56 protein-coding genes and 1 tRNA gene are annotated in these 57,671 nt (G+C 42.5%); 33 read left to right on the top strand and 24 right to left on the bottom strand.

Annotation, left to right across the window (positions count from 1 at the left end; all coding sequences use genetic code 11):
• The first annotated feature begins 328 nt into the window (after window positions 1-328).
• Window positions 329-688 (top strand): CoA-binding protein, encoded by a 360-nt coding sequence (locus tag PY091_RS16810; RefSeq protein ID WP_275650673.1) that lies wholly within the window; start codon window positions 329-331, stop codon window positions 686-688.
• Here the strand turns inward: PY091_RS16810 and PY091_RS16805 are convergent.
• On the bottom strand, window positions 672-2,159 hold the full coding sequence (locus PY091_RS16805) for a sodium:solute symporter (protein ID WP_275650672.1): 1,488 nt from the start codon (window positions 2,157-2,159) through the stop codon (window positions 672-674). The two genes, PY091_RS16810 and PY091_RS16805, sit on opposite strands and share 17 nt — an antisense overlap.
• Before the next feature lie 76 nt (window positions 2,160-2,235).
• Between PY091_RS16805 and recR the strand changes: the two genes are divergently transcribed.
• From recR to PY091_RS16760, 9 genes are all read left to right on the top strand, one after another.
• On the top strand, window positions 2,236-2,856 hold the full coding sequence (recR, locus tag PY091_RS16800) for a recombination mediator RecR (protein WP_275650671.1): 621 nt from the start codon (window positions 2,236-2,238) through the stop codon (window positions 2,854-2,856).
• Window positions 2,857-2,935: 79 nt separating this feature from the next.
• Entirely contained in the window at window positions 2,936-4,297 is a 1,362-nt protein-coding gene (locus PY091_RS16795; RefSeq protein WP_275650670.1) for a dihydrolipoamide acetyltransferase family protein, read from the top strand.
• 73 nt (window positions 4,298-4,370) lie between these two features.
• Window positions 4,371-5,144, top strand: coding sequence for a 3'-5' exonuclease (locus PY091_RS16790; protein ID WP_275650669.1), 774 nt, complete (start codon window positions 4,371-4,373; stop codon window positions 5,142-5,144).
• A gap of 35 nt (window positions 5,145-5,179) precedes the next feature.
• Entirely contained in the window at window positions 5,180-5,791 is a 612-nt protein-coding gene (locus PY091_RS16785; protein WP_275650668.1) for a fumarylacetoacetate hydrolase family protein, read from the top strand.
• Window positions 5,791-6,129 carry an Hpt domain-containing protein gene (locus tag PY091_RS16780; RefSeq protein ID WP_275650667.1) on the top strand — a complete coding sequence of 113 codons (339 nt, stop codon included), beginning with the start codon at window positions 5,791-5,793 and terminating at the stop codon, window positions 6,127-6,129. The genes PY091_RS16785 and PY091_RS16780 overlap by 1 nt, the downstream gene beginning before the upstream one ends.
• Complete coding sequence (locus PY091_RS16775; RefSeq protein WP_275650666.1) at window positions 6,130-7,380, top strand: competence/damage-inducible protein A; 1,251 nt, start codon at window positions 6,130-6,132, stop codon at window positions 7,378-7,380. It abuts the gene before it with no gap.
• Window positions 7,381-7,454: 74 nt separating this feature from the next.
• Complete coding sequence (gene rpmB, locus PY091_RS16770; protein WP_108245253.1) at window positions 7,455-7,682, top strand: 50S ribosomal protein L28; 228 nt, start codon at window positions 7,455-7,457, stop codon at window positions 7,680-7,682.
• Window positions 7,683-7,710: 28 nt separating this feature from the next.
• On the top strand, window positions 7,711-7,893 hold the full coding sequence (rpmG, locus tag PY091_RS16765; RefSeq protein WP_100817574.1) for a 50S ribosomal protein L33: 183 nt from the start codon (window positions 7,711-7,713) through the stop codon (window positions 7,891-7,893).
• A 38-nt stretch (window positions 7,894-7,931) separates the two neighbouring features.
• The gene (locus PY091_RS16760) at window positions 7,932-8,084 is read left to right on the top strand and encodes a DUF4295 domain-containing protein (protein WP_108245252.1); all 153 of its coding nucleotides are present in this window, start codon (window positions 7,932-7,934) and stop codon (window positions 8,082-8,084) included.
• 63 nt (window positions 8,085-8,147) lie between these two features.
• On the opposite strand, the gene PY091_RS16755 is transcribed toward PY091_RS16760, so the two are convergent.
• Complete coding sequence (locus PY091_RS16755) at window positions 8,148-10,031, bottom strand: immunoglobulin domain-containing protein (protein ID WP_275650665.1); 1,884 nt, start codon at window positions 10,029-10,031, stop codon at window positions 8,148-8,150.
• A gap of 225 nt (window positions 10,032-10,256) precedes the next feature.
• On the opposite strand from PY091_RS16755, the gene ftsY reads away from it, so the two are divergent.
• Window positions 10,257-11,213, top strand: a complete 957-nt coding sequence (gene ftsY, locus PY091_RS16750) for a signal recognition particle-docking protein FtsY (RefSeq protein ID WP_275650664.1) — start codon at window positions 10,257-10,259, stop codon at window positions 11,211-11,213.
• Between the two features lie 8 nt (window positions 11,214-11,221).
• Window positions 11,222-12,883, top strand: coding sequence for an amidase family protein (locus PY091_RS16745; RefSeq protein WP_275650663.1), 1,662 nt, complete (start codon window positions 11,222-11,224; stop codon window positions 12,881-12,883).
• Here the strand turns inward: PY091_RS16745 and PY091_RS16740 are convergent.
• Entirely contained in the window at window positions 12,871-13,974 is a 1,104-nt protein-coding gene (locus tag PY091_RS16740) for a serine hydrolase domain-containing protein (RefSeq protein ID WP_275650662.1), read from the bottom strand. The genes PY091_RS16745 and PY091_RS16740 overlap by 13 nt on opposite strands.
• 127 nt (window positions 13,975-14,101) lie before the next feature.
• Here PY091_RS16740 and rimO point away from each other — a divergent pair, with 127 nt between their 5' ends.
• Window positions 14,102-15,403, top strand: coding sequence for a 30S ribosomal protein S12 methylthiotransferase RimO (gene rimO, locus PY091_RS16735; protein ID WP_275650661.1), 1,302 nt, complete (start codon window positions 14,102-14,104; stop codon window positions 15,401-15,403).
• Here the strand turns inward: rimO and PY091_RS16730 are convergent.
• Complete coding sequence (locus tag PY091_RS16730; RefSeq protein ID WP_275650660.1) at window positions 15,400-17,982, bottom strand: cyclic nucleotide-binding domain-containing protein; 2,583 nt, start codon at window positions 17,980-17,982, stop codon at window positions 15,400-15,402. The two genes, rimO and PY091_RS16730, sit on opposite strands and share 4 nt — an antisense overlap.
• 354 nt (window positions 17,983-18,336) lie before the next feature.
• On the opposite strand from PY091_RS16730, the gene PY091_RS16725 reads away from it, so the two are divergent.
• Together PY091_RS16725 and PY091_RS16720 are read left to right on the top strand one after the other, a co-directional pair.
• Entirely contained in the window at window positions 18,337-18,816 is a 480-nt protein-coding gene (locus tag PY091_RS16725; RefSeq protein ID WP_275650659.1) for a DoxX family protein, read from the top strand.
• Window positions 18,813-20,429, top strand: coding sequence for a Gfo/Idh/MocA family protein (locus tag PY091_RS16720; protein ID WP_275650658.1), 1,617 nt, complete (start codon window positions 18,813-18,815; stop codon window positions 20,427-20,429). The genes PY091_RS16725 and PY091_RS16720 overlap by 4 nt, the downstream gene beginning before the upstream one ends.
• Window positions 20,430-20,516: 87 nt before the next feature.
• Here the strand turns inward: PY091_RS16720 and PY091_RS16715 are convergent, their stop codons facing one another.
• Together PY091_RS16715 and PY091_RS16710 are read right to left on the bottom strand one after the other, a co-directional pair.
• Window positions 20,517-20,774: a hypothetical protein gene (locus PY091_RS16715; protein WP_275650657.1), complete on the bottom strand. Its 258-nt coding sequence runs from the start codon at window positions 20,772-20,774 to the stop codon at window positions 20,517-20,519.
• 4 nt (window positions 20,775-20,778) lie between these two features.
• On the bottom strand, window positions 20,779-21,231 hold the full coding sequence (locus PY091_RS16710; RefSeq protein WP_275650656.1) for an SRPBCC family protein: 453 nt from the start codon (window positions 21,229-21,231) through the stop codon (window positions 20,779-20,781).
• A 160-nt stretch (window positions 21,232-21,391) separates the two neighbouring features.
• On the opposite strand from PY091_RS16710, the gene PY091_RS16705 reads away from it, so the two are divergent.
• The 6 genes from PY091_RS16705 to PY091_RS16680 all read left to right on the top strand — a co-directional run bounded on the left by PY091_RS16705 (window position 21,392) and on the right by PY091_RS16680 (window position 28,150).
• Window positions 21,392-22,231: a peptidyl-prolyl cis-trans isomerase gene (locus PY091_RS16705; RefSeq protein WP_275650655.1), complete on the top strand. Its 840-nt coding sequence runs from the start codon at window positions 21,392-21,394 to the stop codon at window positions 22,229-22,231.
• Window positions 22,215-23,615: a peptidylprolyl isomerase gene (locus PY091_RS16700; protein WP_275650654.1), complete on the top strand. Its 1,401-nt coding sequence runs from the start codon at window positions 22,215-22,217 to the stop codon at window positions 23,613-23,615. Before PY091_RS16705 ends, PY091_RS16700 begins: the two co-directional genes overlap by 17 nt.
• 4 nt (window positions 23,616-23,619) lie before the next feature.
• On the top strand, window positions 23,620-24,573 hold the full coding sequence (locus tag PY091_RS16695; protein ID WP_275650653.1) for an AAA family ATPase: 954 nt from the start codon (window positions 23,620-23,622) through the stop codon (window positions 24,571-24,573).
• Window positions 24,574-24,678: 105 nt separating this feature from the next.
• Entirely contained in the window at window positions 24,679-26,946 is a 2,268-nt protein-coding gene (locus tag PY091_RS16690) for an aconitate hydratase (protein ID WP_275650652.1), read from the top strand.
• A gap of 80 nt (window positions 26,947-27,026) precedes the next feature.
• Complete coding sequence (locus PY091_RS16685; protein ID WP_275650651.1) at window positions 27,027-27,587, top strand: TlpA family protein disulfide reductase; 561 nt, start codon at window positions 27,027-27,029, stop codon at window positions 27,585-27,587.
• A complete protein-coding gene (locus tag PY091_RS16680) occupies window positions 27,584-28,150 on the top strand; it encodes a TlpA family protein disulfide reductase (protein WP_275650650.1) in 567 nt (188 codons plus the stop codon). Before PY091_RS16685 ends, PY091_RS16680 begins: the two co-directional genes overlap by 4 nt.
• Here PY091_RS16680 and PY091_RS16675 read toward each other — a convergent pair whose 3' ends face one another.
• The 5 genes from PY091_RS16675 to PY091_RS16655 all read right to left on the bottom strand — a co-directional run bounded on the left by PY091_RS16675 (window position 28,151) and on the right by PY091_RS16655 (window position 32,059).
• Window positions 28,151-28,603 carry a sterol desaturase family protein gene (locus tag PY091_RS16675; RefSeq protein ID WP_275650649.1) on the bottom strand — a complete coding sequence of 151 codons (453 nt, stop codon included), beginning with the start codon at window positions 28,601-28,603 and terminating at the stop codon, window positions 28,151-28,153.
• On the bottom strand, window positions 28,600-29,442 hold the full coding sequence (locus PY091_RS16670) for a phytoene/squalene synthase family protein (protein WP_275650648.1): 843 nt from the start codon (window positions 29,440-29,442) through the stop codon (window positions 28,600-28,602). Before PY091_RS16670 ends, PY091_RS16675 begins: the two co-directional genes overlap by 4 nt.
• Entirely contained in the window at window positions 29,439-30,899 is a 1,461-nt protein-coding gene (locus PY091_RS16665; RefSeq protein WP_275650647.1) for a phytoene desaturase family protein, read from the bottom strand. Before PY091_RS16665 ends, PY091_RS16670 begins: the two co-directional genes overlap by 4 nt.
• 6 nt (window positions 30,900-30,905) lie before the next feature.
• Complete coding sequence (locus PY091_RS16660) at window positions 30,906-31,805, bottom strand: MerR family transcriptional regulator (protein WP_275650646.1); 900 nt, start codon at window positions 31,803-31,805, stop codon at window positions 30,906-30,908.
• 170 nt (window positions 31,806-31,975) lie between these two features.
• A tRNA-Leu gene (locus PY091_RS16655) sits at window positions 31,976-32,059 on the bottom strand.
• 226 nt (window positions 32,060-32,285) lie between these two features.
• On the opposite strand from PY091_RS16655, the gene PY091_RS16650 reads away from it, so the two are divergent.
• Entirely contained in the window at window positions 32,286-34,064 is a 1,779-nt protein-coding gene (locus tag PY091_RS16650; protein ID WP_275650645.1) for an alkaline phosphatase, read from the top strand.
• 77 nt (window positions 34,065-34,141) lie between these two features.
• On the opposite strand, the gene menE is transcribed toward PY091_RS16650, so the two are convergent.
• From menE to PY091_RS16625, 5 genes are read right to left on the bottom strand one after another with little or no spacing between them, the layout of a single operon-like run.
• A complete protein-coding gene (gene menE / locus PY091_RS16645) occupies window positions 34,142-35,635 on the bottom strand; it encodes an o-succinylbenzoate--CoA ligase (protein WP_275650644.1) in 1,494 nt (497 codons plus the stop codon).
• A 12-nt stretch (window positions 35,636-35,647) separates the two neighbouring features.
• Window positions 35,648-36,634 (bottom strand): 3-oxoacyl-ACP synthase III family protein, encoded by a 987-nt coding sequence (locus tag PY091_RS16640; RefSeq protein WP_275650643.1) that lies wholly within the window; start codon window positions 36,632-36,634, stop codon window positions 35,648-35,650.
• A gap of 21 nt (window positions 36,635-36,655) precedes the next feature.
• Complete coding sequence (locus tag PY091_RS16635) at window positions 36,656-39,091, bottom strand: TonB-dependent receptor (RefSeq protein WP_275650642.1); 2,436 nt, start codon at window positions 39,089-39,091, stop codon at window positions 36,656-36,658.
• Between the two features lie 26 nt (window positions 39,092-39,117).
• Window positions 39,118-40,074 carry an alpha/beta fold hydrolase gene (locus tag PY091_RS16630; RefSeq protein ID WP_275650641.1) on the bottom strand — a complete coding sequence of 319 codons (957 nt, stop codon included), beginning with the start codon at window positions 40,072-40,074 and terminating at the stop codon, window positions 39,118-39,120.
• The gene (locus PY091_RS16625) at window positions 40,061-41,572 is read right to left on the bottom strand and encodes a sodium:solute symporter family transporter (RefSeq protein WP_275650640.1); all 1,512 of its coding nucleotides are present in this window, start codon (window positions 41,570-41,572) and stop codon (window positions 40,061-40,063) included. The genes PY091_RS16630 and PY091_RS16625 overlap by 14 nt, the downstream gene beginning before the upstream one ends.
• Before the next feature lie 376 nt (window positions 41,573-41,948).
• Between PY091_RS16625 and PY091_RS16620 the strand changes: the two genes are divergently transcribed.
• The 3 genes from PY091_RS16620 to PY091_RS16610 all read left to right on the top strand — a co-directional run bounded on the left by PY091_RS16620 (window position 41,949) and on the right by PY091_RS16610 (window position 45,463).
• Window positions 41,949-42,686 (top strand): beta-ketoacyl-ACP reductase, encoded by a 738-nt coding sequence (locus tag PY091_RS16620; protein ID WP_275650639.1) that lies wholly within the window; start codon window positions 41,949-41,951, stop codon window positions 42,684-42,686.
• A gap of 58 nt (window positions 42,687-42,744) precedes the next feature.
• Window positions 42,745-44,142: a hypothetical protein gene (locus PY091_RS16615; RefSeq protein ID WP_275650638.1), complete on the top strand. Its 1,398-nt coding sequence runs from the start codon at window positions 42,745-42,747 to the stop codon at window positions 44,140-44,142.
• A gap of 61 nt (window positions 44,143-44,203) precedes the next feature.
• A complete protein-coding gene (locus PY091_RS16610; RefSeq protein ID WP_275650637.1) occupies window positions 44,204-45,463 on the top strand; it encodes a mechanosensitive ion channel family protein in 1,260 nt (419 codons plus the stop codon).
• 1 nt (window position 45,464) lies between these two features.
• Here PY091_RS16610 and deoD read toward each other — a convergent pair whose 3' ends face one another.
• From deoD to PY091_RS16585, 5 genes are all read right to left on the bottom strand, one after another.
• Window positions 45,465-46,172, bottom strand: coding sequence for a purine-nucleoside phosphorylase (deoD, locus tag PY091_RS16605; RefSeq protein WP_275650636.1), 708 nt, complete (start codon window positions 46,170-46,172; stop codon window positions 45,465-45,467).
• Window positions 46,173-46,181: 9 nt separating this feature from the next.
• Complete coding sequence (gene deoC / locus PY091_RS16600) at window positions 46,182-46,820, bottom strand: deoxyribose-phosphate aldolase (protein ID WP_275650635.1); 639 nt, start codon at window positions 46,818-46,820, stop codon at window positions 46,182-46,184.
• 1 nt (window position 46,821) lies between these two features.
• Entirely contained in the window at window positions 46,822-47,226 is a 405-nt protein-coding gene (locus PY091_RS16595) for a hypothetical protein (protein ID WP_275650634.1), read from the bottom strand.
• Between the two features lie 87 nt (window positions 47,227-47,313).
• On the bottom strand, window positions 47,314-47,691 hold the full coding sequence (locus tag PY091_RS16590) for a hypothetical protein (protein ID WP_275650633.1): 378 nt from the start codon (window positions 47,689-47,691) through the stop codon (window positions 47,314-47,316).
• Window positions 47,692-47,736: 45 nt separating this feature from the next.
• Window positions 47,737-47,859 carry a hypothetical protein gene (locus PY091_RS16585; RefSeq protein ID WP_275650632.1) on the bottom strand — a complete coding sequence of 41 codons (123 nt, stop codon included), beginning with the start codon at window positions 47,857-47,859 and terminating at the stop codon, window positions 47,737-47,739.
• A 53-nt stretch (window positions 47,860-47,912) separates the two neighbouring features.
• Between PY091_RS16585 and PY091_RS16580 the strand changes: the two genes are divergently transcribed.
• The 3 genes from PY091_RS16580 to PY091_RS16570 are packed head-to-tail and all read left to right on the top strand — an operon-like array spanning window position 47,913 to window position 50,468.
• Entirely contained in the window at window positions 47,913-48,695 is a 783-nt protein-coding gene (locus tag PY091_RS16580) for an MlaE family ABC transporter permease (RefSeq protein WP_275650701.1), read from the top strand.
• Window positions 48,692-49,477 (top strand): ABC transporter ATP-binding protein, encoded by a 786-nt coding sequence (locus PY091_RS16575; RefSeq protein WP_275650631.1) that lies wholly within the window; start codon window positions 48,692-48,694, stop codon window positions 49,475-49,477. Before PY091_RS16580 ends, PY091_RS16575 begins: the two co-directional genes overlap by 4 nt.
• Window positions 49,478-49,496: 19 nt before the next feature.
• Entirely contained in the window at window positions 49,497-50,468 is a 972-nt protein-coding gene (locus PY091_RS16570; RefSeq protein WP_275650630.1) for an MlaD family protein, read from the top strand.
• 4 nt (window positions 50,469-50,472) lie between these two features.
• Here PY091_RS16570 and PY091_RS16565 read toward each other — a convergent pair whose 3' ends face one another.
• The 3 genes from PY091_RS16565 to PY091_RS16555 are packed head-to-tail and all read right to left on the bottom strand — an operon-like array spanning window position 50,473 to window position 53,502.
• Window positions 50,473-51,150 (bottom strand): ABC transporter ATP-binding protein, encoded by a 678-nt coding sequence (locus tag PY091_RS16565; protein ID WP_275650629.1) that lies wholly within the window; start codon window positions 51,148-51,150, stop codon window positions 50,473-50,475.
• 7 nt (window positions 51,151-51,157) lie between these two features.
• Window positions 51,158-52,420, bottom strand: a complete 1,263-nt coding sequence (locus PY091_RS16560) for an ABC transporter permease (RefSeq protein ID WP_275650628.1) — start codon at window positions 52,418-52,420, stop codon at window positions 51,158-51,160.
• On the bottom strand, window positions 52,417-53,502 hold the full coding sequence (locus PY091_RS16555; RefSeq protein WP_275650627.1) for an efflux RND transporter periplasmic adaptor subunit: 1,086 nt from the start codon (window positions 53,500-53,502) through the stop codon (window positions 52,417-52,419). The genes PY091_RS16560 and PY091_RS16555 overlap by 4 nt, the downstream gene beginning before the upstream one ends.
• A 236-nt stretch (window positions 53,503-53,738) precedes the next feature.
• Here PY091_RS16555 and PY091_RS16550 point away from each other — a divergent pair, with 236 nt between their 5' ends.
• The 5 genes from PY091_RS16550 (at window position 53,739) to PY091_RS16530 (ending at window position 57,450) form a co-directional block, all read left to right on the top strand.
• Window positions 53,739-54,176, top strand: a complete 438-nt coding sequence (locus PY091_RS16550) for a hypothetical protein (RefSeq protein ID WP_275650626.1) — start codon at window positions 53,739-53,741, stop codon at window positions 54,174-54,176.
• A gap of 11 nt (window positions 54,177-54,187) precedes the next feature.
• Window positions 54,188-54,559, top strand: coding sequence for a GerW family sporulation protein (locus PY091_RS16545; protein WP_275650625.1), 372 nt, complete (start codon window positions 54,188-54,190; stop codon window positions 54,557-54,559).
• Between the two features lie 817 nt (window positions 54,560-55,376).
• Window positions 55,377-55,640 carry a helix-turn-helix transcriptional regulator gene (locus PY091_RS16540; protein ID WP_166247242.1) on the top strand — a complete coding sequence of 88 codons (264 nt, stop codon included), beginning with the start codon at window positions 55,377-55,379 and terminating at the stop codon, window positions 55,638-55,640.
• Window position 55,641: 1 nt separating this feature from the next.
• Window positions 55,642-56,913 carry a type II toxin-antitoxin system HipA family toxin gene (locus PY091_RS16535; RefSeq protein WP_166247243.1) on the top strand — a complete coding sequence of 424 codons (1,272 nt, stop codon included), beginning with the start codon at window positions 55,642-55,644 and terminating at the stop codon, window positions 56,911-56,913.
• 408 nt (window positions 56,914-57,321) lie between these two features.
• Window positions 57,322-57,450, top strand: a complete 129-nt coding sequence (locus PY091_RS16530; protein ID WP_275650624.1) for a hypothetical protein — start codon at window positions 57,322-57,324, stop codon at window positions 57,448-57,450.
• The last annotated feature ends 221 nt before the right edge of the window (window positions 57,451-57,671 follow it).

Genomic DNA, 57,671 nt, shown 5'->3' with positions numbered 1-57,671 from the left:
ATGATTGATGATTGATTGATGATATTGTTAAGACGTCTGGGTTTAAAGATTGTTACAGCGCAGCATTATTTTAACATTCTTTTACAAGAAAAAGACAAGTAATTTCCACCTTTGTAAGGCCTTGACATTAATGTTGACCATTAAGTTGAGGTATAAAAAGAAGAAACCCCGGCAAAAATACCGGGGTTATACATTGATAAGCTATACTAAACACTAACCATTAACTATAAAAATACAGTCTTACCAATGACATTAAGATATAAAAAATAGACGACTTTTCAACTAAAAAGTTACAGTCTACATAAAAATTTAACACCAAAATTAACAAATGTCAAAAACACTCGTTATAGGGGCTTCTACAAACCCGGGAAGATACAGTAACACAGCAATTCGTAGGTTGGTTGAAAACAATATTGAAACAACCGCATTTGGGATACGTGGGGGAACTGTATCAGGGGTACAAATTAAAGACAACTTAGTTGATTTTCAAAATATTGATACGGTAACTTTGTATTTAAGCCCTAAAAATCAAAAAGAATATTATCAACAGATTATAGATCTCAAGCCAGGACGTGTCATTTTTAATCCTGGAACCGAAAATCCGGAGTTCTACGAAATCCTTGAAAACACTGGCATCGAGGTCGAGGTCGCCTGTACTTTGGTGCTTCTTGCTACTGGGCAATACTAGATCTGGGAGCTTTGTCCTTGGTCCTGATCAACCATAGTCCTATAAAAGTGAGCAATCCGTTGAGCGGTAACAATTCATAGCCAACCTGATATCCGCCCAGGTATTCAACGGGGACATTGGCGACCAAAACTATGGTGACAACCGAAATAAGGGCCACGATCCATACATAGCCATCCTTAATCTTGTGCTTGGTGAATATGCCAAAAGCAAATAGCCCCAATAAAGGACCATAGGTGTATCCGGCCACCGTGAGCAAACTGTCGATTACATTGCTGCTCAAAATGTACTTGAAGGCGATGATTACGATCACCAAGGCAAAACTCATGGCAATATGGGTACGTTTTCTAATTCGTTTTTGTATGCTATCATCTTTTTCCTGAACATTTAGAAAGTCTACACAAAAGGACGTCGTCAAGGAGGTGAGGGCACTGTCCGCACTGCTGTATGCCGCTGCGATAAGACCGAGCATAAACGTCACCGAAAGGGCAAGGCCCAAACCACCGTTCAGTGCAATTTCGGGAAAAAGCAAGTCTGTTTTTGGGCTGCCGTCCATCAAGGGTATTCCGATGCCCTCCCTTTTAGAGTAAATGAAAAGCAAAGCCCCCAGCAACATGAACAAAAATGTGGTGCCCACCAGAACAAAACTAAAGGAGACCATATTTTTTTGTGCATCCTTCAATGATTTGCAGGTGAGGTTTTTTTGCATCATATCCTGATCGAGCCCTGTCATACAAATGGTGACAAACATCCCTCCCACAAAGGATTTGATAAAATAGCTTTTATCCAAAAAGCTATCGGTAACTAAAAAGTTGTTATACTCCTTGAGCTCGGCGGATGCCAGGAACTCCCCAAAGCTCCACCCCAACTCTTGGTTTATCATAACAATGGAAAGTATCACTGCCAAAATCATGAACAGTGTCTGTAAGGTGTCTGTCCAGACTATGGTCTTTATCCCGCCTTTGTTGGTGTACAGCCAAATCAATAAAATGGAAATGACCACGGTAAACTCGAACCTTACCCCAAGGTCATCAAAAACAAATTGCTGCAATACAATGGCAACGAGGTATAACCGGAACGCAGCGCCCAATACCCTTGATATAAAAAAGAAAAAAGCACCCGTACGATGGCTTACCTTTCCAAAGCGGTCATGCAGGTATTCATATATAGATGTAAGGTTGAGCCTGTAATATAAAGGCAATAGGACAAAAGCGACCACAAAATAGCCGAACAAATAACCCAGAACTACTTGCATATAGGTCAATTGACTGTCGCCGACCCAACCCGGTACCGATATAAAGGTGACCCCTGAGAGCGATGCACCCACCATTCCAAATGCAACCACATACCAGGGCGATTGTTTACCCGCCTTAAAAAAATCAGCGTTGGAATCGTTTTTGCCGGTAAAATAGGATATAAGGATCAGCACCAGGAAATAGGCGCCTATAAGCAACAGAATTTGCGTGGCAGTCATAGATGTAATTTGATTTGCAAATTACGGAAGTAAATTGATAACAGTAAAATTGTAATTTTGTACGAGATTTGATTCTATGGAATTTTCATCAAAGTTATTGGAAAACGCAGTCTATGAAATGTCGCAATTGCCCGGGATAGGGAAACGAACGGCATTGAGGCTGGTGCTTCACCTGTTAAAACAGCCAGAGGAAAGAACTGAGTTGTTGGCGCATGCAGTGCTAAAACTAAGGGGCGAGGTCAATTTTTGTAAAAACTGCTACAATATATCGGACACCGAAGTTTGTGAGATCTGTGCCAATCCCAAAAGAGATGAGACCATGGTGTGTGTGGTCGAGGATATTAGGGACGTGATGGCCATAGAGAACACCTCCCAATACAATGGGCTATACCATGTGCTCGGCGGCAAAATATCCCCCATGGAAGGCGTTGGGCCGCAGGACCTGAACATAGTTCCCTTGATCAAAAAAGTAAAGGACGGTACCATTAAAGAATTGATATTGGCACTGAGTTCTACGATGGAGGGCGATACCACCAATTTTTATATTTACAAGCAATTGGAGGGGCAGGATGTCACTACCTCGACTATTGCAAGGGGAATTTCTGTGGGAGATGAATTGGAATACGCAGATGAGGTAACTTTGGGCAGAAGTATAATCAATAGGGTGCCCTTTGAAAGTTCTATAAAAGCGAATTAATAAACATAAATCAAAAATAAGTCGATTTCTTTAGTATTTTTGCAACATACTAATCAAAATCACTTTGATAAATACGAATATGTCAAAATTTGAATTGAAATTACCGCAAATGGGAGAAAGTGTCGCAGAAGCTACCCTGACCAATTGGTTAAAGGAAGTGGGCGATACCATTGAGATGGACGAGGCCGTCTTCGAAATAGCTACCGATAAAGTGGATTCCGAGGTCCCCAGTGAAGTGGACGGTGTGTTGTTGGAAAAGCGGTTCGATGTTGATGACGTAGTCAAGGTAGGTGAGGTTGTGGCCGTGATCCAAATAGAGGGGGAGGTCGACAACATGTCTGATAATAGTTCCAAAGAGGAAGAGATTGCGGAAGAACCCGAAGCAGTACCGGCAAAGGAACTGGAGGCTCAGATGGCAGGGGTCAAGGAATCCGTTTCCGCGCCAGTTCCGGATTTTTCCAGTTCGGAACGTTTCTATTCACCTTTGGTAAAAAATATAGCCAAGGAAGAAAATGTGACCATGGATGAATTGGAGGCGATTGCCGGTACGGGTAAAGAGGGCAGGGTCACCAAGAACGATATCATGGCTTATCTGGAAAGTCGCTCCAACGGTGGTGGTGAACAACAAAAGGCTGTACCACAACCAGAAACCAAACCGGAAAAGGTGGAAGCTCCAGAAAACACAAAGCCAGCCGAGACCAAACCAAAAGAGTCCAAGATTGCAGTTGGTGCACAAGATGAGGTAATACCATTGACAAGAATGGGCAAATTGATCGCTCACCATATGATCGAGAGTGTATCCACCTCTGCCCATGTACAGAGTTTTGTGGAGGTCGATGTGACCAATGTGGTGAATTGGAGGAACAAGGTCAAGAACGCCTTCCAGCAACGAGAAGGGGAAAAGCTCACTTTTACGCCCATATTTATGGAAGCCGTTGCCATGGCCCTCAAGAAATATCCTATGATGAACATATCATTGGATGGGGACAAGGTCATTAAAAAGAAAAATATCAACTTGGGTATGGCAGCAGCATTGCCCGATGGCAATCTAATCGTGCCCGTAATTAAAAATGCAGACCAGTTGAATCTGGTAGGTATGGCCAAAACGGTGAACGACCTCGCCAATAGAGCCCGAAACAATCAGTTGAAACCGGATGAAATCAAAGAAGGTACCTATACGGTGACCAATGTAGGTTCCTTTGGAAGCGTTTTCGGAACCCCGATCATCAATCAGCCGCAAGTTGGTATCTTGGCTTTGGGCGCGATCAGGAAGATTCCGTCCGTGATAGAGACCGATCAAGGTGAATATATTGGGATACGCAGTAAAATGTATCTTTCCCATAGTTACGACCATCGTGTTGTAAACGGGGCATTGGGTGGAATGTTCGTAAAGGCAGTGGCCGATTATTTGGAGGCTTGGGATGTAAATAGGGAAATTTAGCAGAAAATAACCGCTTGTTCCTTTCACTATTGTTAATTTAGAAACCAAGTGAATTTGAATTAAAATGTCCCATATGCAATTACAATTGACCAAACCCATCTGCTTTTTCGATTTGGAGACCACGGGAACCAACGTGGCCAAAGATAGAATAGTGGAGATTTCGATTCTCAAGGTTTTTCCAAATGGCAACAAGGAGAGCCGAACTTGGTTGGTAAACCCGGAAATGCCGATTCCACCGGAGACTGTGGCCATTCATGGGATATCCAATGAGAAAGTGGCCAATGAGCCAACGTTCAAACAATTGTCAAAGGACATTTACGCCATGATCAGGGACAGTGATCTGGCAGGGTTTAATTCCGATCGGTTCGATATACCCTTATTGGCCGAGGAAATGCTCCGTGCCGATGTGGACTTTGATATGAAGAGCATGGTGTCTGTCGATGTACAGACCATCTTTCATAAAATGGAGAAGAGGACCCTGGAGGCGGCCTATAAGTTCTATTGCGACAAAGACCTTAACGATGCCCATAGTGCCGAAGCGGATACCATGGCCACATACGAGGTCTTGTTGGCGCAGTTGGAGCGATATCCGGAACTAGAGAACGATGTGAAGAAGCTATCTGAGTTTACCACCAGAAAACAGAACCTTGATTTTGCCGGTTTTATTGGTCTGGATGAAAACGACGAACCCGTATTTTCCTTTGGAAAGCACAAGGGCAAAACAGTGGATGAGGTCATGGAGAAGGAGCCGGGTTATTTTGGCTGGATCCTGAACGCGGATTTTCCTCTGTACACTAAGAAAGTGCTGACCCAGATAAAACTGAGCAAGCTCAACAATAAATTTTAAGAGTAACAATAAGCGTTAACCCCCATTGACAACTTATGAAGCTGATTTGTATTGGACGTAATTACGTAGATCATATCAATGAACTGAACAACGAACGTCCGGAAGAACCCGTGGTCTTTATTAAGCCCGATTCCGCAATTCTGCCAAAGGAGCAGGATTTTTACATTCCCGAATTTTCCAATGATGTACACTACGAAGTGGAAGTATTGGTGAAAATCAAAAAGGTCGGAAAACATATCTCCAAGGAGTTTGCCCACAAGTATTACGATGAAGTTGGCTTGGGCATCGACTTTACTGCAAGGGACCTTCAGTCCAAATTAAAATCAAAAGGACTCCCCTGGGAAAAGGCAAAAGGCTTCGATGGAGCCGCTGTGGTAGGAAAATGGTTGCCAAAGGATCAGTTTAAAGATCTTGATCATATGGATTTTTCCTTGACCAAAAACGGCGAGGTGGTCCAAGAGGGGAATACTTCCTTGATGCTTTGGAAGATAGATGAAATCATCGCCCATGTATCCACCTATTTTATGTTGAAAAAAGGAGACATCATCTTTACGGGCACCCCGGCCGGTGTTGGTAAAGTAAGCCCAAATGACTACCTTGTCGGGGCATTGGAAGGAGAGCGAATGTTTGATATTAATGTAAGATAATGATTTACAACCTCGATAAGATAAATGAAATGGCAGAAGGAGATGAGGATTTCATCGTATCTGTAATTTCCGTGTTTTTGGAAGAAGTTCCCGAAGATTTGGAAGGGCTGGAAAAAGCCATCAGCTGTAAGGACTACGAGAACATATATAAACTTGCTCACAAGATCAAGCCCAATGTGGATATTTTGGGAATGGAGCAAACAAGGGCCAAGGCCCTCGAAATAGAGACCTTGGGCAAGACCACTGGAAGCATGGAGGAGATTGAAGGTATATTTCCCATCCTAAAAAAGGACATCCACCAAGTGGTCGCTGAACTAAAAAACGACTTTGATCTATAAATGCAGGCTGAAATCATCACCATTGGCGATGAAATCCTTATTGGACAAATCGTAGACTCCAATTCGGCATTCATTTCCAAAGAGCTCAATAAAATAGGTGTTTCGGTATATCAGATCACTTCCATACAAGATGATAGGGAGCATATATTGAAAGCATTTAAGGAAGCCGGCGAGCGTTCATCGGTAGTAATTGTTACCGGCGGTCTGGGACCCACAAAGGATGATATTACCAAACATGCCATTTGTGAGTTTTTTGATGATCGATTGGTTCGGGACGATGCGGTACTTGGCCATATCGAAGAACTTTTCAAAAAGTATATTACCACCCCGATATCCGATTTGAACAGGGAGCAGGCCATGGTGCCTTCCAAGGCCACTGTTTTGCACAACGAGTTCGGAACAGCACCCGGTATCTGGATCAAAAAAGGGGAGACCGCCTTTGTTTCCCTTCCTGGTGTGCCATACGAGATGAAGAATTTGATGGCCAAATCCGTATTGCCCAAAATCGTGGAGGAATATGATCGCCCGCACATCGTCCACAAGACCATAGTGACCTATGGTATGGGAGAGAGTGCCGTGGCCGAGAAGTTGGAGGACTGGGAAAATAATTTGCCTTCGTACATCAAGTTTGCCTATTTGCCCAATTTGGGCAGTGTTCGATTAAGACTTTCCGCCAAAGGGAACGATAAGGAAACGTTGATGGCAGGAATAGAAGAGCAAGTTGAAAAATTGTACCCCTTGATCGGTGATATCATATATGGTGAGGAAGAGGAAGACGGCAGAGTGGAAAAACAGATAGGTACTTTATTGACCGATAAAGGACTGACCTTGTCCACTGCGGAAAGTTTTACGGGCGGGGCCATTGCGGAACGAATTACGGCAGTTCCCGGTGCATCCAATTATTTTATGGGCAGTATGGTGTGCTATGCCACCGAGGCCAAAGTCAATGTACTTGAGGTTCCCCGAGAATTGATCGATGAGCATTCCGTGGTAAGTGAAGCTGTTGCCGTTGCCATGGCCGAGAATGTGAAAACCAAACTGAACAGTGACTTTGCCATAGCTACAACAGGTAACGCAGGCCCCACCAAAGGGGATTCCGATGCCGATGTGGGTACCGTTTATATAGGGATAAGTACTCCAAAAGGTACTTTTGCACAAAAATTCACCATGGGAAGACACCGTGAAAGGGTCGTGAAAAAGTCTGTGAACAAGGCTTTTGAGCTATTGTACAAAGAAATTTTAAATTTCTGAAAAAGAATTTTGTACGTCCCATTAAAATGGTATAAATTTGCAGCCTCAATAAAATCACTCAAATAGTTAGGGAGATGTCTAAAGTTTGTGAAGTAACAGGAAAAAAGGTGATGTTTGGAAACAACGTTTCCTTTTCTATCAATAAGACAAAAAGGAGATTTGATTCAAATATCTCCAAGAAGAGATTTTATATTCCTGAGGAAGATCGTTGGGTAACCTTGAACGTATCTGCCCGTGGGTTGAAAATCATCAACAAAAAAGGAATCTCTGCTGTCTTGAAGGAAATCAATTCCAAAAAGTAAGTTGTAAAAGCATTTTAAGTACAATACAATGGCAAAGAAAGGAAATAGGGTTCAGGTAATTTTAGAGTGTACAGAACACAAAGAATCTGGTATGCCAGGTACTTCTAGGTATATTACCACCAAGAACAAAAAGAACACGCCAGATAGGATGGAAATCAAAAAGTACAATCCTATCCTTAAGCGAATGACCGTTCATAAAGAAATTAAGTAATACGCTTTTTACCAAGTAAAGGGCAAAAAATATAAGCCATGGCAAAGAAAACAGTAGCAACACTTCAGTCGTCTTCAAAAAGGTTGACAAAGGCCATCAAAATGGTTAAATCACCAAAAACAGGTGCTTACACTTTTGTAGAGTCCGTAATGGCTCCAGAAATGGTAAACGACTGGTTGAACAGTAAATAAGAAGGGTAGCATCCCTTAAAAAATATTAGAGCCGCTTTTAGCGGCTTTTTTTATGCCCAGAAATCAATTCTTATTGACCCGATAGGTAATTCTTCGGTTGCTGACCACGGTGTTTACCCGTATCATCAAGCTGGCCGTATCCGATATGGTCGTCCCGCATACAAAGGAATCATTACTGGTAATCAAACGAAATTGAAAATTGTTTTGGTTGGGTGTGGGGTTGGTTATGGTAAGCGTGTTCGTGGCAGTTCCCGAGTATAGTCCCGAATCTATCAGGTTTTCCCAGGAACTCCCATTGTAATATTGCCACTGCAATTGGTCTGCCGTAACACTGGCCGATAGAGTGGTAGTGCAACCAGGGCATGTTGTTACATTTATAGGCTGGGATGTTATGGTTGGAACCGATCCAAATTCCCTGAAATCATAGGTCGCATTCGAATCATTGTCCGATGGTGTGGTATAACCATCCGAACCAGTGGTGACCAATCCGTTGGCGTCCACTATAAAGGGATCGGGCCCTAAATATCCATCATCGTTGTCGTCCGTAAATCCAGACTCCACGACATCACGACATCCATCACCATCAGCGTCAAGGGTATAAGCGTCATAGTTTCCATCGCTATCGGAATCCAAAATGGTATAACTGAAAATAGCGTAGACGGTGTCGTTATCCTCTATAGAGTTGAACAGGCCATTGGTGCCCGAGCTAGAAATGGCCCCATCAATAATGCCATCGTTGTTGGCATCGGCAACTCCGATTTCATCGAGTACACCTGACTCCATAATATCATAAAGTCCATCATTGTCCGAATCCAGGTCCAGATGATTACTGATGCCGTCACTATCCGTATCACATATGGAACTTGCGAAGAGTTCCCCGGTGAAACCTTCTGGCCCCGGACCTTGTTGGTTGGTCAATGTAAAGGTATTGTTGTTGCCCGGTACCCATGCAATCGTATTGAACGGGGTGCCCCCTTGGGCTTCCATAAGTTCGAGAGAAGTTGAAGTGGTATTTCTGCTTCCATATAGGTTGATTTCGCCAAATTCGTTCACGATTAGGCGCAATCTGGGTATACCATTGGAGTTGGCTACCCACGGCTGGTTTATAAAGCTACCGTCCGATTGAAATACAAAATATTCGTCCCCTGCATCCAATGCACCGTTCTCGAATTCCAATACGGAAGGATGGACCGTTGTTCCATTGATATCCAGTTGGAAGGAGTTGTCCATAGAAGAAAAATCGAGCCTCAAATAACCTGTATCGCTATGGTTGATTACAATAGATCTTTCTCCTACATCGGAAGAAGTCAGGAAGGAGGCATTGATTGAAGAGCAGTATTCCTCCTCATCCGTAATACCGTCGTTGTCGTCATCCAAGTCCACCACATCTATGATGCCATCCCCATCCGTATCCGTTTGAGGCACCGATGTTGTTGATATGTTAATATTGTCAATATAAGTACGATCATCGTTACCTGACCAATCATTTCCTCCTTTTCTAAAACGAATAGTTGTATTACTGGAAATATATGCGGATATATCTTGATTGAACGTTCCGCTCTGTGTTCCTGCAAACGTATCCAATGTGGTAAAATTCGTGCCGTCGCTCGACACTTGAATGGCCAGTGTTTCACCGGATTCAAGACTGTTAGTTCTCCAATCAAAAGATAATGAAGCTGTGTAATAAGGACTTAAATCTGCAGATCGCCTTATATTCTCCGACCAAATATATCGAAACCTTAACTCATTGTCATTGATGCTTATATAACCATTTGCAGGGTTGTTGTTGTCATTATACTCCAACCAATCGGTGGACCAGTTCTGCGAACCGTTGTTATTGGAATAAGAGACGGAACTAAAGTTGTCGGAAAACGTTTCTTGGGCCGCAACGGATATAATGTTGAAGACCAATAGAATGAAAAATAGTTTGTTTGTTGATAGGTTCATCTCAATCGTTGTAGTTGGATGTTGGGTAAAAGTAACCAGGAATACGGCTTTTACGGCAAATTTTGTTGTGTAGTGAAGTGTTTAATGGGTAAAACATTGTATGACTGAGGTATAGGTAATTGAACAAAGGTGCAATCCCTTCTGTTCCAACATGTTTTTACTGAAAATTGACCGAACAAAACTCCCCTTACTTTGCTATCTTTGACCATTCTCAAAGATCACAGGATGAGCCTATTCAAAAATATATTTTCAAAGGATAAAAAAGAGACCTTGGACAAGGGTCTGGAAAAATCAAAGACCAGTTTCTTTGGAAAACTTGGAAAAGCCGTCGCCGGCAAATCCAAAGTGGATGATGAAGTACTCGATAATCTGGAAGAGGTACTGGTGACTTCCGATGTAGGCGTAAATACTACGCTAAAAATAATCGAGCGCATCGAAGAACGTGTTTCCCGTGACAAATACATGGGCACGGACGAACTCAATACCATTCTTCGAGAAGAGATTTCAGGCTTACTTTCCGAGACAAATTCCGGTGAGGATAGCGAAATTACGGTGCCAAAGGATAAAAAGCCCTATGTAATCATGGTCGTTGGTGTTAACGGAGTGGGCAAAACGACCACGATAGGGAAACTGGCCCATCAATTCAAGAACAAAGGCTTTAAAGTAGTCTTGGGGGCCGCGGACACTTTCCGTGCCGCAGCAATAGATCAGTTGGAAGTCTGGGCGAAGCGCGTGGATGTTCCCATCGTAAAACAAAAAATGGGAAGTGATCCCGCTTCGGTCGCATTCGATACTTTGAATTCGGCCGTGGCAGAAAAGGCGGATGTGGTCTTGGTGGATACTGCGGGTCGTTTGCACAATAAGGTGAACTTGATGAACGAGCTATCCAAGGTAAAGCGTGTTATGCAAAAAGTGGTGCCCGATGCACCGCACGATGTACTGTTGGTGTTGGACGGATCTACAGGGCAGAATGCATTTGAACAGGCCAAACAATTTACAAAGGCCACCGAAGTGACCAGTCTGGCGGTTACCAAGTTGGATGGAACGGCCAAAGGCGGGGTGGTCATCGGTATTTCCGACCAGTTCAAGATACCCGTAAAATATATAGGTGTAGGAGAAGGTATCGAAGATCTTCAAGTGTTCAATAAACATGAGTTCGTAGATTCATTTTTTAACATATAAAGTTTCCCATGTACAGGTTTTTATTGTGTTCCTTTCTGGTATCGGTCCTCTTTTCATGTAAGCCAAAAAATATAGAATCCCAGGATGAAAAGGTTATTTGGGAAGCCTATAATGATTCGGCCCAGGTAGCCGAAAGCAAGGACAATGAAAATCCCAGAATGCGCTATAAGTTCATCCAAAGTAAAGTACTGGACAAAAACGAAGTGTTTTTGCCGCTATATGATGAAGTATCGCAATTTACCGAAGCACAATATGAAAGGATGAAACCTTTGGTTTTGGAGCAGGATATACCGACCATTCAATCCCATATTGACCACGGCACTTTTACGTATGAAGATTTGGTACTGTTTTATCTCCACCGTATTTATAAGTACGAACTGCCCAATAATACAACACTGAACACGGTTATTGCATTGAATGCCAATGTGCTGGAAGAGGCGCGTCAGCTTGATGAAACCAAGGAAATACATCACCCGATCTATGGAATGCCGATTTTATTGAAGGATAATATCGGAACTTCGGAAATGAACACTACGGCAGGCGCCATTGCTTTGAAAGAGAATCAAACCGATGATGCTTTTATAGTGGAGCGTTTGAAGAAAAAAGGTGCCCTTATTTTGGGCAAGGTCAATTTAAGTGAGTGGGCCAATTTTATCTGTGGGGTTTGTCCAAATGGTCAAAGCGCCGTAGGGGGACAGACCTTAAACCCTTATGGCAGAAGGATGTTCGATACTGGGGGGTCAAGTGCAGGTAGCGGAACATCCACTGCCGCGAACTACGCTGTAGGCGCGATAGGTACAGAGACCTCGGGATCCATCCTGTCGCCATCAAGTCAAAATTCGGTGGTGGGCCTAAAACCTACCATTGGTCTGTTGAGCCGAACGGGAATAGTTCCTATTTCCAGTACCTTGGATACACCTGGCCCGATGACCAAGAATGTGACCGATAATGCCATCCTACTGGATGCCTTGCTCGGAAAAGATGAAGCCGATTATAAATCGGTCAGTGCCGAACCGGGCATTTTATCTGCTTGGATGAATCCGGAATCCCTTACTGAAATTCGTTTGGGAGTGATGAAAAACTTGATGGAACGTGATTCGATTTATGCTTCCAATGTGGATGCTTTGAGGGAAGCTGGAGCTCAAATCGTAGAATTTGAACCTGAGGATATCCCTTTGGAAGGTTTTACAACTCTGTTGAATTTGGATATGGAGCAAGATTTGCCCGCCTATCTAAAGTCACAAGTTAAAAACAAAGATGCCGTTAAAGTGGAATCTGTAGAAGATGTCGTAGCCTTTAACCAACAGGATTCCTTGGTTAGGATACCATATGGCCAAGCTCGTTTAGATGGTATCTTGGCCGATACGACCAGTACGGAACAATTTGAAAGAATAAAAACCGATTTAAAGGAATCGGGTCGTGCGTTCTTTAAGATCATGGAGGAACAAGACCTCGATGCCGTGTTGAGTATCAACAATTATCATGCGGGTTATGCAGCAGTGGCCGAATATCCCGCCCTAACAATTCCGATGGGATACAGGACCAATGGTGAACCACGAAGTCTGACCTTTATCGGAAAACCATTTTCCGAAGCACATTTACTGCGTATCGGTAAAGCTTTTGAGGAATTGACCAATGTCAGGAAAATCCCGGAACTTTATAAAGATTGATTCATAAAGGCATTGAGTTTTTCCCAAAGCTGATTGTCGAAGCTAGAAGACGCCAATTGGCCTTCACCAGCATCGTCACCCAAGCGAACAATGACCAAATCTTTACTGGGGACCAGATATAACTTTTGATCAAATGCACCAAGTCCGGCTATAAGGTCACTAGGTGCATTGGGAATGAGCTCCCCTTGAAAATTGGCTTCCGAACCGGGAGCTTTAAATCCACTTTTGCCATTCAACCACCATAAATACCCGTAGGAGGGGTTTAGGTCCTGGGAGGTATTGGTCATTTCAGTAAAATAGGATTTGTCCGTTAAGATTTCCTCGCCGTCCCAGATGCCTTGATTCAAGCAAAGCAGGCCAAAACGAGCCATGCTCCGTGTATTGCTAAAGAAGAGATTGTTGTATCCGACCTTGACCCAAGCCCCTTGCATTCCAATCCTGTCCCTGATCTTTTGATAGGAATACTGTCGGAAATCAGTTCCGGTTGCATTGGTGACCATTTGGTCCAAAATGGTATAGGCCGCATTGTGATAATACCAAAAAGTGCCCGGTTCATTTTTATAGAGCAAACATTCTTGATCATAACAAAAAGGGTCGTCCACCGTATAATCCAGACCAGTGGTCATGGTCAAATGATGTCGTACCGTAATGTCGGCCTCCTGTTCCGGGGTGAGCATGGACCACCCTTCCCCCAAATAGTCTTGTGATGAGTTTTCAATCGAGAGAAACCCTTCGGCCTGTGCAATGCCCACGGTCATTGCGGTCAAAGTTTTGCCGGCCGAGTTCCAAGAATGGTTGTCATTTGCCGTAAAATCACCAAAATACCATTCCACGACAATTTTCCCCTCTTTGAGTATCATAAAGCCATCGGTGCCTTTTTCATCTAAAAACACGCGTAAATCGTCTTCGGCATTGGTATTCCAAGACAGTTCTGATGGAGAAATGGTCTCCCATTCATTGCTTCCAATGGTTGGGAAATATAATTCGCTTTCTTCAGGAATTGGGTTAGGTTCAGGATTGTTTGCTCCATCATCCGATGAACAACCAATGATCAATATTGAACCGATGATCAAGAATAAAAGATGCTTCATGCTATTGGAGTTTAGACCTTTGACTACAATGAGGGTCAATAGTTTAACGCTGAAACACTAAAAATATGCAAGCAATTCGATGTAATGCCCTGTGTTATTGTATTTTTGCACTCCATTTAAAGGAACTATGCGCACAAAATCGCTTAAAAAGAACAAAATTAATGTGGTGACCTTGGGTTGCAGCAAGAACGTCTACGATTCGGAAGTGTTGATGGGACAGCTGCGTGCCAATAACAAAGAGGTGGTTCACGAAGAGGAAGGCAATGTGGTTGTGATCAACACCTGTGGGTTTATTGCCAATGCAAAGGAAGAAAGCGTCAACACCATTTTGGACTATGTACAGCGAAAGGAAGCTGGCGATGTGGACAAGGTGTTTGTGACAGGTTGTTTGAGCGAACGCTATAAGCCCGATTTGGAAAAGGAAATACCCAATGTGGACGAATATTTCGGGACCAGCGATCTTCCCAATTTGTTGAAGGCCCTAGGTGCCGATTATAAGCACGAGCTGATCGGTGAGCGTTTAACGACCACGCCAAAAAACTATGCGTACCTTAAAATTGCAGAAGGATGTGATCGTCCTTGTTCTTTCTGTGCCATCCCCTTAATGCGAGGAAAGCATAAGAGCACTCCGATTGAAGATTTGGTTGCCGAAGCTGAAAAATTGGCGGCCAACGGAGTCAAGGAGCTCATTTTGATTGCACAGGATCTTACCTATTATGGTCTTGATCTGTACAAAAAAAGAAACTTGGCTGTATTGTTGCGAGCCCTGTCCAAGGTTGATGGTATTGAATGGATCCGTTTGCACTATGCCTTCCCAACAGGATTCCCCATGGATGTTTTGGAGGTGATGCGCAACGAGCCGAAGATCTGTAATTATATCGACATACCACTTCAGCATATATCCGATTCCATACTTAAAAGTATGCGACGCGGGACGACACAGGCCAAAACCACGAAGTTATTGAAAGACTTTAGGGAGGCTGTGCCAGAAATGGCCATTAGAACCACTTTGATCGTGGGATACCCCGGAGAAACGGAAGAAGATTTTGAGACATTGAAACAGTGGGTCAAAGAGATTCGTTTTGAACGATTGGGCTGTTTTACCTATAGTCACGAAGAGAACACCCATGCCTACAACTTAGAGGATGATGTTCCCGAAGAAGTGAAGCAAGAGCGAGCGAACATCATTATGGAGATCCAATCTCAGATTTCTTGGGAACTCAATCAAGAAAAGATCGGACATACGTTCCGTTGTATTATAGATAGAAAGGAAGGAAACCATTTTGTTGGTCGAACCGAGTTCGATTCACCCGATGTGGATAATGAAGTACTGATTGATGCCACAAAACATTATGTAAAGATCGGAGACTTTGTGAACATTAAGATCACTGATGCGTCCGATTACGATTTGTTCGGTGAGCCCGCTTAGACATCGGAAGTCAGATCCAATGATTCTTTTTCCATAGGATTCTCTACTGATAACAAAGCGGTCTTGATGACATCGCTCCAAATGGCATATCCCTTTTTGTTGAGGTGTAGGCCATCGGACATATAAAGTTCTGGTTTTGGACGATTATCCGCAGTGATCATTTGTCCAAATACATTGATGTATTGCGAATTTAGTTCCCCTATCACATACTTGGACAGCAATAGATTGGTTTCGATGATCAGCGGAATCATTTCTTCACGTTCCAAGCTAGGTTTTAAGCTTACAAATGCCAGTTCCACCTCGGGATATTTTTTAAGGATCATTTGAACAAGTTTATTGCAGTCGTTCAGGACCTCTTGGGGCGATTTTCCCTGTGCAAGGTCATTCTCTCCCGCATACAGTACAATTTTACTGGGATGGGCCCCATTAAAGATTTCATCAAAATAATGAATGCACCAGGCATAGGTAGAACCTCCAAATCCCAGATTGAGCACATTGAAAGGATATAGGTCTTTCTTCATCCCTACCCATAGGCGTACCGATGAACTTCCGTAAAAAATGATCAGGTCGTTATGGTTGTCCAGGCCACGGACACGTCTTTTAAGTCGTTTTATTTCGTTGCGCCATATTTCCGGGGGCTCTTCCATTACGGTAGGAGCCGGCTTCATGTACAATTCTTCGGCACGTTTTCTTGCCTCTTCCACATATCCTGAATAGGTGTGCTGATATCCCTTTACAAAATCATATAGGCCACCATCGGATTCCGATAATTTTTCGCTTAGTTTAAAAGGTTGATGGATCTTACAGTAAAAAAGGCCATCGGAAATTCGCTTGTCAAAATTTGCCAGTACAATAGGGACAATATAAGGTTCGGGGTCCATGGACATCGCCAGCTTAAAGACGCCCATCTTGAAAGGACCAGGGGACTCCTCAGTTGAATATGAGGTTCCCTCGGGACTGATGACCAAATTATGTCCCCCGTACAGATGTTCCGAGGCAGTGCGGTAAAAAATGCTTCTGGTCTCTTTTTTACTTTGCTTGTTCACCGTATCCGATTCCTTGGTGTATACATTGATATAGCCCAGTTTGTTGTAATAATTTTGATGGCCATATTCCTGACCACGACCTATTCTCACGGTTCTAATTCCAGGGTCGTTGTAGTGGTCGTCCAAAATCTTTGCGCTTATAAAATGCGAATCCAAAGTAATTTGGAACTTGTTGTTGAGCGTGTAGAAAGCATGATTGAAAAGATGGTTGTAAATGAAGATACAGCCACTTTTCTCCGGAAGGTTTTCCAAACCTTCAATATGGTGCTGGACATGTTCAAAAGCATCTTTGGTGGCCTTGGCACATGATTTTCTGATATCGATACCTGGTTCATTCTTCTTCTCCGCAACGGTCTCATAGATCTGTTGAAGCCCTTTGATGAACTTGAGTTCCTGCATGTCTTCCTGCAAAAGCTCCAAGCTCAACGAAGCGATATGCCGTTCCAAGTGAGATCCTTTGCTGATAAGTTTGGACAGGGCATCGTAGCCCAATTGTTTGGTGTTGGTATTGGATAGCAAATGCCCCACCTGATGCAAAGGGGAGGAGAGGGCCAATCGCGATTTGTTGTTCTCGATCAATTGATACACGGCCTGAAGATTGTGCTTTCCCAATAGCCCCAGATACCGGACAAAGGCAGCATTGATCTGGTTGCCCATCAACCACAGCAGCCGCATAAAGAAATTATGGGCGAAAACGGAGCATTTATCCAACAATTGAAGTAAATCCTTTTGATGGATAAAATAGATGGAGCTTTTTTGGGTGGTCACCGCGGAACAGATATCCTTTTCTCCCATGGCACAGGACCAACCAAAAATAAAGCCCGGGTTATTGATGGACCGTTGGCGTATCTCAATGTTTCCTTCCAGACGCTTGATGGCCACTTCACCATGTATGAGTATAAAAAGTCCATTGGTGAGCCTGTCCTGAATGTACAATACTTCGTCTGGTTCATATTCCCTCCGCTCGGCTATGGATGCGATTTGCGACAGTTGTTGGTCATCGAAATAATCCAAAAAAGGAGAGCGACGCATCAGTGAGACCACCTCGGACCTTTCCGTATCGGGACCCATAAAAAATTCACGATCTTTTTCCAATGGTCTGTAGCGTGCAGCTTGCAAAAGGTCGGTCTGTTTTAATAATGCCTGTCTGAGCTGATGATAAAGTGAGCAGCTGATTTTGGTTATCGTTTGGTTCGTCCGGTCTTGTTGGAGATGCGCTACCATTTGCTCTATGGGAACCTCGAAAAAACTTGCTTGTTCGGATGCCACTGCAATTTTGTAGGTGTACCTTTTTCGGTCATTAAGGCCGTTGAGGCCCAAAGTGCTCATTGGCTCCGAAATTTGACATACCAATACTTCCTCTTCAGGATCATTGGTGGTGGTAAAATAGTCAAATGTACCTTGGAGCAACCACCTGAAGGTATTGACCTTGGTGTGAATGTTGCAAATCACATGACCTTTTTCGTATGTGGAAATTGTTCCTTGGGGAAACTGCTCTTTAAGATAGTTGATATCCGATTCAATCTGGTTCACGTGCCTTCTTCAAGTATGGGTTGGTACGGTTAACTTCATCAAAAAAATGCAGTCGGGAAAAGTATTTTGTAATAAAAACCAATTTCAAAAAATGAGGCTGTGATCATAGCGATATTTTTAAAATTCGGTATTCATATTGGTCAATCCCTAATTATGGAAAACCTAAAAAATGTCAGTTTATGGAGGTGCAAAGTAAAGGGCATCACCACTTAACAGCATATTTAAAAACTGATATTGGTCATGGTATTTCGAGTTGCCCTTAGGTAATTTTAGTACTTCAAATAAAAAACTAGCACCAATTCTTCTTTAACAACCTACAAGAACAAGGAACAAATTCAATTAACCATAACAACTATGAACCAAAATCAAAATAAATTAAAAGCAAGTGTTACCCTGCTTCGAATTTTTATAGGGTGGCATTTTTTATTTGAGGGTGTGGTGAAGATGTACAATCCCGAATGGACTTCTTTCGGATATCTGGCCACTGCCCAAGGACCTTTTGAGTGGTTTTTCACCATGTTGATCGGTGATGCCACAATCGGATGGGTGGATACCCTGAACATTATTGCCCTAATGGTAGTCGGTGTGACCTTTGCCCTTGGAATTTTCGAGCGAATCGGAGCCATTGTGGGGGTCGGTCTTTTAGCCCTTTATTTTTTGGCACACCCGCCGTTTCCGGGACTTACCCAAATGAACGTGGAAGGAAACTATTGGCTCATCAATAAAAATTTGATAGAGCTTGTGGCCTGTATCGTTATCTATCAAATGCCTACCGGATCTTATTTTGGCCTGGACTATCTTAGAAAGAACAAACTTAAAACTCAAGAACAATGAAATGGACTAGAAGAGACCTATTAATAGGATTGGGCGGCTTGCCTATACTTGGAGCTGTATGGTGGGCCGGTGCGGCGACATCCGTTGGCTCACGGAAAAAACGCTCCGAAATCTTGGAGCAACTTAATATAAAACCGTCCTTGCCACCTGCGGTTCCCGGAATTGGAGGAGACCCTGTAAGGATCGGGGTGATTGGTTTTGGTATCCGCGGAGAACAGTTGACCCGTGCTCTTGGTTTTGCCACCGATGAGTGGAAGGAAGAGATGCGCTTGGCCGCAGAGGAGGATCCAAACAATAAAAGGTTGGAGGATTTTGAAAAACAAGAACGCCTCAATGTGAAATTGGTAGGTATCTGTGACGTTTTCGATGTCCGTGCCGAAAAGTTCATCAATTCATTCTCCACCGATGACAACAAGATCAAAAGATATCTTACCTACAAGGATATGATCCAAAGTGGGGAAGTGGATGCGGTCGTGATTGCCACACCCGACCACTGGCATGCACCTATGTCCATTGAAGCCTTGAACAACAATGTGCACGTGTATGTGGAAAAACCCATGACACACACTGTTGCGGAAACCTATACGTTGCGTGACGCTGCCGAAAAATCCGAAGCAGTATTCGCTGTGGGTCACCAGCATAGGCAAACACTGAGTTTCAGTACTGCCCGGGATATTGTGGACAAAGGAACACTGGGCCATGTCTCATTGATCCAGACCAATACCAATAGGAACGATGATAACGGCGCTTGGAACTATGATATCCATGAGAAAGCCAGTCCGGAGACCATTGATTGGGACCAATTCTTGGGCTCTGCACCAAAGGTGCCATTCAACAAGAACCATTTTTTTAGATGGCGTAAATGGTGGTCCTATGGTTCCGGCCTTTCAGGGGATTTATTGTCGCATGATTATGATCGCTTGAACTGCGTATTAAATATGGGGATTCCAGCATCTGTAATGTCTTCAGGTGGAATTTACACACATAACGATGGACGAAATGTGCCCGATGTGATTCAAGTGAACATGGAGTTTCCTGATTTCAGTACCGGAAGCAGTCAAGTTAAGGGCAAAGAAAATGGTATGACCTTTTGCTACAGTGCCACATTGGGGAACGGGTTCAGTAGGCCGACCATCCTCATGGGGCATGATGCCACCATGGAACTCGGAAATAGATTAACCGTTTGGCCAGATGGAGCTTCTACCCGATATGCGGATATGTTGGAAGCGGAAAAAATGAATCCCAATGTACCTATTTACCATTATGATCCTGCTGCCAATGCAACGGATGCAGTTTCTTCGGCCACATCGCAATATTTTGCCGACAAAGGTTTAATGTGGACCTATATTGATGGGGTCCGGGTAGATTCCACCTTCTTGCACATGCGGGAATGGTTGAGTGTTATCAAAAACGGTGGAAAAGTAAGTTGTGGTATCAAAGAAGGGTTCGAGGAAGCTATTTCTGCTCACATGGCCGGTCTATCTTGGAAACTGGGTAGAAAAATAGAATGGGATGCAGCCAGTAAAACTTTAAAACCCATCGAGGGTATCGATTTTGACCAAGTACTCTTGGCCAACGATAAATGGAACATACAGCCAGAAATGGTTGGATGAGGTTTCTTGATTTTTACGGATTCTAGTCCGCAAAATGGGATGTTGCCAAAAAGGAGATAGTTCTTAGCGGCAATGTCCCATTTGTTTTTATAATTCTTTATCGTACACTTGGCCACGATGGGGTTTGAGCAAACTGCGAACTTCCTGAAGTTCGAACTCCGCCACCACCAAATAGGCTATACTGTGTACTGGACTGTGGTGTTCTACTCCCCCCAGGTCGTACTTTAGTTCCTCAACGTCAACGAATTCTTTAAGGTGTTTTAGGTAATGCTCCGCAGTACGTGCGGCACCAGGTCCTCTAAAATCCCAAATGATCTTGATTTTTCTGTCCAAAAGTCTTTCCATTAAGTTATGAGTTGAGTACGGATTCACCTTTTTCGGCAAATGCCTTAAAGTCTTCCATGTATTTTAACGATTGTTTTTTAAAGGCTCCGGGCATTAACAGGCCCATAAGTTTCATTCCAAGGCCCGAGAATTGAAACTCGGATTCAGAAACCCAGCGTGTCTTGTCGCCCTCCTCCTTGAAATAGTTTTTTTGAATGTTGTGCACACCTTTGGTATCATAGGTCATGTGGAGCTCTTCCGGTAGGTTTCTTTTGATAATGGTCTCCACCATATCCATTTTTCTTTTGCCCATTTCGTAGCTTAGACTCATTCTGGAACCTTCTTGTCCTGGATTTTTGCTCAGCTGTTCAAAACCGATAAGACCTTTTTGCCAATGTTTCATGTTTTCGGGGTCGTCCATTTTTTGAATGAATTCATGCCTTGGAACATCGACAACAATTTCGGTAGTGTACTTCATTTTTAGTTTGGTTTGGTACTAATGTAGCAATTTCTAAACATCTATCTCCGACTAAAAAATTCTGTTAATGAAATTAGAACCTACTTGTAGGGCATTTTGTAATTGTTATTTTTGCGAAATGCTTAAGCTCCAAAAAAATACGTTTTTTATCTTATGCACTATGGCATTGACCCTTGGTACTTCTTGTGAGGGGATGTTCAATAAGGCAGAAGAGAAGGAACCTGTGGCCAGAGTGGGTGATGCCTATCTTTATAAAGAGGACATAGCTGCATTGATCCAAGATGATATGACAGCTAAGGACAGTGCGGTTTTTGTGACAAATTATATCAATAATTGGGCGTCCAAACAATTATTGCTGTCCAAATCAAAAATCAATCTTCCAGAAGAAAAATTGGCCGAGTTCGATCGTTTGGTTTCCGATTACAAAGCGGATTTATACACCAGGGCGTATATCGAGGCTTTGGTCAATCAATCCCAGGACACTTCAGTGACCAAGGGCCAGCTCGAGGAATTTTATGAAAGGGAGAAGGAAAATTTCAAACTCCGTGAAAAGTTGGTGCAGCTCAGGTTTGTGGGTATGTCCGAACAGTTCTTGGATAGGGCGGGCGTTGAGGATAAGATAAGGAACTGGGACGATGCTGATAAAAGATACTTGGATTCCATAGCGGTGCAATTCAAAAAAATACATTTCAACGATTCCATTTGGGTCAGTGCCGCAAGGGTGATAGAAGAAATACCGCCCCTAACAAGGGCAAATGAACAGGACCACTTAAAAAAATCACAATTTTTTGAGTTACAAGATTCCTTAGAGGTATATTTGGGCTTGGTGACCAATGTGTTGGAAGTCAATGAAACAGCACCTTTTGATTACGTGGAACCGGATATTAGGCAATTGATCCTGAACAGAAGACGATTGAATTACGTTAGAAAACTGGAAACCGAGATCATAGATGAAGCTATTAAGAAGAACGAATTTGAGGTTTATGAGAAAGAAGATTAAAGGATTGTCCATTGCATTCCTTGCATTTTTTGGAATGGTACAAGCACAAGAGGCGGACGAGGCATTGGGAGTCAATGACTCTACGAGCTCCGTTAATAAAGTTAAACTAGATGGGATTGCTGCGGTAGTGGGCGATTATGTGATCTTGGAATCAGATATCGACAAGACCTTGATCGACCTTCAAAACCAAGGAGCCTCTACGGAAGATATTACACGTTGTAGCCTATTGGGCAAACTTATGGAGGACAGATTGTATGCACACCAAGCGGTACAGGACAGTTTGTTGGTATCCGATGATATGGTAAATGCCCAAAGTGATAGACAGATACAACAATTGACTCAGCAGATCGGGAGCGTTGAAAAAATGCTCAGTTACTACAAAAAAACAGATATGGAGAGTTTCCGTGAGGAACTTTTCGAGATCAACAAGTTGCGAATGCTCTCGGAAAAGATGCAGGGAAAAATTGTTGAGGAGATAGAAATCACACCAGAGGAAGTACGTCAGTTCTTTTATAAGATTCCAGAGGATGAGAGACCGGTATTCGGAGCGGAACTGGAAATTGCCCAGATCGTAAAGCAACCCGAGGCGCCGGAAGAGGAAAAGCAAAAGGTGATCAACGAACTGAACAAGATCAGACAAGACGTTCTTGAAAATGATGGAAACTTTAGGGTAAAGGCCATTTTACATTCCGAGGACCCCGGCTCCAGACCTAATGGAGGTTTTTACAGCATTACCAAAGAAACGGGATTTGTAAAGGAGTTTAAGGACGTTGCCTTCAGTCTTAATGAGGGAGAGGTTTCGGAACCGTTCGAGACCATTTTTGGCTACCATATCATTTTCGTTGAAAAAGTTAGAGGGCAGGAACGCGACATCCGCCATATTTTAATGATTCCCGATGTGCCTCAGAGTGCAATCGATAAAGCGGTAAGCGAACTGGATACCATTCGCAAGCACATTCTTGAAGGAAAATACACTTTTGCAGAAGCAGCATTGAATTTCTCTGAGGAAAAAGAGACCAAATTTGATGGAGGTCTGTTGCGTAACCCTATCAATTTCGATTCCCGTTTCGAATTGACCAAAATGGACCCCAAGCTATATAATCAAGTTAGGGACCTAAAAGATGGTGAAATATCACGTCCCATAAGGGAAGATGATGAAAGAGGTGGCCCACCCAAATTCAAGATCATGAAAATATCCAATAGGTACGACGAGCACGAGGCCGATTTTGCAAAGGATTATCTGAAAATCCAGGAGTTGGCGCTTCGTGAAAAGCAGTTCAAGGCCATTAAAGAGTGGATGAACGAGCATATTGAAGATACCTACATCCATGTAGACCCTGAAAGTAGAAGCTGCGATTTTGCGAACAACTGGGTAAAGGAGTAATCGTATGTCGGATGTAGTTGCGGTAGAAAACCTTGTAAAGAAGCATAAGGAGCTAAAAAAAGAGATTGCCAAGGTCATAGTGGGCCAAGAAACGGTTATCGAGCAAATTTTGCTATCTATCTACACCGGAGGGCATTCCTTGCTGATAGGTGTCCCTGGCTTGGCCAAGACCCTTATGGTAAATACCATTGCCCAGACCCTTGGTTTGGATTTTAAAAGGATTCAATTTACACCGGACCTAATGCCCAGTGATATTCTGGGTAGCGAGGTTTTGGATCAAAACCGTAACTTCAAATTTATCAAGGGGCCAGTTTTTGGAAACATCATTCTGGCCGATGAAATAAACAGGACGCCACCTAAGACACAGGCAGCTTTACTGGAAGCCATGCAGGAACGTGCGGTGACCATTGCAGGAAAGCAATACAAGCTCAATCGTCCTTATTTTGTGCTGGCTACCCAAAACCCCATAGAACAAGAAGGAACCTACCCATTGCCCGAGGCACAGTTGGACCGTTTTATGTTCGCCATAGAATTGAAGTATCCATCGGTGGAAGAAGAGATCCAAGTGGTCAAAGCCACTACAACGGATGACGATGTGCAGATAAGTACACTTTTCAATGCCGAGGAAATCATTGAGGTACAGCATTTGGTCCGACGAATTCCCGTTCCTGACAATGTGATCGATTATGCGGTAAGGCTGGTGAACAAAACCAGGCCCGGCCAAGAAGGGGCTTCGGAATATGTAAAAAATTATATTGATTGGGGTGCCGGGCCCAGAGCATCCCAGAACCTTGTTCTTGGAGCAAAGGCCCATGCTGCCGTTCATGGAAAGTTCTCTCCGGACATTGAGGACGTAAAGGCAGTTGCCCTTGGAATCCTTCGCCATAGGATACTCAAAAACTACAAAGCGGAAGCTGAAGGCATTACCGAAGAAAAAATTATCACGGAATTGTTGTAAAAAATAGGAAAGTCAACACTTATTTAGTACGATTCTAATTCCAAAATACTTCACGATTTAGTAAATTTACCGAATTACGAAAATCTTAAAAAACTCAATTGTATAATGGCATTTGATATAGACATGATTAAGGGTGTCTACGCTACCATGGGGGAACGCGTAGAAAAAGCCCGTGAGTTGGTGGGCAAGCCCCTGACACTTTCCGAAAAAATATTATACTCTCACCTTTGGGACGGTAAACCCGAAAAAGCATTTGTAAGAGGCAAGGATTATGTAGACTTTGCTCCAGATAGGATAGCTTGTCAGGATGCAACGGCACAAATGGCCCTATTGCAGTTCATGCAAGCGGGTAAGGATAAGGTCGCTGTTCCAACAACGGTACACTGTGACCACTTGATCCAAGCCAAGGAAGGAGCTGCTACTGATTTGAAGCATGCCAATGAGACCAGTAAGGAGGTATTTGACTTTTTAGGGTCTGTATCGAACAAATACGGAATCGGGTTCTGGAAACCCGGAGCGGGAATTATTCACCAAGTGGTGTTGGAAAACTATGCCTTTCCCGGAGGTATGATGATCGGAACCGATTCACATACCGTGAATGCCGGTGGATTGGGAATGGTGGCCATTGGTGTAGGTGGTGCCGATGCTGTGGATGTAATGGCCGGAATGGCCTGGGAACTTAAATTCCCTAAATTGATTGGTGTAAAATTGACCGGAAAGCTTTCAGGTTGGACAGCACCAAAGGATGTAATCTTGAAAGTTGCCGAGATTCTTACCGTAAAAGGGGGGACAGGCGCAATCGTAGAATATTTTGGACCTGGAGCCACTTCTATGTCCTGTACAGGTAAAGGTACCATTTGTAACATGGGAGCCGAAATTGGAGCTACAACATCGACTTTCGGATACGATGAATCCATGGAACGCTATTTAAGGGCCACGGATAGAGAAGATGTTGCCGACGAGGCCAATAAAGTGAAAGAACATTTAACTGCTGACCCTGAAGTTTACGCCAACCCAGAGCAGTATTTTGATCAGGTGATCGAGATCAATCTTTCCGAGCTTATGCCATTGTTGAACGGTCCGTTTACTCCGGATTTGGCCACAGAGGTGGGAACAATGACAGATAAGGCTACGGAAAACGGATGGCCGTTGGCCGTTGAGTGGGGATTGATTGGGTCTTGTACCAACTCTTCTTACGAAGATTTGTCAAGAGCATCATCCATAGCACAGCAAGCGCTGGACAAAAAATTGAAAACAAAGGCCGAGTTTGGTATCAACCCAGGTTCCGAACAAGTGAGATATACCACAGAGCGTGATGGAATCCTTGAGATATTCGAAAAGCTGGATGCCAAAATATTCACCAATGCCTGTGGACCATGTATAGGTCAGTGGGGACGTTACGAGGACCCAAAGAATGCTCCAAAAAACAGTATTGTACACTCGTTCAACAGAAACTTTGCAAAGCGAGCCGATGGCAACCCAAATACACATGCTTTTGTTGCCTCTCCAGAAATGACAGCGGCAATTGCTATTGCAGGTCGTTTGGATTTTAATCCTTTGACCGATAAATTGATCAATGAGGATGGCGAAGAAGTGATGTTGGATGAGCCAACAGGATGGGAATTGCCTCCAAAAGGATTTGAGGTAAAGGAAAACGGTTACGAAGAGCCAAGAGAAGATGGAAGCGGTGTTCAGGTAATAGTAGCCGAAGACTCCGAACGTTTGCAATTATTGGAGCCATTTGTTCCAATCAAAGCAGAGGAACTTCAAGGTATGAAGCTTTTGATAAAAGCTTTCGGAAAATGTACCACGGACCACATTTCCATGGCGGGACCTTGGTTGCGTTTCAGAGGGCACTTGGACAACATTGCCAATAACACTTTGATCGGTGCGGTAAACGCTTTTAACCAAAAAACAAATTTGGTAAAAAGCCAGTTGACCGGAGAGTATGGAGGTGTTCCTGATACCCAGAGGGAATATAAAAAGAAAGGGATCAAGACCATTGTTGTGGGAGACCATAACTACGGTGAAGGTTCTTCAAGGGAACATGCGGCCATGCAGCCAAGACACTTGGGCGTTGCCGTGGTATTGGTTAAATCCTTCGCAAGGATCCATGAGACCAACTTGAAGAAACAAGGTATGTTGGCATTGACTTTTGCCAATGAGAACGATTACGATTTGATTCAGGAGGACGATACCTTCAACATTGTTGATGCAGCCGAGTTTGCCCCTGACAAACCGTTGACCATTGAAGTGGTTCATGCCGATGGTAGCAAGGATACCATTATTGCCAACCACTCCTATAACGATGCACAGATCAAATGGTTCAATGAAGGTTCAGCCTTGAACTTGATCAAGAAACAGAATGCATAATTCGTATCTAAAATAAGTTGTGAAAACTCCTGATATATTTTAAATGTCAGGAGTTTTTAATTTTTGATAAACACCCATCCATGAAGATCAGTAAAAAGACCGTACTCAATATCGTATTGATTCTTTTTGTCCTATCATTTTTCGTAACTCCAATAGGCTACTACGGTAAAATTTGGTTGAACAGGTTATTTGCCTTTTCACCTGATATCATTGAAGCCTCGGAACAGCAAAAAATATCCGATTACGATTGGCGGCTCAAGGATGAGGAATGGAATTTTTTCAATTTTAACAAGTCCAAGGGCAAGGTTATCTTCATTAACCTTTGGGCTTCATGGAGATTGCCCTGCGAGGCGGAACTTGCAAGTATTCAGGAATTGTACGACCAATATAAAGGTAAAATGGACTTTTATATCATTACCAATGAGGAACAGGCGCCCGTCGAGGCCTTTATGGAAGAACATGGATTTACTTTTCCGGTTACCTATTTGATCATTGGGGACAAGATGGCGGTTGATACCAGCACAGTGCCTTCTTCCTATTTGATCGATAAATCGGGGAACATTGTAATTCACGAAGAGGGTATATCCGATTGGAGCAACCGAAAGGTCTACACACTGTTGGATGAATTGATCGCAGAATGAAAATAACGAAAGAACAAATCAGCAATGGCATATGGATTTTGGCCATATTGCTCATTCTTTTCACGCCCATCGGATTCCATGTAAGGGTGTGGGTTAATAAAGTAGTGGCCACGGTCATTAGTCCAAGTACCATAGATGCCGATGAACAATCCACTTTAGGTACCTACAATTGGAGCTTGGTAGATTTGGAGGGTAGACCAACCAATCTTCAATCCAAGAAGGGAGAGGTGATCTTGGTCAATGTTTGGGCTACATGGTGTCCGCCGTGCGTAGCGGAACTTCCAGGTTTTGTAGATCTGTACTCGGATTATAAGGATAAAGTCAGTTTTGCCTTTGTGGCCAATGATGAAAAAGATAAGGTAGTCGCTTTCCTAAAAAAGAAAGGATACGAATTGCCAGTGTATTTTCAAGCTTCTGCCATGCCCAGTGAATTGGAAAGTGGGAGCATTCCAGTGACTTATATTATAGACAGAAAGGGAAATATTGTGGTCGACAAGACCGGAGCGGCCAATTGGAACTCGGACAGTACCCGAGACCTATTGGATGGTCTGTTATCCGAATAATTATTTCCTTTTAAAATACTTAAAGGGCACTACCAGCATTCCAAAGCATTCCCCGTCTTCCTTTCCTAAATGTTTGTGATGTATTTTATGAGCCCTACGTACACCACGTGCATACCAGTTGTTGGCATTTCGGAATATTTTAAAACGTTGATGGATAAAAATGTCATGGACCATAAAATAGGCTATTCCATAGGCCAATATGCCAAAGCCCAAGGGCCACCCGTACCAGAACCAGGTGTAGTTGCCCAAGTAAAAAAGCGTCATGCTCACAATGGCATAAAAAATAAAAAACGCATCATTTCTTTCGAACCAAGAATCATGGTCTTTTTTGTGATGATCCCTATGAAGACTCCATAAAAATCCGTGCATCACATATTTATGGGTGAACCATGCCATGAACTCCATAAAGCAAAAAGTTCCCAGAAATATCAATATCCAAAGTGCTATCTTCATTGTACCAGTTGTAATTTATAGTTGACGTAAGATTGTGCCAAAAGTCCAAATTTTTGATAGTTCGGCACCCGGATCCGTGTATTTTTTATTTCCAATGGTGGTGTGCTCTGTAATTTTTGTAGCAGTTTTTTGTAATATCGGTACGCCGTATATACCCCAAACTTGGCCTGTTCCGGTAGTTGTACAATTCCTGAATATCCAAGGGCAAAATCAGCTTTTATCTCGTTGACAATTCTTTTTTTGGACTCCTCGTCCAGCTCCAAAAGGTTGGTGTTCGGAAAATATGTCCTGTTCAGGTCCTCGTAATCTGCTTTAAGGTCCCTTAAAAAGTTCACTTTCTGAAAAGCGGAGCCCAAGGCCATGGCTGATTCCTTGAGTTCCTCATATTTTTCCTTGTCGCCTTTTACGAACACACAAAGGCACATCAATCCAACTACATCCGCAGAGCCGTAAATGTACTCCCGGTACTCGTCAAACGTTTCATAGTTTTTCTTGGTCAGGTCCATTCGCATACTCTTCATAAAGGACGCTACCAAATGATGTGGGATATCATATTTATGATAGGTATACTGAAAGGCGTTCAGGATGGGGTTAAGACTGATTTTGTCTTCTATGGCCTGTTCCATGTCCTTTTCAAAGGCATCGAACAACTTTGCCTTATCGTATTCGTGAAAAGTGTCCACAATTTCGTCCGCAAATCGCACAAAGCCGTAAATATTGTAAATGTCCGCCCTTATGGATGGGGCCAACATCTTTGTCGCCAAAGAGAAAGAGGTGCTGTAGGATTTTGTTACAACTTTGCTGCAGTCGTAGGAGACATCGTCAAAAATAGATTTCATCTTTTTACTTCTTTAATGATTAAATCAGCCACCAGTTTACCGGATATCAGGGATGGTGGAACCCCTGGGCCGGGAACGGTCAACTGACCGGTAAAGAACAAGTTTTTTACCTTGCTACTTTTGAGGTTAGGTCTTAAAAAAGCGGTCTGGCGCAATGTATTGGCCATACCGTAAGCGTTTCCTTTAAAGGAATTGTACTGCTCCACAAAATCGTTTACGCAGAAACTTTCCTTAAAAATTACAGAATTTTTTACAGATTGTTGGGTCAATTTTTCAAATCGATCCATAATCAGGTCATAATATTGCTCCCGGAGTTCGGGCGTATCTTCCAGTCCTGGTGCTATGGGTACCAAAAAAAATCCCGTTTCCCTGCCTTCTGGAGCCATTGAGCTATCCGTTACGGATGGGAAATTGGCGTAGAACAATGGGTCGGTAGGCCATTGCGGGACATCGTATATTTCTTGGGCATGTTTTTCAAAATCAGTATCGAAAAAAAGGTTATGGTGTTCTATGTTCTCCAGCTTTTTATCGAAACCGATATAAAATAGGAGGGAAGAAGGTGCATAGACCTTGTTGTTCCAATATTCCTCTGAATACTGACGGTACTTTTTGTCCAATAGGGTCTCCGAATGATGGTAATCGGCACCGCTGACCACGTAATCGGCCAAGTGGTTTTTTCCTTTGCTTCGAATTCCCAGTACTTCACCGTCCGAAACCAAAATGTGACTTACAGGGCTATCGGTATGTATAGTGACCCCTAATGATTCGGCCAAACTTTTCATGGCCTTGATGATTTCGTACATACCTCCCTTGGGATGCCATGTCCCCAGTCCAAAGTCGGCAAAGTTCATGAAGTTGTAAAAAGAAGGGGTCTTACTTGGTTTGGCTCCCAAAAACAATACGGGAAATTCCAGGGTAGAGATCAATTTTGGGTTTTTGAAACGTTTACGGACCTGCTGACTGATGGTCTTGAAAAACTGATCGACTTTAAGGACCGTTTCCTTGGTGACCAGTTCCAGGGGAGAAATACCTGGCCTTAGCACGACCTTGTTAATGGCGATGTCGTAATTTTCTTGGGCCTGTTCTATGAATTGGCGCAAGTGCTTACTGCTTCCTTCCTCTATCCTTTCAAATTCTTCACAGATGGTATCCATGCAATCGCCTATGGTGATCGTATCGTCCGTGAAGAAAATTTTATAAGCAGGATTTAATTTGTCCAATTGGTAGTAATCCGATGTTCTTTTTCCAAAATCTCCAAAGAACTTTTCAAAAATATCGGGCATCCAATACCAGCTTGGACCTATGTCAAAAGTAAAGCCGTCCTTTATCAATTGCCTGGCCCTGCCACCTACAGTGTCGTTCTTTTCGAACAGGTCAACTTCAAACCCAGCTTGGGCCAAATAACAAGAAGCTGAGAGCGAAGAAAAGCCGGATCCTATGACAATTGCCTTTTTCATATAAGTTTAAAGAGATTCTATAAGTTCGTTTATGGATTTGAACGGTTTTATGGGGCCGTCGACCACATCGTTGGTTAACTCCTGTATCTGGTAACCCAAGGCATAAAGTTGGGATCCTGGTGATTTTTTAAGTAATTCATTGAACCGCTCAAAATAGTCATCAATTTCATCCTTTGTTGGTGAAACGGTAAAATAGGAAACGAACCTGATTTTATTATAATATTTTAAAAGGTCCTCCAGACTTTCAATGGGCATGGTCTGACCGAGATAAATGGTCTTGTAGCCTTGCAGGGCCAACTGGTAATTGATGTAGAGCAGTCCCAATTCATGGATTTCGTTCTCTGGCAGAAAAAGTACAAAGACTTCATCCTGTTTTGTCGGTGATTCAACTTGAAGTTTTTCCGTATGGATGTAAATTTTTTGTTTGATCAAGTTGGATATGAAATGCTCATGTGCAGGACTGATGGTATTGGTCTGCCAAAGCAACCCGAGCTCGTTCAGGAGAGGAATGAAAACTTCGTTAAAAATCTGGGTGAACGATTTTTCTTCCATAAGTCCATTGTAGGTCTTAAGGAACAGGGATTGGTCAAAGTTCAACATGGATAGTTTAAAGGAATTGAGCGCATGGCTTTTCTCGCTTTTTTCCGAAATTATCTCGTTGACCAAAGCCGGTATTTTCTCATCGCCCATTTTCGCAATCTTGGAAATTTTGTACCCATTATTGTACAACAGGGTCACGTTCAAGAGTTTTTGCAAACTCTCCAGATTGTAAGTGCGGATATTGGTATCCGTTCTTTCAGGGCTGAACAAATTGTATCTCTTTTCCCAAATTCGAATGGTATGGGCCTTAATACCAGAAAGGTTCTCCATATCACGAATGCTAAAAGAAGTTTTTACGTTGTTCATCTTTTTGGTTTAAACGTTAAACAAATTTACAATTTAAAAGATGTCATCCTAGTTTTTTATCATAAAATTTAGAATCCTTTTTAAAAATATCAGGGTTTTGGGAAAAGGTTTGAGGATTTGTCAGGGAGTGTTTAAATAAAAAAACCGCAAGTATTTGCGGTTTTTTCTTGTGCCCACGACTGGAGTCGAACCAGCACGTCCTTACGAACACTACCCCCTCAAGGTAGCGTGTCTACCAATTCCACCACGTGGGCCTATTGAATTTTAAGTGTGCAAATATAATTTTTTTGAGATAAATGGGCCATGTTTTATGTGGTCTATTTCCGGAGGATATTTTTAATCAAGCGATAACCTGATAATCATGGGCATGGTAATAAATTTTACAAAATCATAATGTCCGAATGAAAACGTCTTTAGAAAATTTGTTCGTATTTGCCTTTTCTCAGATCACCTTTTTTTTAAGACTTTAAACCAAGTAAAATGAGAATAACTATACCTTTCCTTTTCTTTTTATGTGCGCTGCTTAAATCCAATACCCTGCTTTATGGTCAAGGCACGTACCATGTTCATTCCCATAACGATTATGCCCAAGAATTACCCTTTTGGTATGCCTATGGCACTGGGGCATCTTCCATTGAGGCGGATTTATTTTTAAAGGATGATATGCTTTTTGTGGCCCATGCGGAAGATGAAATCAATCCAAAGCATACATTTAAAAGGTTGTATCTGGATAGGATGAGCCGTTTGGAGGAAGAGGGAGTCCTGCGAGACCTTCAATTACTCATTGATTTGAAGTCCGAAGCTTATATGACCATGGAAAAAATTGTTGGGGTTTTGGAGGGATATCCTCAGTTGGTCAAAGGGGGTAAAGTAAAATTTGTGATTTCAGGAAATCGTCCCAAACCCATAGATTATAAAAATTATCCTGATTTTATCTGGTTCGATCACCAGAATTTGGATGAGTTGGATGAAATCGATCTTGAAAAAGTTGCTTTGGTTAGCGTAAGTTTTAAAAGTTATTCCGTTTGGAACGGCTATGGTAGAATGACTGCGCCTGACTTGGAGGCTGTTGAAAATGCAATTGAAAAAGCAAAATCCTCAGAAAAACCATTCCGTTTTTGGGCTACTCCGGATACTAAGACTGCTTGGGCACGATTAGCTAAAATGGGTGTTGATTTTATAAATACCGACCATCCCGCTTTGGCTAGGCAATATTTAGACAAATTGAATGCGAATACCTTTCAGTTGGATCAACCAAATGAAATTTATACGCCCAAGTTTGAGTATGATGAATATGAAGCTCCAAGGAACATCATTTTAATGATCGGCGATGGTAATGGCTTGGCTCAGATCTCTTCTGCGATGATCGCCAATCGGGGAAACCTTACCGTTACAGGATTAAAAAATATTGGCTTGGTAAAAACAGCCTCGTCCGATGATCTGATCACCGATTCAGCAGCTGGGGCCACTGCTATGGCAACAGGTACAAGAACAATCAATAGGGCCATTGGGGTGGACCCCGAAGGTAAAGCATTGAACAGTTTAGTGGATGTACTGGGAAGTAAATGCTTTAACACGGCCATTGTAACTACCGATGCCATTTTCGGGGCCACACCTTCTTCATTTTATGCACATCGAATAGAGCGGGATAATACTACTGGTTTGGTTGAGGATTTGAAGGGAAGTCAGTTGGACTTTTTTATTGCTGGTGGGAAAATGGAAAATGCGACCATTGGAAAGGCCTTCGACGAAAGGACATTGGATACATTCAATGATTATAAAGGACCTACGGCCGTGTATTTGGGCGATAATAAGGCGCCAAGTATGGAGAATGACAGGGGAAGCGTTTTCCCAATGGCCGTACAAAAGAGCTTGGATGTATTGGAGCGGTCCAAAGATCCATTTTTCCTAATGGTCGAAGCTGCACAAATAGACAATGGCGGGCATGCCAACAGTACCACGGATATTGTGCATGAGATGTTGTACTTTGACCAAGCCATTGCCAAGGCATTGAAGTTTGCCGATACCACTAAAAACACCTTGGTGGTTATCACTGCAGATCATGAAACTTCTGGTTTTGGTATTGTAGGTGGTAGTTTGGATGAGGGCTTGGTTCAAGGTGATTTTTTAACGGTAGATCATACAGGAATTATGGTACCACTGTTTGCCTATGGTCCACAAGCTGATCGTTTTAATGGGGTTTATGGGAATACCCAAATCTTTGAAAAAATTATAGAGTCGTTGGATTTGGAAAAATAAAAGGACGGTAAATCTCGGTTACCGCCCTTTTTTCTCGACCTAATTATCGAACGAGATCAAAACTTGAGCAAAAAATTTTAAATCAGATTCCTTTCTATCATAAAGGCTTTCTTCATGTTCTTGCGATCAATTTTACCGGTATCCCCTTTGGGGACGGAATCAATAAAATGTATTTCTGAGGGCACTTTAAATTTGGCCAAATTTTCCAGACAGTAGGTTTTGATCTCTTCTTCTGAAATTTCTGTTCCCTTTACAATAAGTGCGGCTCCACATTCTCCCCATTTTTCGTGAGGAATTCCAAATACCACGGCTTCGCTGATGGCTTCATGCTGTAAAAGCACACGCTCGACCTCTACGGGGTATACATTTTCGCCACCACTGATGTACATGTGTTTTTTTCTATCAACGATAAAGACAAAGCCTTCATCGTCCATGATGGCGACATCACCGGTCTTGAACCATCCATCCTCGATACTGTTTTGTGAAGCTTCATGATTTTGCCAATATCCAGGTGTGATCATGGGCCCTGAAATCCAAAGTTCCCCCGGTTCATTTCTATGAAGGTCTTTGCCTTCATCATCTACAATACGTAGTTGGACATAAAAATTCGGTTTTCCTATCGAACCTTGTTTTTTTTCCGCCATATTTTGATGTAGTGAGGTAAGGTTGGGGCCAACTTCCGTTAACCCGTATCCCTGCCGTATCGGTACATTTTTATCGTGATATTTACGTATCAAGGGCACTGGCATGCTCTCGCCCCCAACTATGATATAGTTGAGGAAGCCTATATCGGTAGTTTCAAATTTTGGAAGTTCGGCTATCATTTTAAGCATGGTGGGTACCCCCATGAAAAGGTCCAGTTTTTCGGTCACAATGGAGTCCAATATCTTTTCTGCATCAAACTTCTTGAACATGATGATGGTGCCACCATGATGAAGTACCGGCGTCAAGAGTACATTCCACCCCCCTGTATGGAACAGGGGCATGCAGTTCAAGGTTTTCGTGGCACTGCTTATCACCAAACTGAGTGCGGTATTGATACTGTTCCAAAACAGCATTTTATGGGTGTACATTGTTCCTTTTGGGAAACCTGTGGTGCCACTTGTATATAAAATAAAAATAGGATCCTCTTCAAGCAATTGCTCTGAAAAGTCGGGACCTTCATCATCCACAAAATGAATGAACGGAGCAATTGGCTCGTAGGTAGCCTTGTGTTTTAAGGCGTGTACATCATAACAATTTTCATCATACAACACCAACGAGGATGCCGAGTCTTTCAATAAAAATTCTACCTCTGCATGCGCTAATCTATAATTGATGGGTACCAAAATAACACCCATTTTTTGAGCTGCCCCAAATAATAGTACCTGGGTGAGGTCGTTCTCGGCAATGATCGCAATTCTATCACCTTTGCCAAGTTGATGCTTATCTTTTAGATAAAAGGCAATACTGTTCGCTGCATTATTGATTTGGGCATAGCTAAGGGTTTTGCCTGTTTCGGCATCCTTCAGTGCTATCTTTTCCGGGGTATAGCCCGACCATTTATTGAACCAATCAAAGGTGTTCACCATAATACTCTAAAGTTACAGTATAAAAGCATTTGCAGCAAAGGCCAATCCCCCACCGGAACCAATAAAAAACAAGGTGTCGCCCTCTTTGATCTTTTGGTTTTCCCATGCCTTGTGGAGTGCCATTGGAATGCAGGCGGAACCCGTATAACCATAATGGTGCATGACGGTATATGCTTTATTTTCAGGCACTTCCAATATTTTTAAGGTTTCTCTTATTGCATTAATGTTGATTTGTGTGATAAGGAACTGATCTACCTGTGAGACGGATATTCCCATATTCTCCGCTAGTTGATCGGCCAGCATGCTCCACATTTGCGGGTTGAGTTCGGGCGGGAATTTTTTTACGAACTTTAATTGGTGGTCTTTGTGGTCTATCACCTCGTGGTTGGAAGGATATTTGGTACCACCTGCGTAAATGCCCATCCAATCGGCATATTCCCCTTTTGAAATTAATTTTCCCGTTTGGTGTCCCTTGTTTTTTTCTTCGGTCGAGGTCATGATGACCGCTCCGGCCCCATCAGCAAAAAGGGTGACGGTTTTTTTATCCGTTTTGTCCAAATATTTGCTCATGCCATAAGCGCCGATCACCATAATTTTATGGAGCCCCCCACTTTTAATGTAATGGGCCGCAGTTTCGGTCGCCGTTACAAACCCGGCACAGGCCGAATTTAGGTCGAAAGTTCCTGCGTTCACAGCTCCGATTCTATGCTGAACCACCGCTGCTGTGGAAGGGGAGATATATTCGGGTGTATCAGTGGCTATTATGAGCAGGTCCAGCTCGGAAGCTTTCATTCCGGCATTTTTTAGTGCGGAATTGGCAGCTTTTTCACAAAGGTCGGCCGTGGACTCCCCTTCTTTGCACCATCTGCGCTCAAATATTTCTACATTTTCACGTAGCCAGGTGTCTACATCTTCACCCAGAATTTCGTTAAAATAGGCATTGGTGTAAATGTCCTCGGGAACATACATTCCCGAGGATATAATTTTTGCATTTTTCATCTATGCTATTTGAATGTTTTATTAATCCAAGTTCAATTTTGCTTCAAGTACATATAGTCCACCTGTTGGAGGAGCCGCAGTGAACTCCCTCATCTCCGTATTGAACAGATTGGTAGCGGCAAACGAGAGTGTAAAGTTTTTATTGAAGTGGTATCCAAAGTTGAGGTCGAAAGTTACAAAACCTCCCAAGGGACCGTAGTTGTAAGAATCCGTGCTTTTTGAATCTTCAACGATCGGCGTGCCCCTATAGGTGTACCCTGGCAAGGTTTCGGAAGCAATCTGGTAACTGGAGAAATAGTTGTATTCCTCTACCCATCTGCTAAATACGCCCCCAAAGAATTTATCTCCACTATAATTGACTCCGGCCCCAATTTTATTGGTTGGGGAATTGATCAAGAAATCCAAAAAGTTGACCTCTCCATCATTGTTGAAATCATTGTCCGTATCGTCCTCGTCAAAGGAATAATCGAAATAGGAATAGTTGGCCGTGGCACTCCATTTAGGTGAAATGCTATAGGTCAGCGATAGATCGGCCCCATAGGTGTTTACGCGTCCAAAATTGATATAGGTCGCGACCAATCCACTATAGAAAGCATATCCCGATTGTACTTCTTCAATCGGGGTATCACCTCTTTGTGTGGCCACTCCGATGACGGTAACAGGACTTAAGAAATCTTTATTGATATTGTAATAGGCATTGAAATCACCGTACAATTTAGGACTCAAAGATCCGCGATATCCAATTTCGTAGGTGTCCACTTTTTCCACACCTTGGGCAGGTACCACGGTTCCATCAGTTAAGGTGAAGCCATCGGAATTACCCAATATCAAACCGGAGAAAAGGTTTCCGTACATATTGATGATGGTCGGTGCTGCAATACCTTGACCGTAGGTAAATCGAAGTGTTCCCTTTTCGAACTCCTTCAAAACTCCAAACTTGGGAATCACATTGGTTCCGTAGATCTCATGGTTGTCTATACGGGTGGCTGCAATTCCGCGGAACCCGCTTCCAAAATCATAATCCAAATGCAGATAACCTCCCAGTTGGGCCACCTCGATGTCACCCCCTTCATCCAGTAAATAAGATCCCTTGCTGTTGGCCATATCCAATTGCCATTGCAGTCCGGTCACGAATTCCAATTTGTCATCAAAAAGCGTATTGGAATATTGCATTTCGGCATTCCACCGTTTGGAGTCATCGATAAACCGGGCAGCACTGGCATATGAAAATTCACCGGATGCTTCCTCCTCTGTTAATCCTGCATCTATCCCGCGATAGTATTGTTTGGTCCTTTCGTCGATGGAATAGGTGTCGTCCGTTTTACTAGTGGTGTAATAAGCTTGTGCAAAGAAATTGCGCGTTTTAAAACGCAACTGCCAAAAACTGATTCTCCAATCGATAATTTGGTTTCTTCCCACATTGGTCGGTGAAAGATAGGTACTGTTACTGTGTCCATATGTGGCGATAAGGTCTGTTCCTTCAGTAGGGGAGTAGTATGCACTTGCCTCCGTTTTGAAGAACCTTACATCGTTGTCCAGGTCATACTCGGGATACCCTTCCGTAACACCATCCAAGTTCCTATCGATATAAACGGAATCGGCATAAATAAATTCAGTGGCCTTTGTATACTCTCCGGTAGCTTTAAAGGCCCATTTGTCGCTTAGTTTTTTAGCTACTCTCAGGCGGCCCGAGTAGTATCCGTTTCCATCACTGTTTACACCTAAATTGGTTGCCACGGTAATTCCTTCGTGTCTCCTGGGGTCTTTGGTAATGGTGTTCAGCAATCCATTATGTGCATTGGGTCCGTACAGGGTGGCATTGGGCCCGAGTACAACTTCGATTTGTTCAATATCCTCTTTTACCGTTGTGGTCAATGGTCCCATAGGCAGTCCGGTGGCTATAAGGCTTGAGATTCTTCCATCTGCTACTTGAAGATTTTTGGAGTTGAAGTTGGAATTGAATCCACGGATGTTAAAAGCCGGGGTGGCAATACCTGCCCTGAAATAGTCGATACCCTTTTTTCGTGCCAACAATTCTGCTGGGTTTCCGGCATATTCGTTGATCTGTCTTGGGGATATGGTCACGATCGTGGCCGGAGAACTCGTTATTTTTTCGGCCTTTTTGGAGCCCGATACAATGACCACTTCATCCAAGCTCATACTCGCTTGTAGGGTGACATTGATCGTTGTTCCCGACTCTCCCAAAGTGATTGCTCTAGATACCGGTGCGAATCCAATGTAGGAGAATTGTACAATGTGCTTGCCCGGTTTTAAAAGTAGTTCGTAGTTACCGCTGGCATTGGTGGTGGTGCCTACACTAATTTCCGCGACATATACGCTTGCACCTTCCAAAGGGACTCCGTCCGCATCGGTAACGGTACCGGTTACAGCAACTTCTTGGGCAAAAAGTCCAGTGATGCCAAGAAACAGTACTAATAGTGTCTGTAATAGTTTCATTGTTTGTTTAGGTTTAGTTAATTAATCTATTTATGTGCTTGTGTGAATGTTTCTATTTCCTCGAGAACCTTGTTGGTCCTATCCCATATGATAAAATGACCGGCCCTTTCCAATACCTTGTGTTGAATACTTGGATAATCATTTGTCAGTCCTTCCATTAAATGGTCAACGGTAAGGTCCGGGTGCAAGATTTTATTGGGGATCAGGGCATCATTCTGTCCGAATAGAACCAGAATGGGAGCCTTTATCTTTTCAATTTGCAGGTAAACAGGCCCTTCCAGCATGGCTTTTATGCTGCCCACGGTCGTTTTGCAGTATTCTTCATAATATTCTTGGTCTTCTTTGATCTTTATTCTGTCCCGGTACATGAACTCTGCATCCTCCGGAAGTTGCATGCCATTAAAATTGATGTTGAAATTCTGTCTAATCTGCTCATCGGTCAGGTTGAGGTACAGGGACTCAGTGACCACTGCATCAAACCATGCGCGATCTTTTTCTGTGAAGGTCTCTATACCAGCTGGCGCAAGGAGTACCAGGTTTTTTAACCATGTCGGGTTTGTGACTGCCAATGTCATGGCAATCTGTCCTCCCATGGAATGCCCCATCAATACAACATCGGTCAATCCAAGTTCCATGACAAAATCATTAACGATTACTGCAAAACTTTCCATGCTTATGGTGTCGTGTGAAGTTTTGGTCTCACCGAATCCGGGAAGATCCAACGCGTAAGCTTCAACGTGATCCGGTAGATTGGACAAAATTTTATTGTAAGCTTTAGAGTAACTGCCCAGGCCATGGATCAAGACCCATTTGGTTTTTCCATTTCCAGCCTTTAGGTAATGGATTTCCAATTGTTGATCGGAAAGGTGTATTTTCTTTGATTCAATTTCTTGTCCCATACTGTTTTGAATAAAAGCCATGGTCAGGATTCCATAAATGCCCCATCTCCAAGACATCCGAATAAGTTTGTTAAGCAATGGCATGTTCGTTTTGTTTAGAGTTCATGGGTTTTATGGCGTATATAATTAGACCGACCGCTGTGGACAGAATCAAGGCGATTGCCGATGCAATGGCAGGGTTTTTCACTGTCATGCCCTCCATGTATGGTGTGAGTTCCAAATAGTAGACACCGAAGTGCGTGGTGATGGCCACCAGTGAAGCGACAATGGGAATCCATTTGTTCCGGGTTTTGGTGAAAATGCCAAAGAAGACTGGCACAAAAGCAGCGGAGAAAAATGCATATACCCCATTTTGGGCAAAAATTCCAACACTTAAACTTGGATTGATCAATTGGTCATAAGACAACAGAATGGCTATACCCCCCACGATTACGGTCAATACTTTGTTGATCTTCATTGGGGTCACCTTCAAATTGGCCATTTTGGTCAAGGGTATAACAAAGTCATTGGTAATAGTGGTGGGGATGGATTGTATCAAACCTTCCAATGTGGAGAGGCCTGCTGCCAATAGACCAAGGATCACAATAATGCCCACATAAACCGGGAACCGGTAAAGGACGTATGCAGAAACAATACCGTCCATATTTAGCTTGCTTCCATTGAACATTAGGTCAGGAAAGCTCAGACGGGCATAAATACCGACAAAGACAACGGAAAAGAAGAGTATCAATATAAGTACGGTATACAATAAGAATGCATTGACCTGTGAATCCTTCTTGATCAATAGGGACTTGGTGAGTATATGTGGTTGACATACTATGGCAATACCGACAATGGTGTTGCAAACGACTACCTCGAAGAAGTCCCTGAACAGAGGACTTTTTTCGTTAAAGGTTTGGGTTAGGGAAGGGTCTATCTCGTTTAACTTATTCATAAGCCCTCTGTCACCAGATTCAAACAACAGGTAAGCACCAGATCCTAGGAGCAAAACTGCCACAATGATCATTAATGTGGCCTGTACCGAGTTGGTATAGACCATGGTATTCGCCCCACCGATCATCATGTAGGTAAAAACAATAACCACGATGATGATTAGTATAGTGAGTTCGTTGGCGTTCAATGCTTTGGATACCACTTTGGTCATTCCAACACAGATCAATACTATAAAGGTTATGAGCAGCATGCTCAACAGTCCGAATAAAATCTTTAGAAATCGAGAATCATACCGCTTGCCCACCCAATCGGCAATGGATATGGATTTAACGTTCATCCCGTACTTTCGAAAGCGTTTGATAAAGATGATAAGGGCGGCATAGATTGCGAAGGGCATTACTACGCCGAAAGCGATAAAAGCACTTAAACCGTACAGTGCTATAAAACCAGGATTTATAATAAAAGTCGCGGCACTTGTTATGGATGCCGCCAAGGATAAGGCGACCGAAATGGAAGAGAAAGATTTGTTTCCTACAGCATATACTTCTAAGCTATCGGTGGAGGACCTTGACTTGTAAACCAAATAGAATAAAATGGACATGAATCCAATAAGAACAACAAGGGTGGTTATCTGGTAAGAGTCGGACATAATTTAAATATGGTAAATATGGTTGTTGTTAATATGAATAATCATTAAAATATGTAATTCAATTATGTGAAATTCGCATTTAAAGATTATTTTTTTTATTGAGAAAGAGTCTACTACTTTTAAGATTATAGATATTGACTTTTTGACTAAAAAACAGCTAAAATGGTATATTTTCATTTTTTTTGGCAAAAATGAAGGTAAAATGGGCGTTTTAAACTAGTTGAATACAAAAAAGTCAGTATATATAAAAATAGTGTAAGAAATTAAGAATCAGATAAAAAGAAATATTATAAAAAATAAGTCAATACTATAAAACATAAATATACTATATTGTCCGTCACCTTTTAGCGTTAGTTTTATCAAAAATTAAATTTAAATGGAGCGATTAAAGAATAAGGTCGCCATCGTTACTGGTGGGGCCAAAGGAATCGGAAAGTCCACCGTAGAAAAATTTTTGAACGAGGGGGCAACCGTGGTGTGTTGGGACATTGATTCTGATGCCGGAAAGACTTTACTGGATCTTTACAATGGAAAACCACTGTTCTTTCAAGAGGTGAATACGGTAAACAGGGAATCTGTGGACAGGGCCGTAACCGATGTTATGGCTACCCATGGGCATATTGATATACTGATCAATAATGCGGGGATTACCAGGGATGCAACCCTCAAAAAAATGACCGCTGAACAATGGAAATCGGTCATAGATGTGAATTTGACCGGTGTTTTCAACTGTACCCAGGCAATATCCGAACATATGGTCGCCCAGGGAAGCGGTAAAATTGTGAGTGCAGCCTCCATTGTCGGGCTTTATGGGAATTTTGGCCAGACCAATTATGTGGCAACCAAATCAGGTGTTATAGGAATGACTAAAGTTTGGGCCCGTGAACTGGGGAGAAAGGGGATTTGTGTCAATGCCGTTGCCCCAGGTTTTATTGCCACGGAAATGGTAGGTACCATACCGGAAAAGGTGATTCAGAACTTAGAGGAGAAAACACCTTTGGGGCGTATGGGAACCCCGGAGGATATTGCCAATGCCTACTTGTTTCTCTCCTCCGGCGAGGCGGATTTTATCAATGGAACGGTCCTGAGTGTAGATGGGGGATTGGTCATGTAATTGACATCTAGGGCAAGGGTCCGTATCCAGGTTGTAATGAACAAACAAAAGCATACAAATGAAACTTAAAAAATTTCAGGTATATACGGACTCTTTGTTACCCCATGAAGTCATTTTGCTCAATGGGGTCAAACAGTTTCAGGATAGTGAAAGGGATGAAATTTTCGACCTTATCCATTATAATGTCTGCAGTGGCAAACCTCCCAAGGAATTTGATGAGAACATCGATAAGAGAAAATACTCCCATTTGATGAATTGGATGGAATCCAAATTGGATGGATTCTGCACGGATCAGTATTATGAACGTCTCAATTATTTTGACATCCGTATAAAAACGGATACCATATCTTCCGACGAAGAAAAGGAGCTGTTGCAGCTCATAAAGCAATACGAACCCCATCACTTTCATTTTATCCGGTTTTACGAAGTGGTCAAGAACTACCTCATGTTCCTCTTGGTCCGGGTAAGACTCAACGATTACGAACTCATACACACTTTTGTCCATGACTATCACGATGATTATGTGAGGTGCAAGGAGGTAAGTAACCGAATGACCCAGGCCACCGTTGACATTGTTACCGATTACCACAACCTCAAGATTTCACCGAATTCCCTTAAATGGATTTCCTGGCTTACACGTTTATGGTCAGAGCCTGGCCTTGATGGATACAATAGGTATCAGACCCTGATTTTAATGAGCTATGTTGCCCTGCTCAAAGAGGATACCCTTGACGAAGTATTGGGCTACTATGGGGAATTGGAGCCAAGACTTGAGGACGGGTCTTATTATTCCAAAAAATTGTTGCTCAATTACTATGGGAACAAACAGCTTATCCTAATGAAATTGGGCCATTATGATCTGGCATTGTATTACGGCAAACTGTCCATTAGTGAACAGGGCAATGATTATATCATGTACCTGAACAATTACTCCTTTAACCTTTCTAAACTTGGCAGACCAAAGGAGGCCTTGGAACTGTTGATAGAAGCACGTCCTTTTGCAAGGCAAATGTCGAACAAGTACAACCGAACACTTTTTATCTCATCCCTGATGAAAAGCTATAACGATAATGGCCAATACCTGAACTCAAAGCGATATGCCGAAAACCGCTTGTCCATCTATGAGAAGGATATCTTGGAACACAATTGGAACAAATTTTTCAGAACATATATGGAGACACTGGTGCACTTGGAGGAGTTCAAGCAGATAAAAAAGACCATTAGACGATACAACCTCCTTGATAGGGAATCCCAGTTCGTTAAAAATTATGTCTCCTTTTCCTATTTTAAGTGGTACCTAGCCCTGGCCAACCACAAGGAAGGTAATATTACAGAGACCAAATTCCTTAGCGGTATACGTAAAGAAATAGACCGGTTAAGGGCTACCTACCAAATAGAGCCATCAGAGCGGGTGACCAGTTTATTGGAGGTGTCCATTAAGCGAACAATCCTTTAAAATTTGGTCCTAAACTCGGAATAGATCCCGTAATTTTGTGGCACAATCTACAGATTAATCTATGGACAAGGATTTAGGACGTTTACTGTACAATTATTTGCTGAAAACGGGCATGAACGAGGGTTTGGCATCCTATATCAATTTGTTTGTTCTTGTAGTCGTTGTGCTGGTGCTGGTTTGGTTGTTGGATATCTTGATATGGAAAATTTTGCGCGGCCTTTCCGTTAGATTGGCGAGAAAGTCAAAGAACAATTTTGATAACTTTTTGGTCACCCACCGTGTTCCCCGTTATGTGGCACATGTAGTCCCGTTGACCATATTAGTGGAGTTTGTTCCCGTTGCCTTTGCAGATTTTGATTATGCCGAAGGAATAGCTCTGAAGACCATCAAGATTCTTTTTGTATTCTTGACCTTGGTGATTTTCCGGAAGTTTTTTAAGAGCGTGAACGGATACCTCAAAACACTTCCCAAATTCAAGGATAAGCCTATAGATAGTTATGTTCAGGTGTTCATGATCTTTGCTTGGGTCGTGGGTATCCTGACCATTTTTGCGATTGTTACGGAGACGACCATTTGGAAGTTTTTTACCGCATTGGGAGCGGCCTCCGCCGTTGTCCTCCTTATTTTTAAGGACTCGATACTAGGTCTTGTGGCCAGCATCCAAGTTACTATAAACGACATGGTTCGTATCGGGGATTGGATCACTTTTGAAAAATATGGAGCGGATGGTGATGTGGTGGAAATCAGTCTGGCCACTGTAAAGGTGCAGAATTTTGATATGACCATAACAACGATACCCACCTATGCCCTGATTTCGGATTCTTTCAAAAACTGGCGGGGCATGCAGGTTTCCGGTGGCCGTCGAATAAAGCGATCGTTGATCATCCGTCAAAAAAGTATTCGTTTTTTGACTACCGAGGAAGTCGAACAATTAAAAAAGATCCAATTGGTAGAAGGATACATTGTCACTAGGAACGAGCAGATAAATAGCTATAACCAATCCAACCAGATCAATAAGGACCTTTTGGTCAACGGCCGCAATCTTACCAATTTTGGGGTTTTCAGAAAATACGTCACCAATTACTTGGAAAGCCATTCCGCCATCAATAAGAACATGACTTTGATGGTCAGGCAATTGCAACCGACAACGCAAGGTATACCCTTGGAGATTTATGCATTTAGTTCCGATAAAAGATGGGAGAACTACGAATATGTCATGGCGGATATATTCGACCATTTACTGGCGGCCCTACCTTATTTTTCGTTGGAACTTTTTGAACTTCCCGTGTCAAAGGACTACGTGCCCCATGATGATCGGTAGTTTATGGCATGGAGGCGGCCGCAAGCGCAATTTTTACCATATCCTTAAAAGTGGTCTCACGGGCATGGGCGGAGAGTTTTTCTTCCGTCACTAAAGAGTCCGATATGGTGAGAATGGTCAAGGCCCTAATATTGTATTTGGCTGCAATGGTGTATAGACCGGCTGTTTCCATTTCCACACAGAGAACACCATACTGTGCCCACAGTTTATATTCCTCGGGATCATCATTGTAAAATTCATCCGAAGAAAGTACGTTTCCGGCCTTAATGGGGATGTTGTTGTTCTGTGCATAATTGACCGCTTTAATGAAAAGATCAAAATCTGCGGTAGGGGAATAGTCCGAATTGATAAATCTAGAATTGTTCATCCCCGATGTTGTGGAAGCAGCCATGGCGAGAACCACATCGTTCAATTTAACGTCTTCTTGGTACGATCCAGCTGACCCGACCCGAATTATATTTTTCACTCCGTACTCGTTGATGAGTTCATGGAAATAAATCATGGCAGAAGGCATGCCCATGCCGCTTCCCTGTACGGATACCTTTTTTCCCTTATAGGTGCCCGTATACCCGAGCATGCCGCGAACCCTATTGTAACATACGGGGTTTTCCAAAAACGTTTCAGCTATCCATTTGGCCCTTAAAGGGTCTCCCGGCATAAGAACGGTTTCGGCAATTTCACCTGGTTTTGCTTCTATATGGGTACTCATGGAATTTTTTTATTTAATGAGTGATGGACCGGAAGAAGTTCCAATTCGAGATACGCCTAGGTCGATATATTGCTGCGCCGATGCTTTGTCCTTGACTCCACCGGATGCTTTGATTTCAGCCTTATCACCTACAATGTTTTTCATGAGCTTGACATCTTCCAGGGTTGCGCCTCCCGTACCGAATCCTGTTGAGGTTTTGACAAAATCCGCACCAGCCTCCACAGCCAGTATGCATGCTGTTTCTTTTTCTGAATCCGTAAGGTAGCAAGTTTCAATGATCACCTTGAGAACATTGTCCCCAATGGCCCCCTTAATTGCTGTTATCTCTTCTCGGACACTATCGTACAGCCTGGACTTTAACCACCCGATGTTAATGACCATGTCAATTTCATCCGCACCGTTTTTGCAACAGTCAAGCGCTTCGCATATTTTCGCTTTGGTTGACATGGCGCCGAGCGGAAACCCGATTACGGCGGCAACTTTCACTGGGCTGCCGCTCAGGTTTTCCTTGGCCGAAGATACGTGACAACCGTTAACGCATACGGCATAGAAATTATGCTCAAGGGCTTCTTTACATAATTTTTCAATGTCGTCAACGGTAGCTGTTGGTCTCAGGTTTGTGTGGTCTATATATTTTTCCAATGCCATACTAATGGTTAAAAAGCTGTTTGAGCTTAAAGATAGCCAACATCTCCGATCTATTTTTTCCCGCGAACGAACTTGCTATGGATTCTGCAGTTTCCACGATCAATTGTTTTAGTTTTTCAGAAAATTTTTCGGGATGGTCCTTGTAGAACTCCTTGAATTCTTCAAAATATTCGTCCCCATCTTTTTCTTCCCCTTCCAACCAGTCAAAAACAATCTCAATCTGATAGGCGGAATCCGTATGGAATTCATCTTCAAATTGATCAACTTCCAACCAATGTTGTCTGACATATTTCCGTAACCTTTTTACCTCGACCGGCCTTACATTGTGATCTGCCATTGCCACGGCATAAAATAACTTTCCAAGGTTTTGATAGAATTCGTTCCCTATTTTCTCAGAATTAAACATACCGTTACATTTTAGTTCATATTAAAATTAAGGCCAATGTCTTTCAATTTTTATGACATTGCTCAACTAATGTTTCTTCAATGTATCTTAGTTGTTCCTGCGGTCAACACTTCTATTGCTGCGCCCCCTGTTGCTGTTTTGGTTGTGATAACGTTCAATATTGTCATCATAATAATTGCGGACCCTTTCGTATCTGGCTCTACTTAAATTATATGAACGATACCTTGTTGGCAGAACATTTCTCCTTACCCATACACCGCCATCCAAATAAATATATACTCTTGTGGTCAGGTCATAATACATGTTGAACTCGGGAAAAAAAACGTACCTCACAGTTTCCACCCTGTTGGGGTAGAACCATGGAGGTGGAGGGTCCGCCAATCTATGTGATACGATTACGGGACCACACGCCTGAAATCCCAACAGGGCCAGGAACAAACCGATAAGTAAAACAACTTTTTTCATGGTCTTAAAATTTTATTCGGAAAGGTACCGCTCAATTGAAAGTCACTAAATGATCTTGATCAGTCCAAACCCTTGAAACCAGTGCAACAGGGCGCTGACCCCTGTCCCTAACTTATGGTTGGTAAAGGGCATCTGATTGATGCTAAGCCCCTTACTGATATTGGTCATGTCAAAAAAGCCTTGCCGGGACTATTTTTATGAGACCGAACAAGGATCTAGGTATGGCATTTACAGTGCAGATTATCCATAAAACCAAGGAGTTTTTTATCGAAATAGGTGACCTTTCCTATTTTGCCATCCGCTTTTTTAAACAGGCGGTAAGACCTCCATTTGAGTTCAAGGAATTGCTAAAGCAGTGTTATCAGGTCGGGAACAGATCCTTGTTGCTTGTAATGGCCACTGGCTTTATCATCGGCTTGGTGCTCACTTTACAGACAAGACCTACGCTCATAGAGTTCGGTGCGGTATCTTGGATGCCGAATATGGTTGGTATCTCCATTGTTCGCGAGGTAGGCCCCGTTATCACAGCTTTGATCTGTTCAGGGAGAATTGCCTCGGGTTTTGGGGCGGAACTTGGTTCGATGAGGGTAACCGAACAAATAGATGCGATGGAAGTTTCGGGAACCAATCCTTTCAAGTATTTGGTGGTCACCCGGATTTTGGCCGCTACCTTAATGCTGCCCCTCCTGGTCATATTCGGTGATCTCATTGCACTTTTTGGTTCCTCTTTGGTGGAGTTTACCAAAGGTAATGTATCCTTCAGGCTGTATTTCAATACCGTGTTCGAGGCCCTCTCTTATGGGGATTTGGTACCTGCGACCATCAAGTCTTTTTTCTTCGGTTTTGTTATTGGGCTAACAGGTTGTTACAAGGGTTATAATACCGGACGTGGTACGGCGGGTGTAGGTATAGCGGCCAATACGGCCGTGGTTATGGCATCCCTACTGTTGTTTGTTGTCGATTTTATCGCAGTATTCGTTTCGGATATTTTTTATGAACTATGAGCGAGGTAAAGGAAAAAATAGTGTCAACTGTGGATGCGGGAACAACTCGGGAAGTGGTCGTTCGCCTTCGGGATTTGTACAAAAGTTTTGGGGACAACAAAGTATTGAATGGTTTCAATATGGTTCTTCACAAAGGGGAAAACCTGGTGGTTATGGGCAAGTCCGGTTCGGGAAAATCTGTAATGATCAAATGCCTTGTAGGTCTCATGTCCCCGGATTCCGGGATTGTAGAGGTACTCGGTAAGAATATTGTAACCATGGATCAAGAGGACTTGGATGAACTGCGTTCCGATATCGGTTTTCTTTTTCAGGGCAGCGCCCTATATGATTCCATGACAGTCCGGGAAAACCTTGAGTTCCCAATGAGGAGGCACAAAGGAAGGTTTAAAGGGGTGAACGACACACTTCCATTGGTGCGGGAGGCACTCGAAAATGTTGGTTTGGCCCATACCATGGATTTAATGCCCGAAGAGCTCTCAGGTGGTATGAAAAGAAGGGTAGCACTGGCAAGGGCCATTATCTTGAAACCAAAACTGATTTTATATGATGAGCCGACCAGTGGTCTGGACCCGATTACGGCCAAAGAAATAATCGGACTTATGAGGAGCATCCAAAAAAAATATGGCACCTCCGCACTTATTATTACACACGATGTGGATTGTGCTCGCGTAATCTCCGAAAGAATGGTGCTATTGGTCGATGGTATCAACTATGCCGAAGGCACCTATGAAGAGTTGGTGGCAGCCACCGATCCAAAGATCAATGCTTTTTTTAAAAAATGATATGACAACAAAAACTCCAATGCAGAATTTGAAACTGGGCATATTTGTAGTGCTTGGCACTCTTTTGCTCATAGTTGCGGCCTATCTTATAGGTAACGGGCAGAGCCTATTTGTAAAAAAGTTTACGGTCAATGCTGTTTTCAGTAACGTCAATGGTCTTCAAGTTGGTAATAATGTACGCTTTTCAGGAATTGATATCGGAACCGTGGATGATATTGATATGGAGAACGACAGCATCATAATTGTCCATATGGCAATTGATAAAAAAATGCAGCAACACATTCGGAACAATGCCATAGCGACCATCGGTTCCGACGGCCTTGTCGGTAGCATGTTGGTCAATATAGTCCCAGGGACCGGTGATGCCCCACTCATACAAGATGGTGATCAATTGGATTCTTCGGGAAGGATTGCATCCCAGGATATGCTAAATACCTTGAACGTGACCAACGAGAATGCGGCATTGTTGACAGCCGAGCTTTTAAAAGTGACTCGGTCGTTGAACCAAGGAAAAGGGACTCTGGGCAGGCTGCTCAATGATACCTTGATGGGAAATGACCTTAAACTGACCATAAACAACCTAAAATCAAGCTCGGTCAAAGTGAGTGTAACCTTGGATCAAATTGAGCGGACCATGAAGTCGATGAATTCAGGAGATGGTGTGGCCGGTGTTTTGTTGTCCGATACACTTTCGGCCAAAAAAGTCAAGAGGATTATCGATAATTTGGAGAGGTCTTCCAACGAGATTACAAAAATGACGACCGATCTGAACGGTGTTATCGAAGAACTGCAGTATGGTGAGGGACTGCTTGGAACAGTCGCTACCGATACGGCAATGGCCAATCAATTGGCAAGGACCATGAATAATATTGAGGAGGGTACCCGGAAGTTCAATGAAAATATGGAAGCCCTAAAACACAATTTTCTTACTAGGGGTTATTTTAGAAAGCTCGAACGCCAGGAAAAAAAACAGGATAACAACAATAATTGAGGTCTCAAGATCGAATGATCATTCCATCCTCCATTTCAATGATTCTGTCCGTGCGCTTGGCAAAATCCTCATCGTGTGTAACCACCAACAGGGACAGTCCCTGTTCCTCCTTTAAATCTTTGAATATGTTGAAGACGTTCTCGGAATTATGACTGTCCAAATTTCCCGTTGGTTCATCGCCCATCAATATAGTTGGGTCGTTGATCAAAGCCCTTGCAATGGCCACTCGTTGTTTTTCTCCGCCCGATATCCTTGAAGCCTTTTGGTGTGCCAAATGACCAATATGAAGCATTTCCAGTTTTTTGTGGGCATTTCGTTCGATTTCTGCATGGGTTTTTTCTGCCAGCTTCTTGGCAGGCAACATAACATTTTCAATTACACTGAATTCGGAAAGAAGATAGTGGAACTGGAAAACAAACCCGATGTTCATGTTACGGATACGTGAAAGTTCCCGATGTGACTTCCCGGTGACCAATGTATTGTTCAGGTAAAGCTCTCCCGTATAATCGGTATCCATAGTGGAGAGAATATAAAGCAAGGTGGATTTACCGGAACCGGATTTTCCCATAATGGAAGCGAATTCCCCCTTTTTAACACCAAAGGTAATGTCCTTGAGCACATGGAAATCCTTAGGCTTGCGAAAATGTTTGTTGATATGTTTTGCTTCTAAAACTAAATCCATGATACTGTTATGTGCCCCTAATGATCTGAACGGGATCAATTTTTTTGGCTTTGTTGGAAGGTAAATACCCAGCAATGAATGTCGATATCAGCGCAAATGAGATTCCAATGATGTAAAAAATAGGGTTGAAGTTGACTGGATATGTGGTAATGGTCGGTAATGCTTCGGTCTCAAAAGGGGCATTGTCAATGAGGTGCGATAATCCCAATCCGATCAACAGACCAAGAATACCGCCCAATAGACCTATGATCATGGCTTGGGCCATAAATATGTACTGCACATCGTTGCCGGAGAACCCGGTGGCTTTCAATATGGCGATATCCTTCATCTTTTCATAGATCAGCATGTTGAGTATGTTATAGATCCCAAAACCGGCCACTATTAAAAGTGTGATCGAAACAGCATAGGTTATCAGGTTTCTTATGTTCGAACCTGTTTCAAATTGTGCATTTGCCTCGTTGATATCCACAGCTTTTATATTGAACTGTTTCTCCAGACTGCGCGCCATTGGTTCCGACTCGGCAATGTTCACTAATTTGATGTTGATATCGGTAACATAGTTTTCAGCTTCGCCCAGGATACGTTGAACAGTGTTCAAATTGGCAAAACTTTGGATATTGTCTATTTCTGCGATCCCGCTCTGGTAAATGCCCACGATTTTTAGGGGAAAAATATTTCCTTCAACGGTGCTTACCTGTACCCGATCACCAATCGAAAGGGACATCTTATCGGCCAGACCTGCACCAAGCAAAATACCATTGGTATTATTTTTAAGGGCCTGGGGCGATCCTTCCACAATGTTATCTTGAATGTTGGACAAACGGGCCTCTTCCATAATATCCACACCTATCAGGTTGCCTCCCAATTCTATGGATCCGGACAGGTAAAATATCTGTGCGCGCAATTGTGGTGTTGCTCCCCTAACATTCGGGTGTTTTTTTAGGTATCCCAAAATAGGTAGGGCGTTATGTATCTTTTTTTGGTTTTGTTTGGGCTTTATGGAATGTACAAGGTTAAAGGCATTCGAAAACTCCCGATATCTGGAAATTGGTTGGATGGGGGAGGGCCTGATCTCGTTGTACATATGTATGTGTGGTGTCTGGTTCAATACCAGATCATCCAACATGGCATTCAGGCCGGTCATAAAACTGACCAAGGTAATGTAGGCGCCTATACCAAAAGTAACCCCTAATGTGGCTGTTACCGTGGATTTCATTTTGGTGACCAAATGGGTTTTGGCTATGCTCAGTATAACGCTCCAATTAATCATGGCATGGGCTTATAAATGGCTGTTTTTTCATCGATTCCATCAATTACCTCTACCATGTCCAAGTTCTGGAGTCCCAAGATTACGGTAGTTTCGCCTTCATCCGTTATCACCGTGGAATCACCGATGAGGAACTCCTTTGGAATGATCAGTGCATCTTCTTTTTGGGAGATCACAATGTTTCCTTCTCCGGACAAGCCCGGGTACAAAACGCTTGGCGGGGCATTGAACAAGGCTTCTGCTTTAAATGTCTGAGACCGTTCATCCTTACGTGGATAAATTTTATCCAGGGTGGCCTCAAAGACCTCTGTGCCATATGAGTCAAGGGTGAGGTAAACTTTTTGGCCCAGTTTCAATTTCACGATGTCCACTTCGTCCACCAACAACTCAATAATAAATTCTTGACTTTTACCGACTGAGGCGACCGGTTCCTGGGTGTTGACAATTTCTCCAGGGTTTTTGTACAGTGCATAGACCGTTCCGTTGATCTTACTGGCTATGGTAAAATCGGCCGAAGCGGTCAAGGATGTCCTGTAGGTGTTCTCCGATCTTTTTAACTGCGTTTCCAGCTCGTTCTGTGTTTGTTCATATTTTCTATTGAGCAGGTTCAGGTTGTTTTGAGATAGTTGGTAAGCCAGTTGTTTTGAATCGAATTCCACTTTGGAACCAATATTTTGATTCCATAGATTTTTTTGGCGGAAGTAGTTGATGGAGTCGTTGTCCAATTTTAATTTTGCGGCCTTAATTTCATCCTGGATACTTGCTAAAACAGCTGCTCGCCCATCGTAGTTCTCTTTGGCCAGTTCCCAGGCCAATCTGGCATTTTCTGCGTTCAACGCTGGAGACGTATTGGTAACATGCAAGATTGGGTCGCCCCTTTTTACTATGTCTCCTTCCTCTACCCATACCTTGTCCAATATACCAAGCACATTGGAATAGGCTTGATATAAACTATCGGGCTGTACCGTGGCGGAGGCATAGACCGATTCGGTCAGCGACATTCTGGTAGGATAGCTTTTCTCTTTACTTTCACTGCAAGCAGTCAGGGCCATAAAAGCCATAAATAGATAAATGTGATATCTCATGGGATACAGAATCAAGCTGTTATCAAATTACAGATAAAAATGCGATTTGTCATATGAGATGTATCAGGATATGATCTTCGGACAAAATCGATATTATATTTATTCAAATTTATAGCCCTGTGCTGACCCAGATCATTGCACAGTATTTTGGTCCATGTTTCCTTTGCCATAAAAAGCTAATGATAATTTCTACTGTAATATTGTTAGTTGTGCTCCTGGTTCTTTGGCTGTTATTTATGCCTATACAGGTTTTTATCGATACCGATTCAAACAAGTATTATGCAAGGTTAAAGGGCTTGGCAAAGGCGAGTTTTGAACCCGACGAGAAGGAACTTTTAAAGGTGCGGTTAAAGGTCCTTTTTTATGAACGCTGTTTTTATCCCCTGACAAAATCCATCGATCAAAAAAAACAATCCGAAAAGAAGAAGGCTAAGCGAAAACGAAAACTGAGTTTTAAAAAAATGCTTCAATTGTTGAAGTCGTTCGAGGTAAAGCAATTTGATTTGGACATGGATACGGGAGATTATGTGGCCAATGCAAAAATGTATCCTGTTTTTGTATTGCTCAACCAATTTGTGGCTTCCTTTCATATCAATTTTGAAGATAGAAACAGATTGGTGCTGGATATTCGGAATAGACCTTACAGGATGTTGAAAACATTGTTTAACCATTAAAAATTAAGGTCATGGATTTACATTTTGAAGAATTATTGAACAAGGTGACAGACTTTATCAAATCTGAAGCCAAAACAGAAACAATTGTTGGAGAGCCCTTTGATTTGGGTGAATTCAAATGTGTACCGGTAATCAAGGTCGGTATGGGCTTTGGTTCAGGTGGAGGCGAAGGTATTGAAGGCAAATCCCGTAAGGGTGAAGGTGCCGGTGCTGGAGCTGGTATTGGTATTCAACCCATTGGATTTTTAGTGACCAAAGGGGATGAAATTTCATTCTTGGAAGCTGGCAAGACACATGGATTGGCAGCCGCATTTGAAAAAGTACCTGATTTGATCGAGAGATTAGTCAAGGAACGTAACAGACACGAAGAAGTTGTTGCGTGATTTAAGATTGCCTAATCGGTAAAAAACAAAAGCCTTCAAATTTTAATTTGAAGGCTTTTTCTGTGACCTGACTGGGGCTTAAATCCTAATTATAATCACTTGATATTCAAAAAGTTGAAATCATTTTTCTTAACCTGTGCACCGAATCGTTCACCAGTACACAATTACCATATAAAATGAACTTAATTGCCGATAAATGGTACCTAATAATTTAATGGCTAAAGTTATACTTTTTTTTGTTTTAATCCGGGATTTTATGCCTTTCAAGAAGTACTTTTAGCTATTAAACCGGAGGGACTAGAATCCATCTCTGGAAGGCCCAATAAATAAAGGGTTTCAAGCTTTCTAAAATTTTATGCTCACCGAATAGGTCACTTTTTACTAAATGGATATTAATGCATTGAAGCACAATTATATACGATTAAATTCTTGGGTAAACAAGATTATGCTGATTTTTGAATAAAAAGTCCAAAGAATACTGGGAATTCGCCATAGAAACAAGTAAGTCTTAAAGGGAACCAAACAAAAGTTAAAGAAGGATGGACAAATATACAGAAGCCCAAAGGAGGGCTTTTCTTTGAAATGACCAAATTTGTCATATTAATTCGGTTCCCAACTCAGATTATATACAGTACCTTACCTATGCTCAAATCTTTCCGGTGGAAGTGGTATACTATGTATGCCCGGTGTTCCCAGTTATGCTATGGAATTTTGAACATATTAAGGAATTAACGCTTCATTGAAAAATCAATTATGATTGTTATATTAAACATTTTAGCCATTTATATGTATATTTGTTTAATATAATAAACTAAAAATGATTGATTCAGTTTCAATTGGGGAGGTTAAAAAACTTTTGGGGAGCCTTTGTAGGCAGCAACGCCAAAGGTATGAAATGTCACAGACGGAACTGGGTAAAGCTTTGGGTATATCCCGTTATACCATCCAAAATTTTGAAAGTGGAAAAAATTCCACCTTGGATACCTTCCTGAAAATTGCCAAACACTTTGACCTGATGGACGATTTTTACAGGGCATTGAATAGTATCGCTGACACCAATAACAAGGAATCAATGTATTGATATGGCAAAGAACGATATTATAAGGGTTTGTCTTTTTGGTTCAGAGATCGGAAGATTGGGATACGATGTTGACAAACGTGCTTCCTTTTTTCAATACAGTCCCAAGTTCTTGGATGCCAATGTTTTTTCCCGAGTTTTTCCCTACATCTTCAAACGAATAAAACCGGTCCAAGTATTTACCAAATATCAAGGGGAAACCTTTCGCGGACTACCTCCCATGATCGCGGATTCATTGCCGGATATGTTCGGCAACATTATTTTCAAAGAGTGGCTGGAATCCACCAATCGGGATTTTCAAAAGATAACACCGTTGGAGCAGCTTACTTATGTTGGTAACCGGGGTATGGGGGCCTTGGAGTATAAGCCCATTGAGGAGATTCCAGATTCGACAACCATCGATATAGCGGAAATCGTTGAAGTGCTCCGAGAGGTTTTGGAATTGAAAAAGGGAACTTCTGGAAGGACGCTTGATGAAACATCACTTTTGAACATATTTAAAATCGGTACATCTGCTGGGGGGGCAAGACCCAAGATCTTGATATCGGAACACAAGAAAACAGGTAAGATTGTTCCCGGAGATATTCACCATAGCGAGGATTACCATCATTACCTTGTCAAATTAAACCTTAACGAAGATGCTCCGAAACAATACAATCGGGAGAAAGTCGAATATGCCTACTATTTAATGGCCAAAGAAGCCAAGATACATATGATGCCCTCCAAAATGATTCAGGGCAGGCACTTTGCTACCCTGAGATATGACCGCCAAGCGGGCTCAAAGCAGCATGTACTGACCGCAAGTGGCCTGACAGGGTGGGATTTCAAAAAACCAGAGGATTCAAGTTATGAAAACCTTTTCAAGCTGGCCCTCGACCTAAAGGTGCCGTATCGGGATATTGTTCAGTTGTTTCGAAGAATGGTATTTAATGTCATCTATGCCAATACTGACGACCATTTGAAAAACCATAGCTTCATCTACCAAGAGGAAAATGACTCGTGGGAATTGGCTCCTGCCTACGATTTAACCTATCCCCTTAACGTAAATTTGAATTATAGCAATGTGTCCAGAGCCCTTTCAATTAATGGTAAGCGTTCTGAAATACTGTTGGAAGATTTAATGTCTGTTGCCGAGACCCATGCCATCCGCGATGCTAAAGGTATCATAGAAGAAGTCCAACTCGCTGGTAGCGATTGGGAAGAAATAGCTGATGATTTAAAAATTCCAGTGGATGTTACTGAGGCCATATTAAGGGAGTTTTCTGAATTAATTTAAATTCGGTCTAACCTATCAGGATGATAGCCTTACGTTAATCTATAATCTACTTTTATTGGTTCTAGCTTCTTCAAGTTGTCTTTTTATCATTTTGGTGAATTAATACACTCTAAAGCAATTGGAAGATAATGGTACCAGCTACATTTTATGTTCATTGGGAGAAGCAGCTATTAATACCGATTAAATATGGGAATCAAGGTAATAAACAACTCTTGTAATTTTCTAAATTGATGATATCGATGGGCAAAAGTATTCCTTTGAAATCTTTTTATTGAAAAGCGATTTCTCAATCAACCACTTCAAAGAAAGTGATGTTTGTAAACCCGGCGCATGATGAATAAGAAAATGTATGCGCCCTTTTTTTTTGAGTATTCCAGCTTTTGGGGTAGAAGGTCAAATCCTATTAAAATGCTATTTGTCTTGAGTGACTCCAAATATGATGGCTGCATGGCCGCAGATGATACCTTCTTCTGGAAGAACCATACCCTTAAAACGGGTGTAACAAATGAAAACTGGGCGCTTTTTGTCATTATTTAAAAAATATAGGTGCGAGTTATATTGAATATAAGTGCGCCACATTAAAAATTAGTGCAAATACAATGGTCATACAAAAAGCGAGAGCGAGCACAAAGCTATTTGAACCTACATCATTTGTAAATACTATTGTGAAGAATCAAAAATTAATACGATTTGCTCAAATTTTTTAAATTGTCATTGCTGAGGCACTAGAACCTATTCTTGGAAATTCGAATAAACAA

This window comes from Flagellimonas okinawensis, from assembly GCF_029194005.1.
Classification (GTDB): Bacteria; Bacteroidota; Bacteroidia; order Flavobacteriales; family Flavobacteriaceae; genus Flagellimonas; species Flagellimonas okinawensis.
The sequence above is the reverse complement of the archived record's forward strand: the minus strand, read 5'-3'. Positions and strand labels throughout refer to the sequence as shown.

What these genes read in the sequence shown, in the direction of transcription:
- deoC (WP_275650635.1), bottom strand. Translation starts at nt 46,820, where the DNA reads ATGGCATTGGAAAAATATATAGACCACACAAACCTGAGACCAACAGCT.
- PY091_RS16615 (WP_275650638.1), top strand. Translation starts at nt 42,745, where the DNA reads ATGAAACTTAAAAAATTTCAGGTATATACGGACTCTTTGTTACCCCAT.
- PY091_RS16640 (WP_275650643.1), bottom strand. Translation starts at nt 36,634, where the DNA reads ATGAAAAATGCAAAAATTATATCCTCGGGAATGTATGTTCCCGAGGAC.
- PY091_RS16585 (WP_275650632.1), bottom strand. Translation starts at nt 47,859, where the DNA reads ATGACCAATATCAGTAAGGGGCTTAGCATCAATCAGATGCCCTTTACC.
- PY091_RS16755 (WP_275650665.1), bottom strand. Translation starts at nt 10,031, where the DNA reads ATGAACCTATCAACAAACAAACTATTTTTCATTCTATTGGTCTTCAAC.
- PY091_RS16700 (WP_275650654.1), top strand. Translation starts at nt 22,215, where the DNA reads ATGAGAAAGAAGATTAAAGGATTGTCCATTGCATTCCTTGCATTTTTT.
- PY091_RS16620 (WP_275650639.1), top strand. Translation starts at nt 41,949, where the DNA reads ATGGAGCGATTAAAGAATAAGGTCGCCATCGTTACTGGTGGGGCCAAA.
- PY091_RS16560 (WP_275650628.1), bottom strand. Translation starts at nt 52,420, where the DNA reads ATGATTAATTGGAGCGTTATACTGAGCATAGCCAAAACCCATTTGGTC.
- rimO (WP_275650661.1), top strand. Translation starts at nt 14,102, where the DNA reads ATGCGCACAAAATCGCTTAAAAAGAACAAAATTAATGTGGTGACCTTG.
- PY091_RS16545 (WP_275650625.1), top strand. Translation starts at nt 54,188, where the DNA reads ATGGATTTACATTTTGAAGAATTATTGAACAAGGTGACAGACTTTATC.
- PY091_RS16805 (WP_275650672.1), bottom strand. Translation starts at nt 2,159, where the DNA reads ATGACTGCCACGCAAATTCTGTTGCTTATAGGCGCCTATTTCCTGGTG.
- PY091_RS16810 (WP_275650673.1), top strand. Translation starts at nt 329, where the DNA reads ATGTCAAAAACACTCGTTATAGGGGCTTCTACAAACCCGGGAAGATAC.
- deoD (WP_275650636.1), bottom strand. Translation starts at nt 46,172, where the DNA reads ATGAGTACCCATATAGAAGCAAAACCAGGTGAAATTGCCGAAACCGTT.
- PY091_RS16720 (WP_275650658.1), top strand. Translation starts at nt 18,813, where the DNA reads ATGAAATGGACTAGAAGAGACCTATTAATAGGATTGGGCGGCTTGCCT.
- PY091_RS16705 (WP_275650655.1), top strand. Translation starts at nt 21,392, where the DNA reads ATGGCATTGACCCTTGGTACTTCTTGTGAGGGGATGTTCAATAAGGCA.
- PY091_RS16715 (WP_275650657.1), bottom strand. Translation starts at nt 20,774, where the DNA reads ATGGAAAGACTTTTGGACAGAAAAATCAAGATCATTTGGGATTTTAGA.
- PY091_RS16590 (WP_275650633.1), bottom strand. Translation starts at nt 47,691, where the DNA reads ATGAAAAAAGTTGTTTTACTTATCGGTTTGTTCCTGGCCCTGTTGGGA.
- PY091_RS16535 (WP_166247243.1), top strand. Translation starts at nt 55,642, where the DNA reads ATGGCAAAGAACGATATTATAAGGGTTTGTCTTTTTGGTTCAGAGATC.
- PY091_RS16680 (WP_275650650.1), top strand. Translation starts at nt 27,584, where the DNA reads ATGAAAATAACGAAAGAACAAATCAGCAATGGCATATGGATTTTGGCC.
- PY091_RS16675 (WP_275650649.1), bottom strand. Translation starts at nt 28,603, where the DNA reads ATGAAGATAGCACTTTGGATATTGATATTTCTGGGAACTTTTTGCTTT.
- PY091_RS16570 (WP_275650630.1), top strand. Translation starts at nt 49,497, where the DNA reads ATGCAGAATTTGAAACTGGGCATATTTGTAGTGCTTGGCACTCTTTTG.
- PY091_RS16575 (WP_275650631.1), top strand. Translation starts at nt 48,692, where the DNA reads ATGAGCGAGGTAAAGGAAAAAATAGTGTCAACTGTGGATGCGGGAACA.
- PY091_RS16790 (WP_275650669.1), top strand. Translation starts at nt 4,371, where the DNA reads ATGCAATTACAATTGACCAAACCCATCTGCTTTTTCGATTTGGAGACC.
- PY091_RS16670 (WP_275650648.1), bottom strand. Translation starts at nt 29,442, where the DNA reads ATGAAATCTATTTTTGACGATGTCTCCTACGACTGCAGCAAAGTTGTA.
- PY091_RS16795 (WP_275650670.1), top strand. Translation starts at nt 2,936, where the DNA reads ATGTCAAAATTTGAATTGAAATTACCGCAAATGGGAGAAAGTGTCGCA.
- PY091_RS16775 (WP_275650666.1), top strand. Translation starts at nt 6,130, where the DNA reads ATGCAGGCTGAAATCATCACCATTGGCGATGAAATCCTTATTGGACAA.
- PY091_RS16665 (WP_275650647.1), bottom strand. Translation starts at nt 30,899, where the DNA reads ATGAAAAAGGCAATTGTCATAGGATCCGGCTTTTCTTCGCTCTCAGCT.
- PY091_RS16565 (WP_275650629.1), bottom strand. Translation starts at nt 51,150, where the DNA reads ATGGATTTAGTTTTAGAAGCAAAACATATCAACAAACATTTTCGCAAG.
- PY091_RS16540 (WP_166247242.1), top strand. Translation starts at nt 55,377, where the DNA reads ATGATTGATTCAGTTTCAATTGGGGAGGTTAAAAAACTTTTGGGGAGC.
- PY091_RS16530 (WP_275650624.1), top strand. Translation starts at nt 57,322, where the DNA reads ATGCTATTTGTCTTGAGTGACTCCAAATATGATGGCTGCATGGCCGCA.
- PY091_RS16635 (WP_275650642.1), bottom strand. Translation starts at nt 39,091, where the DNA reads ATGAAACTATTACAGACACTATTAGTACTGTTTCTTGGCATCACTGGA.
- PY091_RS16555 (WP_275650627.1), bottom strand. Translation starts at nt 53,502, where the DNA reads ATGAGATATCACATTTATCTATTTATGGCTTTTATGGCCCTGACTGCT.
- recR (WP_275650671.1), top strand. Translation starts at nt 2,236, where the DNA reads ATGGAATTTTCATCAAAGTTATTGGAAAACGCAGTCTATGAAATGTCG.
- PY091_RS16650 (WP_275650645.1), top strand. Translation starts at nt 32,286, where the DNA reads ATGAGAATAACTATACCTTTCCTTTTCTTTTTATGTGCGCTGCTTAAA.
- PY091_RS16710 (WP_275650656.1), bottom strand. Translation starts at nt 21,231, where the DNA reads ATGAAGTACACTACCGAAATTGTTGTCGATGTTCCAAGGCATGAATTC.
- PY091_RS16740 (WP_275650662.1), bottom strand. Translation starts at nt 13,974, where the DNA reads ATGAAGCATCTTTTATTCTTGATCATCGGTTCAATATTGATCATTGGT.
- PY091_RS16625 (WP_275650640.1), bottom strand. Translation starts at nt 41,572, where the DNA reads ATGTCCGACTCTTACCAGATAACCACCCTTGTTGTTCTTATTGGATTC.
- PY091_RS16780 (WP_275650667.1), top strand. Translation starts at nt 5,791, where the DNA reads ATGATTTACAACCTCGATAAGATAAATGAAATGGCAGAAGGAGATGAG.
- PY091_RS16785 (WP_275650668.1), top strand. Translation starts at nt 5,180, where the DNA reads ATGAAGCTGATTTGTATTGGACGTAATTACGTAGATCATATCAATGAA.
- PY091_RS16630 (WP_275650641.1), bottom strand. Translation starts at nt 40,074, where the DNA reads ATGCCATTGCTTAACAAACTTATTCGGATGTCTTGGAGATGGGGCATT.
- rpmB (WP_108245253.1), top strand. Translation starts at nt 7,455, where the DNA reads ATGTCTAAAGTTTGTGAAGTAACAGGAAAAAAGGTGATGTTTGGAAAC.
- PY091_RS16550 (WP_275650626.1), top strand. Translation starts at nt 53,739, where the DNA reads ATGCCTATACAGGTTTTTATCGATACCGATTCAAACAAGTATTATGCA.
- PY091_RS16745 (WP_275650663.1), top strand. Translation starts at nt 11,222, where the DNA reads ATGTACAGGTTTTTATTGTGTTCCTTTCTGGTATCGGTCCTCTTTTCA.
- menE (WP_275650644.1), bottom strand. Translation starts at nt 35,635, where the DNA reads ATGGTGAACACCTTTGATTGGTTCAATAAATGGTCGGGCTATACCCCG.
- PY091_RS16690 (WP_275650652.1), top strand. Translation starts at nt 24,679, where the DNA reads ATGGCATTTGATATAGACATGATTAAGGGTGTCTACGCTACCATGGGG.
- PY091_RS16660 (WP_275650646.1), bottom strand. Translation starts at nt 31,805, where the DNA reads ATGAACAACGTAAAAACTTCTTTTAGCATTCGTGATATGGAGAACCTT.
- PY091_RS16595 (WP_275650634.1), bottom strand. Translation starts at nt 47,226, where the DNA reads ATGTTTAATTCTGAGAAAATAGGGAACGAATTCTATCAAAACCTTGGA.
- PY091_RS16610 (WP_275650637.1), top strand. Translation starts at nt 44,204, where the DNA reads ATGGACAAGGATTTAGGACGTTTACTGTACAATTATTTGCTGAAAACG.
- rpmG (WP_100817574.1), top strand. Translation starts at nt 7,711, where the DNA reads ATGGCAAAGAAAGGAAATAGGGTTCAGGTAATTTTAGAGTGTACAGAA.
- PY091_RS16760 (WP_108245252.1), top strand. Translation starts at nt 7,932, where the DNA reads ATGGCAAAGAAAACAGTAGCAACACTTCAGTCGTCTTCAAAAAGGTTG.
- PY091_RS16580 (WP_275650701.1), top strand. Translation starts at nt 47,913, where the DNA reads ATGGCATTTACAGTGCAGATTATCCATAAAACCAAGGAGTTTTTTATC.
- ftsY (WP_275650664.1), top strand. Translation starts at nt 10,257, where the DNA reads ATGAGCCTATTCAAAAATATATTTTCAAAGGATAAAAAAGAGACCTTG.
- PY091_RS16685 (WP_275650651.1), top strand. Translation starts at nt 27,027, where the DNA reads ATGAAGATCAGTAAAAAGACCGTACTCAATATCGTATTGATTCTTTTT.
- PY091_RS16695 (WP_275650653.1), top strand. Translation starts at nt 23,620, where the DNA reads ATGTCGGATGTAGTTGCGGTAGAAAACCTTGTAAAGAAGCATAAGGAG.
- PY091_RS16725 (WP_275650659.1), top strand. Translation starts at nt 18,337, where the DNA reads ATGAACCAAAATCAAAATAAATTAAAAGCAAGTGTTACCCTGCTTCGA.